We start from the raw sequence: 56,730 nt of genomic DNA, 5'->3' as shown, positions 1-56,730 counted from the left end.
GGCAATGGCCTCGGCTGGGCCGCACTGCTCGGCGGCGCGGCGATAGTCGCGGTGTTCATCGCCTGGCAGCGGCGCGCCACTTCCCCGCTGGTCGATCTGGACCTCTTCCGCAGCCCGGGCTTCCGCTGGGGCGCGGTGTTCACGGTGATCATCACCTTCGGCATGTTCGGCCTGTTCTTCACCGTGCCGCAGTACTACCAGGCGGTCCTGGGCGTCGACGCGCTCGGCAGCGGGTTGCGGCTGCTGCCGATGATCGGTGGGTTGCTGATCGGTTCGCGGCTGGGGGACCCGCTACGGCCGAAACTGGGACCGGCGCTCATGGTGGCCGCGGGCCTGGCCGTGCTGGCGCTCGGCCTCGGCTTGGGTGCGCTGACCGAGCCGGGAACGTCGTACTGGTTCATCGCCGTCTGGATCGCTTTGACCGGGGCGGGCATGGGCTTGGCGCTGCCGGTCGGCATGGCGGTCGCGATGGACGATCTCGAGGTGGCCCGCGCGGGCGTCGGGTCGGCATTGCTGCAGGCGATGCGGCAGGCCGCGGGCACCATCGCGGTGGCGCTGCTCGGCACCGTGCTGGCTACCGTGTACCGCGACGAGCTCGGCGCGTTGAATGTCGACCCGGTCGGCGACAGCGTGAATGCCGGTGTGGCGGTGGCGAAGTCTACCGGCAACGCCGCCATGCTGGAGCAGGTGCAGTCGGCCTTTGGCAGCGGGATGAGCGCGATGCTGTGGGTATGCGCGGCCTTCTGCGCCGTGGCGGTACCGCTGGCGCTGCGGGTGCTGCCCCGGCGGGCCGCGGCCGCATCGGAAAGCGTGGAGGCGATACCGGCGGCACTGGTCGGGGGCGATGGGCCAGAATCGACACATGTCGGTTGAGCTGCCCGGAAACGGGACGGCCGCGCAGGGCCTGCGCGAGCGGAAGAAGGAACGGACCCGCCGGACGATTCGCGTAGAAGCGTTCCGGCTGTTCCGTGAGCAGGGATACACCGAGACCACCATCGAGCAGATCGCCGCGGCGGCCGAGGTATCACCGAGCACCTTCTTCCGCTATTTCCCGACCAAGGAACAGCTGGTACTCGCCGATGATCTCGATCCGCTGATGATCGACGCGATACGGGCGCAGCCGCGCGATACCGCACCGCTGACCGCCTTCCGCGACGCGGTGGCGGAGGTCTTCTCGAAACTGTCACCGGCCGAGCTGGCATTCGAGCAGGAGCGTCAGGCTCTGGTGTACCACGTGCCGGAGCTGCGCGCGGCCATCGGATTGGAAATGCAACGCGGTGTCGACCTGATGGCGAGCTTGCTCGCCGAGCATGTGGGTCGGGATCCGGACGATTTCGAGGTGCGGGTGACAGCTGGTGCCATCGCGGGCATAGCGCTGGGACTTTCGCCGCTCGCCCCGCTCAACGCCGAGAACCTCAGTCGGGCAATGGACTTTCTGGAGGCGGGGTTACCGCTCGGCAAGCAATAGCCTGCCGAGCGATGCGAAAGCTTCAGGAGGACTTGGTAACCGGGCACCCGTGCGCCAGCGGGCCGAGCAGCTTGTTGTTGTCGTAGAAGTGCTCGAGTTCCAGGATGCGCAGGTCGTCGCTGACCCTGGCGATGGTCACGCCGAACATCTCGATCAACTCGCCGGTCGGCTGGTGGCCCTTGTACTCGCCGTCGTAGCGACCCCAGTGCCGCCAGCGGAAGGTGACCGCGGGCGGTCCGGCCAGCACCTCGAGCACCTCCCAGAAGAAGCCGTTCGGGAATGCGGTGTGGAAGGTCTTGTGTGAGGACTCGAAGGTCTCCTTCTCGACCTCGTAGTACGGGTTGTCGCCGATCAGGATGTTGTAGCTGCCGATCCTGGCGAACTCCTCGGCGTCCTGCCACGGTCCGCCGTTGACCCGGCCGCGGTAGTGCTCGGCCACCAGCGAGACCCAGGTCGCCGGATCCTTCTTGTGCGAGACCTCCATCTCGAAGACCCGCACCAGATCCTCGACAATGGCCTCGAGCGAGCCGGCCTCGTGTTTTGTGGTGCGCTCGCGCGGCACGGTTTCGTTGGTCAGGTGGTAATCGGGTGCGCTACCCCGCCAATCCTCGGCGGGCGTAGCGGCAACCACCGCGTCCCGGCCCTGCAGCCATAGTGGCGTCTCGGGTGTGGAATCCGTTGTATCGACTGTCATTTCGGCTCTCGCCCCTTCGAAGGAGATCGGACGCGAGGCAGGCTAACAGTCGTTCGGTCCGTTGTCGCGGCGTGTCTCGGGGCGTGAGATTCTTTCGAACTCTAGTGTCTACCAGCAACATTCGAGTTTTAAACGATGATGTGTCACATTACCTTATCGCGCAGCGCGCGATGCGGCGAGTCATCGTCCATGGTGGCGAAGAAGCCGCCGATCACATCCTCGATCTCCGAAATCGACTGTGCGCAATACAGAATCGGCTGATAGTGGGTGATGTCGTAGACCGCGCTGCCCATTGCCGCGACATCGAGCGGCCGCAGCTCGGCGTGCCGGAACTCCTCGATCTCACCGTAGGAGGAAAGCAATCCCGCGCCGTAGCAACGGATTTCACCATTCTCCCGAACGACACCGAATTCCATCGAGAACCAGAAGACATCGGCGAGGAACTTCAGCGCCGTCTCGGTGGTCAATCGGGCTACCGCCGCGCCGACCGTTTCGTAGATGGCGGCGAAGCGCGGGCTGGCGATCTGATTGGCGTGCCCGATGATCTCGTGGATGGCATCGGGTTCCGGGGTGTACAGCGGAGCGGAGTGGTGCCGAATGTACTGGGTGGAGTGGAAGATCCGGTCGGCGAAGGAGCCGAAGAACTCGCGCAGCGGCACCAGGCCCGCGGCCGGCACATAGCGGAATCCGGTCAGCGGATACAGTGCCGCGGAGACCTCGTCCAGCTGCGGAATGCGATCGGTCGGCAGCGCGAGCCGGGCCGCGGCCGCGAGCACCTCGGCGGAGGCGTACTTCTGGTGTTTGCGCGCGAGTTCGGCCGACACGATGCGCCACACCTGCTGTTCCTCATCGGTGTAGTCGATCTGCGGCATCGGCTTATCCGGTGCGTAATCCAGTGCCAGCGCGGCGATCGCATTGCGGCGCGTCCGGTAATCCGGATCGTGTACGCCGGGGTGCTCGTCGCTCAGGTGCACCACGACATCGCCGTCGCCGGACCGGGTCACCGGCGAGTACAGCTGAGCTTCGGTGAACATATCTCGATGCAAGCACCGCCGAGCCGATGCGACAACAAAAGCCCGCCCAGGTGGTCAAACTGCATAGCTGGGCGGGCTTTTTCACATGAATACCGGCAGCGTACCGGGACTTGCGGCGGCGAGCTGATCAGCGGTGGCCGCGCGATGAGTGCACCACCGCATGGTGCGACGGTGGCGGCGGCCAGCGCAGTGGTGACCGCCGCGGCCAGCGGCAGACCGGCCTTCGGCACGCCGCGCGTGGCCAGCGCGCCGAACAGAATGGCAGCACCATGGTCGCGGTGGTGTTCCGCCCGAGCGCGGTGCCGATCACCACGGGCGAATGGCGCAGTCCGTGCGGCAGTGCAGGGCGGCCTGCGCGGCTCACGCAAATCCGGGCTTCGACGTTGTATCCGATTTGCCGCACATGAGCGGGCGCCATAAAGCAATATGGCGAATGTACGAAGGAGGGCGCATGAAATCCGTGCGGATCGATCTCGACCAGAAACTGCTCGCCGCCGCTGCCGCCATCATGGGCACGTCGACGAGCAGCGCCACCATCAACGAGGCGCTGCGCCGAATCGTTGTGCACGAGCGGCAACTTCACCATCTGGAGCGTTTGGCCTCCGGTGTGCTGTGTGCCCTGCCCGGCCCGGAGGTGATCACCGCAGACAGCTAACGGTTGGTTCACTGAGCCGGGCAGCGCAGCCCATCCCGCGGCGGGGTCAGCTCGATCAGGTACTTCAGCACCGGTTCGTCGACACATTTGACGCCGTCGAGGAACGAACCGTGTTGGACGCCTTCATAAGTGACCAGGACCGCGCCCAACGCCCGGGCGAGATTCGTCGCGCCCGCATAGGGCGTAACCGGATCACCGGTGGAGGAGACGACCACCACCTTCGGTAGCCCGATCACCGTGGGAACGTGCGGGCGGCTGGTCGGGGGCACGGGCCAGAATGCGCAGGCGTCGAGGGGAACCCACTCGCTCGGGTGGCCGCTGTCGAAGGCGGGTGCGGCGGCGCGGACGCGGCGGTCGAGTTGCAATGCGCTGTCCCGATCGGTGATCCGCTCATCGTCGAGGCAGCGCACCGCGGTCTTGTAGCCGGTATCGATCGCCTCGGGCGCGAGATAGCCGTCGGCCAGGGCGAGCAGGATGTCGCCGTTGTCCTTGGTCAGTTCGGTCAGCCCGCGGGTCAGCACGGGCCAGGCCTTCGAGGTGTACATCGTCGAGATCACCGCGGTCGAGGCGTCGGAGTAGTCGAGGCCGCGGCCGTCGCTGGTACTGGCGGGCCGGTCGGTCAACGGGCGCAGCAATGCGGCCATGCGCTCGGATGCCTTGGCCGGATCGGTGCCGATCGGGCAGCCCGGGGCCTTGACGCAGTCCGCGGCGTAGGCGTCGAACGCATGCTGCAGGCCCGTGTAGACGATGACCGGATCGGCGATATTGGTGGCGGGATCGGCCGCGCCGTCGAGGACCATGGCCCGGACCCGGTCCGGGAACAGCTCGGCATAGGTCGAGCCGAGCCGCGTGCCATAGGAGACGCCGAAGTAGGTCAGCTTCTCTTCGCCGAGCACCCCTCGGATGATGTCGAGATCGGCGGCGGATTCACGGGTTCCGACATGTGACAGCAGTTCCAATCCGGTGCGCTGTACGCAATTGGCCGCCAGATTCATGCTGTCGTGTTCGGCACGCGACATCCAGAAGGGCAGGTATTCGGAGCTGCGACCGGCACGTTCGGCCGCCACTTCCTCGGGGGTGTCGCAGATCAGCTTCGGCATCGACGCACCGAGTCCGCGCAGGTCGATGCCGATCACGTCGAAGCGTTCGGCCAGCGGTGTCTGCGCGAGTTCGGCGGGCAGCGTCAGGCCGATACCGCCCGGTCCGCCCGGATTGGTGAGGATCGATGCCACCTTCGCCCCGCGTGCCCGCAGTCGTGAGATCGCGACGCGCGCCGTTCTGCCGTCGGGCGCGGCGTAATCGATGGGTACCGAGACCCGAGCGCATTCGAGTCCGGCCGAGGTGAGATGCGCACCGCCGTCGAAGCTTTCGCACGAGCCCCACACCAGCGTTTGGCGGTAGTACTTGCCCAGACCCGGAGTGTGCTCGAGCTGCGGGGTCTGCAACGTCTCGGGCTGCGCGCCGCAGGCGGCCGCGAGTACGAGTACCGCAGCGAGCCAAGCCGGTTGTCCTATTCGTCGCGCACTTCGATTGCGCCAGTTCAGCATTCGATCCCCATCGTCGGAACTGCTCGCCTCAGTCTGCCCGACCCGGTGCCGGTGCGCAGGCCGTGCTCGCGGTCGCATCCGGACCACGGCCGACCTGTCGGTGGCGGCTGGCATGATGCGGGCATCGCACCGCATTCGAGGGGGATTGATGTCGGTACCCATCGCCAAGCTGCCATTCGGTCAACGGCCACGGGAGCGGCTGCTCACCCTCGGCCCGCACGCGCTCAGCGACAGCGAGTTGCTCGCCGTACTGCTGCGCCAAGGGCGGCGCGGGGAGAGCGTGCTGGATATGGCGGCCGAACTGCTCGCCGAGCACGGCGGGATCGCCGGTTTGGCGGCCGCGCGGCCCGAGGAGCTATCGCGGCGGGCGGGCGTCGGGGTGGCCAAGGCCGCGGCGATCATCGCCGCCTTCCATCTCGGCAGCAGAGCGCGCGACCGCCCGGACACCGCACCGCGCCTGGACGGGGCCGCCGATATTGTCCGGGTGGCACTGCCGCTGTTCACCGGCGCCCGCGTGGAACGGCTCCTGGTACTGGTGTGCGATGCGCAGAATCGATTGCGGCACAAGGTATTCGTCGCCGAGGGGGCGATCGATCGGGTCGCCGTCCCCGTCCGCGAAATCCTGAACACCGTACTGCGCCACGATGGCCGTTCCTTCGCCGTCGTACACAACCACCCCTCCGGCGACCCGACCCCCAGCTTCGACGACCGCCGCGCGACCACCCTCCTGATCGAATCCGCCCGCACCGTCGGCCTGCGCTTCCTGGACCATGTGGTGATCGCGGGCGCGGGATGGGCCAGCGCCACCGCGCTGACCAGATCCAGCGAATGACGCGGTCGCGGAAACGACGAAGGCCGCCTTCATCTTTCGATGAAGACGGCCTTCGGTGTGGCCTTGGTCAGCGGGCGAAAAGCAGGGCGCGCTTGACTTCCTGGATGGCCTTGGTGACCTCGATGCCGCGAGGGCAGGCTTCGGTGCAGTTGAAGGTGGTGCGGCAGCGCCAGACGCCTTCGACATCGTTGAGGATATCGAGGCGTTCGCGGGCGCCTTCGTCACGGCTGTCGAAGATGAAGCGGTGTGCGTTCACGATCGCGGCCGGGCCGAAGTAGCTGCCGTCGCTCCAGTACACGGGGCAGGAGGTGGTGCAGCAGGCACACAGGATGCACTTGGTGGTGTCGTCGAAGCGGGCGCGGTCGGCCTGGCTCTGGATGCGCTCACGGGTCGGCTCGTTACCCGTGGTGATCAGATAGGGCTTCACGGCGCGGAACGCGTCGAAGAACGGCTCCATGTTCACCACGAGGTCCTTCTCCACGGGCAGGCCGCGGATCGGCTCGACGGTGATGGTCAGGCTCTTGCCGCCCTTGGGCAGCATGTCCTTCATCAGCACCTTGCAGGCCAGCCGGTTGACGCCGTTGATCCGCATGGCGTCCGAACCACAGACACCGTGTGCGCAGGAGCGGCGGAAGGTGAGCGTGCCGTCCAGGTAGGACTTGATGTAGATGAGCACGTTCAGGAACCGGTCGGTCGACAGCACGGGCACCTGGAAGGTTTCCCAGTGCGCGCCCTTATCGTCCTCCGGGTTGAACCGGGCGATCTTCACGTCGACCATGACCGAGCCCTCGGGGACCGGTGCGGACTTCTGCGGGGGTGTTTCGAGTACGGCAGTCATCAGTACTTACGCTCCATCGGCTCGTAGCGGGTCTGCACCACCGGCTTGAAGTCGAGGCGGATATCGGAGATGAGCTCCGACCCCTCCTTGTAGGCCATCGTGTGCCGCATGAAGTTCACGTCGTCGCGGTCCGGGTAGTCCTCGCGGGCGTGACCGCCGCGCGATTCCTTGCGGTTGAGCGCGCCGACCACGGTGACCTCGGCCAGTTCCAGCAGGAAGCCGAGCTCGACGGCCTCGAGCAGGTCGCTGTTGTAGCGCTTGCCCTTGTCCTGCACCGTGATTCGGGTGTAGCGCTCCTTGAGCGCGTGGATATCGGTGAGCGCCTGCTTGAGGGTGTCCTCGGTGCGGAACACGGCGGCGTTCATATCCATCGTGTACTGCAGCTCGGTGCGGATATCGGCGACGCGCTCGTTGCCGTGATCCGACAGCAGCATGGCCAGCCAGTCCTGCACCATCTGCGCCGGGTTCTCCGGCATGTCGACGAACTCGGTGCGCAGGGCATGTTCGGCGGCGGCGATACCGGAGCGGCGGCCGAAGACGTTGATGTCCAGCAGCGAGTTGGTGCCGAGACGGTTGGAGCCGTGCACCGACACACACGCACACTCACCGGCGGCGTACAGGCCGGGCACCACATCGGTGTTGTTGCGCAGCACCTCGCCGCGGATCCGGGTCGGAATGCCACCCATCACGTAGTGACAGGTCGGCATGACCGGCACCAGTTCCTTCACCGGGTCCACGCCCAGGTAGGTGCGCGCGAATTCGGTGATGTCGGGCAGCTTCTCCTCGAGCACGTCCTCGCCGAGGTGGGTCACGTCGATGTAGACGTAGTCCTTGTTCGGTCCGGCGCCGCGGCCCTCGAGCACCTCGAGCACCATCGAGCGGGCGACGATGTCACGCGGCGCGAGGTCCTTGATGGTGGGGGCGTAGCGCTCCATGAAACGCTCACCGCTGGCGTTGCGCAGGATGCCGCCCTCGCCGCGGACCGCCTCCGAGATCAGAATGCCGAGACCGGCAAGACCTGTCGGGTGGAACTGGTGGAACTCCATATCCTCCAGCGGCAGACCCTTGCGGAACACGATCGCCATGCCGTCGCCGGTCAGCGTGTGCGCGTTCGAGGTGGTCTTGTACATCCGGCCGGAACCGCCGGTGGCGAAGATGATCGACTTCGCGTGGAAGACGTGCAGTTCGCCGGTGGCCAGCTCGTAGGCGACCACACCGGTCGCAACCGGACCACGATCGGTCTCGGACATGATCAGGTCGAGCACATAGAACTCGTTGAAGAACTCCACGTCGTGCTTGACGCAGTTCTGGTAGAGCGTCTGCAGGATCATGTGGCCGGTGCGGTCGGCGGCATAGCACGCGCGGCGAACCGGGGCCTTGCCGTGATCGCGGGTGTGGCCGCCGAAGCGCCGCTGGTCGATCTTGCCCTCGGGCGTGCGGTTGAACGGCAGACCCATCTTCTCCAGGTCCATCACCGCATCGATGGCCTCCTTGGCCATGATCTCCGCGGCATCCTGGTCGACCAGGTAGTCACCACCTTTGACGGTGTCGAAGGTGTGCCATTCCCAGTTGTCCTCTTCGACATTGGCCAACGCGGCGCACATGCCGCCCTGCGCAGCACCGGTGTGGCTACGGGTCGGGTAGAGCTTCGTCAGAACGGCGGTGCGGGCCCGGGGACCGGCCTCGATCGCCGCGCGCATACCGGCGCCACCGGCACCGACGATGACGACGTCGTAGCGGTGCTCCTGAATCCGGGATTCACTCATCGAGTTCGCCTGTTCCTAACTGATGTTGGGGTCGAAGGTGAAGATGACGTAGGTGCCGACGCCCACGATCAGGACCATCGAGATGGCCAGCAGAGTGTTCAGCCAGAACCGGGTCGAGTCCTTGCGCGAGTAGTCCGCGATCACAGTGCGCAGGCCATTGCCGCCGTGCAGCTGAGCCAGCCAGAGCATGGTCAGATCCCAGAACTGCCAGAACGGGCTGGACCAGCGGCCCGCCACGAAGGCGAAGTTCAGGCGCTTCACGCCGCCGTCGAGCAGCAGCATGATCGTCATGTGGCCCAGGACCAGCACGATCAGCAGCAGGCCGGAGAAGCGCATGAACAGCCACGCGTACTTCTCGAAGTTGTTGTTGGAGCGGGCACGCGGCGAGCGGGGCAGATCCAGGCTCGCGGGCCGGTCGTAACTCTTACCGAGAACAGGTGCGCTCATGCCCGCGCCTCGCTGACACTCGGCTCCGGCATGACCGCACTGGCGGCTGTGTTCATGATTCGCTCGCTCATGATCAGTGCTCCGTGAACAGGTAGAAGAACTGGCGACCGACGGCCGGAACCACCAGCAGGAACCAGATGGCGAGAACCACCCAGAGCATCGTCTTCTGGTACTTGGGGCCCTTGCCCCAGAAGTCGACCAGGATCACGCGTACGCCGTTGAGCGCGTGGAACAGCACACAGACGACAAGGCCCATCTCCATCAGCGCGACGATGGGGTTCTTGTAGGTCTCGATGGCGTGGTTGTAGGTATCGGGGCTGACCCGAACCAGCGCGGTGTCCAAGACGTGCACGAAGAGGAAGAAGAAGATGGTGACACCGGTGATCCGGTGCAGCGCCCACGACCACATTCCGGGGTCGCCTCGGTACAGCGTCTTCCGCTTCGGCTGTGCCGGAGCTTCTATCGTGGTCATAGAGTGCGGTGCCTCCAACGTCGTTGATGGACCCGGTTGCAAGTCCGAGGCAGGCGACGTGGATGTAAATGCCCAGGTGGCTGCGCTTTGCTGCTCCAAATAGCTCGCGCGGGGCCCGCCGCCGGGAACCTGAACCGATCTGTTCTGGACTCTAATCCCCTCCGAATCGCGGAACTAATTCGGCGTGCCGTGCGTTGCGCTACAGTCGGGCGAGTTAGGTTTACCTTTCTTGATGCGTGAAGGGTTCCGTCGTGGCCCTTGCGCGGGCAAGTGAAGCTCGGCTCACGAGGGGCTACCGATGTCGGAAATTGACTGGAAAATCTTGCGCGACAAGGCAATTCAAGTTATGCGCAATGCCTATGCGCCATACTCGCGGTTTCCGGTCGGCGCCGCGGCGCTCAGTTCGGACGGTCGAATTGTGAGCGGCTGCAATGTGGAAAATGTCTCATATGGATTAGGCCTGTGCGCTGAATGCGTACTCATCGGTAACTTATTCTCAGGCGGTGGTGGGCGGTTGCTCGCACTCTCCGTCACCGATTCTCGGGGCGAAATCCTGATGCCATGCGGCCGTTGTCGTCAGCTGCTCTACGAACACGGCGGACCCGATCTCCTGGTGGACCACAAGGCCGGACCCGTTCCGCTGCGCAGCCTGCTGCCCGATGCCTTCGGGCCCGACGATCTGGATGCCGGGCAGCAGTAGGGCGGCCGCCCTCAGCAGTCTGCTTCGAGAACGGCGTCGATCTCGGACTCGGTCGTGACCGTGATCTGCGAGATTTCGTCGGCAGGGACGCCGAGGCGCTCGATGATGCGCAGAGGCTATCGGAGGGCACCGACAAGTACCAGGGTTCAGGCATATCCCGTGCCAGACTGGCCGATGTGACGGCAGTGGACGCGGTTTCGATCATTACGGCCAAGCGGGACGGCGGGGAGCTGTCGGATGCGCAGATCGATTGGGTGGTGGATGGGTTCACCAAGGGGGCGGTTGCCGACGAGCAGATGGCGGCGTTGGCGATGGCGATCGTATGGCGGGGGATGACGCGGCGGGAGACCACGCGCTGGACGAACGCCATGATCGCGTCGGGGCGGCGGATGGACTTCACCGATCTGCCGCGGCCGACCGTGGACAAGCATTCGACCGGCGGGGTGGGCGACAAGATCACACTGCCGCTCGCGCCATTGGTCGCGGCATGCGGTGCGGCGGTGCCGCAGCTGTCGGGGCGCGGGCTCGGACATACCGGCGGAACGCTCGACAAGCTCGAGGCGATCCCGGGGTGGCGGGCCGATGTGCCGGTGGCACGGATGCGGGAGATATTGGCCGATCCCGGCATCGGTGCGGTGGTGTGCGCGGCGGGCGCGGATCTAGCTCCGGCGGACAAGCGGCTGTACGCGCTGCGTGACGTGACGGGGACAGTGGAATCCATCCCGCTCATCGCCAGCTCGATCATGAGCAAGAAGATCGCCGAGGGCACCGCCGCGCTGGTACTGGATGTCAAGGTCGGCTCGGGAGCCTTCCTGAAAACCTTGGACGGCGCACGCGAATTGGCAACGGCGATGGTGGAACTCGGCACCGACGCCGGGGTCCGGACGGTGGCGCTGCTGACCGCGATGGACACTCCGCTCGGCCGCACCGCGGGCAATGCGCTCGAGGTCGCGGAGTCGGTGGAGGTGCTTGCGGGCGGCGGCCCCGCCGATGTCGTCGAACTGACGCTCACTCTCGCGCGCGAGATGGTCGCCCAGGCCGGATTCGATATCGATCCGGCCGATGTCCTCGCCGATGGCCGCGCGATGGACCACTGGCGCGCGATGGTCGAGGCGCAGGGCGGTGACCCGGACGCACCGCTGCCGCGCGCGAAGCACACCGAGATCGTGCGGGCCGACGAAGATGGGGTGCTCACCCGCCTCGACGCGATGGGCGTCGGCATTGCCGCGTGGCGGCTCGGCGCGGGTCGCGCCCGGCAGGGTGATCCCGTCCAATTCGGCGCTGGCATCGAAATGCACGCCAAGCCAGGCGATTCCGTGAAATCGGGCGACCCCCTCCTCACCCTGCACACCGACACCCCTGCCGCCTTCCCCGGTGCCCTCGCTGCCCTTGTCGACGCAATCACCATCGGAACCCCACCCCCACCAGCCCCACTGGTCTTGGACCGCATCGCCCCCTGACCCAGCAATCTCCCGCACGGCATCGAATTCGCCTGTTGAACACGGCTTCGTCCACTGCGCGCGGTCTCGCTGCCGCGCGTGGATCGCTCGCTGTACGTGGTTTGCTGCTGCGCATGGTGCATCGATCGACTGGCAATCCGATGCGCGGTGCAACTAACTCAGCCGAGGTATACGCGAGTTGATTGCGGCCCACTGTGTTGTCGGCGGGGTTTGCGGGGCGGGTAGGAAACCGACCGCTACGTTGACTCTTGGCTCATGCGGGGTGGCTTCCGCTACGGCATGGTGCGGCGATCTGCCACTCGAGCAGGCATATTGAGGGCGATGTCTCGGGTGCGGGCGGCGGAGAGTGCAATCACAGCCGCATGGAGCGGTCGGTGCGGCTAACGTGTGGTCATGACAGGACCGATGCCTTTGACCCTTGCCTCGATCCGCCAAGCTCCCAAGGCGCTGCTGCACGATCATCTCGACGGTGGTCTGCGGCCCGCGACGGTTTTGGAGCTCGCCGCCGATTGCGGTTACGACGACCTACCCGCCACCGATGAGGCCGCGCTGGCGACGTGGTTCCGCGATGCGGCCGACAGCGGCTCGCTCGAGCTCTATCTGGAGACGTTCGCGCACACCGTCGCGGTGATGCAGACCCCGGAGGGCCTGCGTCGCGTCGCTCGGGAGTGCGCGGAAGACCTCGCCGCCGATGGCGTGGTCTATGCCGAGGTGCGCTTCGCACCTGAACAGCATCTGGAGCGCGGCCTCACCCTGGACGAGGTGGTCGAGCACACCCTCGCCGGATTCCGGGAGGGTGCGGCAGCCGCGGCTGCGGCGGGGCGCCCGATTGTGGTGATCTGCCTGCTCACCGCCATGCGCCATGCGGCACGTTCGCGCGAGATCGCCGAACTCGCGGTGCGCTGGCGCGACCGAGGCGTCGGCGGATTCGATATCGCGGGCGCGGAGGCGGGCTTCCCACCCAGCCGCCACTTGGACGCCTTCGAATACATGCGAGCCAATAGCGCACATTTCACCATTCACGCAGGTGAGGCGTTCGGATTGCCGTCCATCCACGAGGCGCTGGCGTTCTGTGGCTGCGACCGGCTCGGGCACGGCGTGCGGATCACCGACGATATCCATGTGCCGGGCGCGATCGAGGACGCCGAACTCGGTCTGGTGGCGAACTATGTGCGGGATATGCGAATTCCGCTGGAATTGTGTCCGTCCTCGAATGTGCAGACCGGTGCGGTCCCGTCGCTGGACAAGCATCCCTTCGATCTGCTGGCGCGGCTGCGCTTCCGCGTCACGGTCAATACCGACAACCGCCTGATGAGCGATACCAGCATGAGCGCCGAGATGCTCAAGCTGGTGGAAACCTTCGGCTACGGCTGGAGCGATCTCGAACGCTTCACCATCAACGCAATGAAATCCGCATTCATCCCCTTCCCCGACCGCCTGCGCATCATCGACGACATCATCAAGCCCGGCTACGCGGTACTACTCGGATAACGTTCCACAGCAACGGATTTCGTGTATCAGGCACGAAATCCGTTGCCCACCGGTCTCGTGCACGTGAGTAGGTAGTCGGCTGAGTATCGGGCCGAACCGAGCTGGTGCGCACCTTGCGGTCTGCCCTTTTCCGGTGCGCTGAACGCGCCAGATGGCGAGACCGTTACCGTGGTCAAGTGTGACGATGGTGCTGATTCCGAGTCGATTCAATGGTCCGCCCGACTCTGGGAACGGCGGGTATGTGGGCGGTCTGCTGGCCGAGCGGGCGGGAAACGCGGCTGATGACGGTGCGGTGACCGTGATTCTGCGTAGTCCGCCGCCGCTGGAGACGCCGTTGTGGATTCGCGACGGCAAGTTGCTCGATGGCGAGACGGTGGTCGCCGAGATGCGTTCGGGCGAATTCGAGCGCGACGCACCGCAACGCGTCGGGTATGCCGATGCCGCCGCGGCGTCGGGCTCCTATCAAAGTAACGACATGTTCGCGTCCTGCTTCGTCTGTGGCAGTGGCCGTGCCGACGGCCTGCGTATCGAAGCGGGTGTGGTCGGCGAAGACCGCGTCGCCGCGCCGTGGACCCCCGACGACTCACTGCCGGTGGGCCCCGCGGTGCTGTGGGCCGCGATGGACTGTCCCGGTGGCTGGTCCCTCCCCGAAATGTTCGACCGTCCCGCCCTCCTTGGCTCCATGACCGCCGCCGTTCACGACCTCCCCGAGATCGGTGAACCCTGCGTGGTGGTCGGGCAGAGCCACGGCGAGCAAGGCCGCAAGTCGTTCGCGTCCACCGCCGTCTACGGCTCCGACAACCGCCTACTGGGCCGAGCAGAACAGATCTGGATCCGCTTGTCCTAGTCGCCGACGCCGCTCGACCACCAGTGCCGCGTCCCAATAGCTCCTGCCCTACCGCCCTCGGGATCCAGGGGGCGGTCGAAGGTAGTCGAATGGTGGTCGCCCAGGCCGTATCGACTGCCGTATGACTACGCTCGGCGAGCAGTCGGAGGGGGTGGCGCAGCAAGTTGTCTGGACGGGGCACTAGACATGTTCCTGCTCGGCTACCAGGACCACCGGGTCGACGTGAGAACGGGGCTCGGGTTCGGTTGAGTCGCGGGCCGGGGGCTGATCGTGACTGGGTGGTGGTCAAATCCTTCCGTCACGTTGCGGGAGCCCGGCCGGCGACCAGCACTACGCCATTCATCCGGCCATGCATGTGATGTTTGAGACGGAGTGGGTTCAGCTGTTGCAAAATGCCGCCGATCCGCAATCGCGGGTCGGCGGCATGCGCTCGGCCTGGGCGGACCTACTTCTGCGGTGTGAGTCGGGACTCGAAGTTCCGCTCCAGTTCGCGCCAGCTCTGGGCTTCGGCGGCGAAGGGCGGGTTCGGGGCCATGCGGGTCGGGTCCGGGTTGAGCAGGTAGGAGACGTACCAGCCGAGCGGGGTCGACTGGGCGAGTGCCTGCTCCACCGTGTCGTCGTCGGCGTAATCGGCGGCGTCGGTGAACAATTCGACCGCAAGATCGAGCTGTTCGATATCGACCGCCTCGGGGCCTTCGGCCAGGTCATCGGCGAGTCCGGGCAGCACGTAAACGTTCTCGTCGGTGACCTCGACCGCGAGCGATCCGTCGACCGCGGCGGTCTGCACGTCGGTGTAGGTGCTCACACGCGACAGCTCGTGCTCGTGGTCATCGGCCAGATAGCGGGCCAGTGCGCGTTCGGAGCCGAAGACCGTGATGGCACCGTCCTTGCCGAGGAAGATCGGCTCGTCGTCGAGGTAGCAGCGCAGCGTGAAGTAGGTGCCGTCGGAGGTGACGATCTTGACCGGGTCGATGCCGACCTCGTGCCAGAACGAATCGTCTTCCTCTTCGTCTTCCTCGTCCTCGTCGTCCGCATCGAGGTCGACGGATTCGAACTCCTCGTCCTCCTCGCTATCGGCCGCGTCGTCGGCGTCCACGACGTTCTCCTCCGCGGCGAGCAGTTCGGCCTCCGCGACCGCAACCGCCTCGGCGTCGACCTCGGGGGTCTGCACCACGGAGTCGATGGCATCGAGGACGTCGTCCCAGCCCTTGGCGATGGCCGCGCCGATCTGATCCCACAGCTCCTCGCCGTCGCGCCCGACGAACGCGCTGACGCCACTGGCCAGTGCGCCGACCACCGGATGCGACCCGAAGAACTTGGTGACCGTCTCCAGCTCGCACACCTCGCCGATATTGCGCACCATGCTGAGCGTGTCGTCGAGCTCGGCGATGGTGTCCACATCGGGATCGCTCGCCACCAGCTCCGGCACACCGACCAGGTCGAAGGTGAAGTTCTCCTCCGGCTCCAGTTCCACCGCCGAGAGCCCGGCCACGACCTTCCATGCGGGATGGTCGACGAGATCGTTATCGGAGTTGGTCCGAATGAACGCGGCCAGCTCCGCAACGGTCTCGAAACCGTAGAGGGAGTCCTCATGTCCGAGGAACGCCTCCCACTCGTCGTCACCGTCGCGCCAGCGCGGTGCCCACAGGGTGACGAGATCGCCGTCGGTCAGGCCGAGCTCGATCGGGACGATGTCTCCAGAAGCCATGTGCGGAAGCCTATCGACCTTCCGAGTCAGTGACTATCCGGCCCGCCCCCAACGCTTCCTGGGGCCCCCTCCGGCGCCACCGCGAACGACTCGTTCAGTGTCGCAACGACCTTCGAACGCTGTGCGCCCGCGTCCTCGGTGGCCTGGCGACACGCCCATACGATCAGCTGGCCGACCTCGGCGGGCGGCAGTGCGGTGACCGACTCCGACAGGCTCAGCGCGACCAGTGCGCCGTCACTGTTCACCTCGACGCTGACCGTGCCGTCCTCGGTGCGGAACCGACCGTGCACCTGCTTCAGGCCGTACAGCGCGGCCTCGAGCGCCTCCAGTTTTGCCGTCGCGTTGGCGACCAACGCGTCCATCTCCGCACTCATGCCCGCGCCTCGCTCGACTCCAGCTCGTCTGCCGTTGTGCTCATCGTTGGCTCGCTCATACCGGCCTCATCCAGCTCGTCGGTCCCGTGTCCGCGTCATCGATCCGGTCCAGCTCGTCCACCGCGGCCTGGCGGGTGGGCAGTCCGAGCTTGTCCAGGATGTCGGCGGGCATGCCCGCCTCGGCGAGCAGTTCGCGTCGGCGGGCCCGCGCGGCGACGGTGGAGCGCTTGGTGAGCCGCAGGATCTCATCGGCGAGAGTCTTTGCGCCGTAACGGTATTCGCTGCGCTCGAACTTGATCTCGATCGGCATGCCCTGATCGGTGGCACGGACCGAGATGGTGCCCGATCGGTTGCTGCTCGACGCCACCGTCACATTGGGTATCGGCGGGGTCTGGGGCTGGGACATTATTCGTTCGCTCCGCTCACTTATGAGGTCGGCCGGTAGAAGCCGTAGAAGTTCATACCGATGTTGTCCGTTCGAACCGAGCTGATCTGGACCGGATTACCGGCCTCGACGAACTGCCCGTTGCCGATCACCATGGCGACGTGGCCATCCCAGACAGCCAGATCTCCTGGCATCAGATCACCGGGTGACACCTGCATATGGCCGTTGCCCTGCTCCTGGGCCAGCCGGGGCAGGTCGACGCCCGCTTCGCCGTAGGCGTATTTGGTGAGGCCGCTGCAGTCGAGTCCGGAGCCGGGTGAATTGCCACCCCACACATACGGCGTGCCGACGGCGCCGATGGCCGCCTTGACCGCCGTCGCCGCCTTCTCGTTCGGGGCCTCCACGACACTGCCGTCGGGCAGCGTGATCTTCACACCGTTGCCGGAGGTCGACGACTGGCCGTTCCCGGTCGTCGTGCCGGTATTCGGTTTGGTGGTCGACGCTGTGCTCGCGGTCGTTGTGCTCGCCTTGCTGGCAGCGCTCATCAGGCTGCTCAGCACGCTGCCCGCACCGCTCGCGACAGTGCCCACCGTCGACGACAACTGCGACGCACCCTGGGTGGCGGCGCTGACTGTACTGGCGACATTGGACAGCGAGGGCGTCGACGGCGCGGGTGTCAGCTCGTTCATCGACGCGGTCTGGGTATCCAGTTCATTGCGCACGCGGCCGACCACATTCAGCCCCTGACCGATGTGGTCGATCGCGGAGCTGACGAGCACCGTCAGCCCCTCCGGCGTGGCCAGCGCCGGGCCCAGAGCGGTGGCCTGGTTGACGAACGACTGGACGATCCCGTTCAGATCCTTCTGGCCCGATTCGACCTGGGCGGCAGCCTGATTCACGACGGTAGCCATATCGTTGCCGCGGTCGGAAATGGTGGCGGCGGAGGTCTGCACCCGCAGCGCTTTCGCGGTCACGGCATCGGCGGCCTCGCCATCCCATGCGTCGTTCACCTGGTTGATGCTGTTGCGGCCGAGCGCGTGCACCTGGTCGATGGCGGTGGAGGTGGAGGTCAGTGCGTCGGCGGGCCCGCCGGTGGGCAGGACGCCGGTGCCGAAGCTGGAGAGCAGGTCGAGCAGTGGCTGGACCAGGGCGCTGACATCGATCACCGTGTCATCCGTCCAGTCCGGTGGCGTTCAGCCCGGCGGCATTGTTCAGGTCGGTTTCCTCGAGTACGACGGCCGAACTGGTGGCCGCGCCCCCCATGCTCGCGAGCACCGCCGACAACTGACCGATGGACGCGACGTGCCCGGCGTGCGCTGCGGCATAGGCGGCCATGAAATCACCGCCGATCAAGCCCATGATGGGACCGAGGAGCGTGGGATCTGCGGCCGCGGCACTCACCCCGGCGGCGGCGAGATCACCGGACATGGCCCCGGCGGACGCGCCGTAGGCGGTTATGCCCTCGGTGTCGGCCGACATCTTTCGCATAGTGCTTCCCCCATCTGTTGTTCCCAGGCAGAGTACGTCATCCACCTAGTTCGACGCGCTGCCTTACCGATCGGTTCCAGCCGTTCGAAAAAAATTCGGGTGGAGGTTCGCCGCCGAAGTCGACTTCGACCTTATCGTTCCCTCATGCGCACGCACACCGTGGACCATCCACTCGCCGCCGCCCTGCTGACCACGATGCGCGATGCCCGCACGGCCAATCCGGCCTTCCGTGCGGCACTGCGCGATCTCACCGGAATCCTGATCTACGAGGCGCTGCGCGAAGCGCCAGTGGCCCACTTCCCGATCGCCACACCGGTGGCCAGCGCCGAGGGGACGCGCTTGGCGCAGCCGCCGCTGCTGGTGCCGGTGCTGCGCGCCGGACTCGGCATGGTCGATGCGGCCGCCGAGCTGATCCCTGACGCCAGAGTCGGTTTCGTCGGCATCGCCCGGGACGAATCCACCCATCAGCCGGTGCCGTATATGGAGTCACTGCCCGACGACCTGACCGACCTGCCGGTTTTCGTACTCGACCCGATGCTGGCCACCGGCGGCTCGATGCGCCACACCCTGCAGCTGCTCGCCGCTCGCGGTGCCACCGACATCACCGCGATCTGCGTCGTCGCTGCCCCTGAAGGCATTGCCGCCCTTGCCGATTCGGGCCTGCCCGTGCGCCTGGTCACCGCCGTCGTCGACACCGGCCTCAACTCCGACGCCTATATCGTCCCCGGCCTCGGCGACGCGGGCGACCGCCAATTCGGTCCCCGCTGAGCCACTTTCGCGTCGAACATGTCGGTGGCTGGTGACAGGCTGAGTGCCATGGGGAGTCAGCCTGAAGTCCGCGCAATGATCTATCTCGATGTTGTCGAATTCGTAGAGAACTATCTCTCACTGGTGTACGGCGACGCAGTCGGATTCACCGGTGACGAGGTGCAGTGGTGCCCTGAATGGTGGAAACATGTCAGCGTGGTGGCTCGTCTGGATACGCTGTGGCGTTCGTGGGAGCACTACCGCCTCAATGGCAATACCGGCCTGAGTATCTGGTTGCTGGACCATGCGGACCCACACATGCGCGAGTTGTTCAGGCGTGACGGACCGTTTCGGCATTGTTCGGTCGAGAACGGGCACGGGAGCACTCGGCCGCTACCGTTGAAAAGTCCCATGCCGGGCCTGTTTCGAGATCCTGCGATGGTCTACACGGCGACCCCCGCCGAGTGAGGCCTCGGCTCAGAGGTCTTGGCAGAAGGCGCGTAGTTCGGCGATGCGTTGTCCGGCCGCGGTTCTCGCCGCAGCGAGGGCCGCGCGGTCGGCGACCGGCTCGACCACCTCCAAGTAGCACTTGAGTTTCGGCTCGGTACCGGATGGGCGGACCACTATCCGGGAGCTGGCTCCCTCGAAAATCAGTGCATCGGTGCGCATTCGACCACGGACCTGGAGCAGATCGGTGAATTCGACCGGCTCGGAGGCGATTTCGTCGGGGGGCGCGGCACGCAGCCGACTCGCCAGCTCGGCTGCGGCGGCCGGGTCCAGGAGGCGAAGCGCGACCTGGTCGGTGGCGTGCAGGCCGAATTCGACCGCGTAGTCGTCGAGTTCGTCGGCGAGGGTGCGACCGGCGGCCTTCAGGCGGGCGGCGAGGTCGGCGGCGAGTACCGCCGCGGAGATGCCGTCCTTATCGCGTACCGCGGCCGGGTCCACGCAGTGCCCGATGGCCTCCTCGTAGGCGTAGACCAGGCCGTCGCCCGCTCGGGCCAGCCATTTGAAGCCGGTAAGTGTTTCGGCATAGCGAGCGCCGCGGGCGGCGGCGAGCTTGGCGAGCAGCCGAGACGATACGACAGTGGTCGCGACCAGCGAATCCGGCGGTGCGGTGCGCAATACGCAAGCACCGAGCAGCACACCGGTTTCGTCACCGCGCAGCATGCGCCAGCCGCCGTGATCGTCGGGAATGGCAATGGCGCAGCGATCGGCGTCCGGGTCCAGGGCGATGGCGATATCCGCGCCGATCCGGGTGGCCGTGGCGAGCAGCAGGTCGGTGGCACCGGGCTCTTCGGGATTCGGGAAGGCGACGGTGGGGAAGTCGGCATCGGGCGCGAACTGCTCACCGACGACGTGCACATGCTGGAAGCCTGCCGCGGCAAGGGCCGCCACCGCCGTATCGCCGCCCACACCGTGCAGCGGGGTCAAAACGATGCGGATATCGGCGCGTTCGCCGGGCCCGCCGATCAGCTCGGGCAGCCGGGCCACCCGATCGAGGTAGCGGCGCACCAGATCATCGTCGGCCGGGGCGACCGGCGTGCGGGCGATCGGTTCGGCGACCGCCTCGATGCAGCGCTCGATCTCGGTATCGGCCGGTGCGATCAGCTGCGAACCGCCGTCCAGATACACCTTGTAGCCGTTATCCGTCGCGGGATTGTGCGATGCGGTGATCTGTACTCCGGCAACGGCTCCCAGCTCACGCACCGCATAGGCGACGATCGGCGTCGGCAGCGGACGAGGCAGCAGCGTCACCGGAAAGCCTGCGGCCGCAAAGATTTCCGCGGTGGCGGTGGCGAATTCGGCGGAGCCGTGCCGGGCGTCGCGTCCGACGACCACCGCGCCGCCGCCCAGGCAGCGCCCGCGCAACCAGTCCACCAGCCCCGCCGTCGCCCGGCTGACCGTGTCCAGGTTCATGCCGTCGGGGCCGTCCTGCAGCGGCCCGCGGAGTCCGGCGGTGCCGAAGCGCAGCATCTAGAGCCGTTCCAGTACGCCGCGCAGCAGTTTGCCGAGTCGCGGTGCGGCCGCATGGCCTTCGGCGAGCACCTCGGCATGGGACAGATGCGCACCCGTCACGCCCGCGGCGAGGTTGGTGACCAGTGAGATGCCGAGCACCCGGGCGCCGAGCGCGCGCGCCGCGATCACCTCCAGCACCGTCGACATGCCGACCAGATCCGCGCCCATGGTGCGCAGCATCCGGATCTCGGCGGGCGTCTCGTACTGCGGTCCGGTCAGACCCGCGTACACACCCTCGGTCAGACTCGGGTCGATTTCCCTTGCCAGCGTGCGCAATTCGGGATCCCACGCGTCGACGAGATCGACAAAGGTCGCGCCGGTCAACGGTGTGCGGCCGGTGAGATTGAGGTGGTCGCTGATGAGAACCGGATCACCAACGCGCAGCCCATCGCGGATCCCGCCCGCGGCATTGGTGAGCACCACGGTTTCCGCGCCCGCCGCGATCGCGGCGCTCACCGGATGTACGACCTCGCTCGGCTGATACCCCTCGTACAGATGCTGACGTCCCATCAGCAGCAGCACCGGAGTGTTGTCGACGGCGACCGAATGCACCATCCCGACATGTCCCTGGGCGCTGGGTGTCCCGAATCCGGGCAGCTCCGGCATCGGTATCGACGCACGCGGCGCACCGATCTCCGCGGCCGCGTCCTGCCAGCCCGATCCCAGCACCACAGCGACCCGGTGCCGCTCCACTCCCGTACGTTCGGCAATCGCCTTCGCGGCCTGTTCGGCAAGCATGAACGTCACGATAGCTGTGTTTGATCGGCAGCGCCTCCGGCGCTGCCTGTTCGCGGCCCCGAAGATTCAGCATCGTGTAGCGATTCGATGAGGGGTGGTGGTCGGGCGACGGGTGGGCCTCGCGTCCGAGCCGTCGAGACTCGCGACTTCGTCGCATGCGCTTCGACGACTCGGCTGAGTTCGATGGCCGAGCCTTCGGCTCGGACGCGAGACGGGCCGCGAACGGTCGCTCGTAAGACTCGCTCCGTGGTGGTCACCCCTAGCGGGCAGTGTGGCGCCGAGGTGCATCCACCATTGGCCGAGATTCGTGCCTGCGGCGCATGCGCTTCGACTCAGCTGAGTTCGATCGCCGCAGCTCCGTGCGGACGCGAGATGGGCCGCGGACGGGCCAGCCGAATGTTTGCTACCCGCGAGTAGGTGTGCTGTTGTGCACCCGTTACGCTGCACGCATGCCGTATCTGGAACGTGAAGGGGATGTGTTCGTCGTCTACCTCGGGAGCGAGGGGCAGACCGACAGCGAGAACCGTTTCCATCCGGATTGGATCGATGAATTTCACCGGCTGCTCGACCAGGTGGAGGCGTCCGAGGGGCCGGCCGCGCTGGTCACCACGGCGACCGGGAAGTTCTACAGCAATGGCCTCGATACCGACTGGCTGTTCGGCAATGTGGACAAGATGCACGGCTACCTCGACCGGGTGCACAGCATCTACACCCGGCTGCTCACCTTCCAGATGCCGACGGTGGCCGCCGTCAACGGCCACGCCTTCGGCGCCGGCGCCATGCTGGCCACCTCGCACGACTTCCGGGTGATGCGCGCGGACCGCGGCTTCTGGTGCCTGCCCGAGGTGCACCTCGGCATGCCGTTCACCGTCGGTATGAACGCGCTGCTCACCGAACGACTGACCAACCAGGTCTGTGTGCAGGCCATGACCGCGGGGCACCGCTTCGCCGCCGACGAGGCCATTACCGCGGGCATTGTCGATGCGAAGGCCGATGCTGATGAGTTGCTGAAGTCCGCGATCGAGCGCGCTGCCGCACTCGCGGCAAATCGCAAGCCGAATCTGCCGGTGATCAAGCGCGCGCTGCACGCCAAGGCGCTCGCCGGTCTCGCGACGCCAACCACTCCGGAGAATCTGGCGTTCGCCGGGGAATAACGTCAGGCTGATCGCAATCTCGGGAGCGCGCTAGCACATCGCGCCCGGGGCGCGGGGTGCGCTCGATCGGCGGCGCAGTGCAACACTGTGTGCCATGCCACCACCGCGCAGCGGGCAGCCCGAATCACGCACGGATAACCAGGTCGCGCACGCCGCTGGCGACTGCGCGCCGGTCGGTCCGGTCGGCGCGGATTCGGCGGCCTCGGATGCTGCGATCCTGGCCGCGGCGGCCGAACTGATCGCACTCTCGCATTCCATCCACGCCGAACCCGAGCTGGCCTTCGAGGAGACTCGCAGCGTCGCCAAGGCCATCGCGCCGTTGGCCGCGCGCGGCTTCCAGATCGAGACCGGCATTGCCGAACTGCCGACCGCATTCCGCGCCAGCTACGGATCCGGCGAGCTCACCGTGGGTATCTGCGCCGAGTACGACGCGCTACCCGAGATCGGACATGCCTGCGGGCACAACATCATTGCCGCCGCCGCGGTCGGCGCCGGGCTGGGCCTGGCCGAGGTGGCCGACGCGCTCGGCATCACCGTCGTCGTGTTCGGCACGCCCGCCGAGGAGAGCGGCGGCGGCAAGGTGCTGATGTTGGAGCGCGGCGCTTTCGACGATGTCGCGATGGCGCTGATGGTGCATCCCGGCCCCTACGAGATCGTCGACGCGCGTTCGCTGGCGCTGGCGGATCTGTCGGTGGTGTTCCACGGTCTGGAGGCGCATGCGAGTGCCGCGCCGGAATTGGGCCGTAATGCGGGCGACGCGGTGACCGTCGCGCAGGTTGCTCTGGGATTGCTGCGCCAACATCTCCGCCCCGGACAGCAACTGCACGGTATAGTCAGCGACGGTGGCGTAGCCCCCAACATCGTTCCCGGACGTGCGGAACTGCTGTATTACCTACGTGCAGTCGACTCCGCATCCCTCGACGATCTGATGCGACGGGCGTCGGCTTGTTTCGAGGCGGGTGCGCTGGCGACCGGCTGCACGCACGAAATCCGGACGGTTGCGCCGACATATACCGAGCTAACCCCCGATTCGGCATTACTGTGTGCCTATCGCGAGCAGATCATCGACTTGGGCCGGGTGCCGATCGCACCGGAACTCGAGGCGCAGCGACCGCTCGGAAGTACGGATATGGGCAACGTCACCAACGTCATTCCGGGCATCCATCCGGTCATCGGCATCGATGCCGGTGGGGCGGTGACTCATCAGCCCGGCTTCGCCGCGGCGAGTATCAACGCCTCGGCGGATCGCGCGGTTACCGACGGTGCGATCGCCCTCGCACGTACCGCTATCGCGATGGCCTGCGATGCAGTACATAGAGACAGGTTGTTGCAACGGCTCGTTCAACGACAGGAGGACATTCGGTGAGCACTACCGGCCGCCCCACGGCGCGCGCGGCGGGTCCCGAGGCGGCAGCACGCGTGATCACGGTTGATCCGCGCAGCGCCGCTGCGGACATCGCACAGACCGGGCAGGAAGCGGTCGAGGCATGGCTTGCCGAGCACACCGTCGACCTCGTCCAGTGGCGCAGACATATCCACGCCAATCCGGAGCTGTCCCGCACCGAGTTCGCGACCACCGAGTTCGTCTCGTCGTGGCTGACCAAGGCCGGGTTGACGCCGCAGAAGATGCCCAACGGCACCGGAGTGCTCTGTGACATCGGTCCGGCCGACGCACCGCGGATCGGATTGCGCGCCGATATGGACGCGCTCCCCCTACAGGAGTTCACCGGACTCAGCTTCGCCTCGGCCGTCCCCGGCGTCTCACATGCCTGCGGACACGACGCACACACCGCGATCCTGCTCGGCACCGCGCTCGCGCTGGCAGATCAGAAACTGCCGGTCGGTGTGCGGTTCGTCTTCCAGCCCGCCGAAGAAGTGATGCCGGGCGGTGCGATCGATATGGTCGCCGCCGGTGCGATGGAGGGCGTCGACCGGATCTTCGCGCTGCACTGCGATCCGCGCCTCGAGGTCGGTCGGCTGGGCATTCGGGTCGGTGCGATCACCTCGGCCGCCGACACCATCGAATTGGTGCTCGATTCGCCGGGCGGGCACACCTCGCGCCCGCATCTGACCAGCGACCTGGTCTATGCCATCGGCACCGTGATCACGGGGCTGCCCGGATTGCTCAGCCGCCGCATCGACCCGCGCACCAGCACCGTCATGGTGTGGGGTGCGGTCAGTGCTGGCAAGGCACCCAATGCGATACCGCAGACCGGCATGCTCACCGGCACCATCCGCACCGGCGATCATGCGACCTGGTCGTTGCTGGAACCGATGGTGCGCGAGATCGTGGACGGCCTGCTCGCCCCGACCGGGGTGCGCTACCAGCTGAACTACAAGCGCGGTGTGCCGCCGGTGGTCAATGATGAGCAGTCGACCCGGATGTTCGAGGACGCGATCCGCGCACTCGGCCCGGACGCACTCGCCGACACCCCGCAGTCCGGCGGCGGTGAGGATTTCTCCTGGTACCTGGAGGAGGTGCCCGGTGCGATGGCCCGCCTCGGGGTCTGGTCCGGGCACGGCGAACAGCTGGATCTGCACCAGCCGACATTCGATATCGATGAGCGCGCGCTCGCGGTGGGTGTCCGGGTGCTCAGCAAGATCGTGCTGAACGCGGGCTGACAGCAAACACCTGGAGGCGGCCGATCCGAACGGATCGGCCGCTTTCGTTTCCGCTCAGCTGCCGAAGAAGCCCGGGCCGACGTTCTTGCTGTTGCGAGTGCGCAGCGCGTGCACGTATTCCGCTGGTGCGCCAGCCTTTTCGGCCGCGTCCGCGATCACACCGATATATCGCGCGGAGGGCAGCCCGCCCTCGTACGCGTCGAGTACGTACAGCCAGGCGAGGATCGGGTCGGAACCACTGCCCGGGCTCGGCGTGACGCGCAGCCGGACCTTGCGGTGGATGCCGAAGTCGGAGCCCTCCCAGCGGTCGAGGCGCTGTTCGTCCTCGGGGGATACGTCGTACAGCACGACGAACACCTGGGAGCCCGGCTCCTCGACGACGGTCGCCAGCGGCCCCTCCCAGCCGATGTCGTCTCCGCTGAAGGTGAGGCGCCAGCCCTCTAACCATCCTGTCCCGGACATCGGGGAGTGCGGACAGCGCTCGAGCATCTGGGACGAGTCCATGTTCGACCCGTAGGCGGCGTAGATCGGCACGACGCAAGGGTATCCAATAACCTGCGCACATCGTCTCTATCCCGGCGAGATGACCGTGTGTTCGCCAGCTAACGTTGTTTACCGGCACCGGAGATCCCGGTCGAACAGCTCGAGCGGAGGTATCCATGACCCGCATAGCGATCATCGGTGGCGGACCGGCCGGTTATGAAGCGGCCTTGGTTGCGGCCCAACACGGAGCAACGGTCACCCTGATCGACTGCGACGGCATCGGCGGGGCATGCGTCCTGTGGGACTGCGTGCCGTCCAAGACCTTCATCGCCTCGACCGGCGTGCGCACCGATCTGCGTCGCGCCCGTGACCTGGGCATCACCCTCGATCCGAGTCAGGCGCAGATCGAACTGGGCCAGGTGAACGCGCGGGTGAAGGCGCTTGCGCTGGCCCAGTCCTCCGATATCCGATCCAAGGTGCAGGCCGCCGGAGTGACGGTGCTGGCCGGACGCGGTCAGCTCAGCGATCCGGCCACCGGATTGGCCGCGCACCGCGTTCGCGCGCTGCTGGCCGATGGCACCGAGGAGACCATCGAGGCCGAAGTTGTGTTGATCGCCACTGGTGCGAGCCCGCGCGTGTTGCCCGGCGCCGAGCCCGACGGCGAGCGCATCCTGAACTGGCGCCAGCTCTACGACCTGGAAGAACTGCCGGAGACCCTGGTGGTGGTCGGTTCCGGTGTGACCGGTGCCGAATTCGTCTCCGCCTATACCGAGATGGGCGTCCAGGTGAAGTTGGTCTCCAGCCGCGACCGCGTGCTGCCCGGTGAGGACGCCGATGCCGCGCTGGTACTCGAGGACGCACTCGCCGAACGCGGTGTCGAACTGGTCAAGCATGCCCGCGCCGATGCGGTGGAGCGCACCGCCGAGGGCATCGTGGTCAAACTTTCCGACGGCCGCACCGTGACCGGTACGCATGCGCTGATGACCGTCGGCTCGATCCCGAATACCGACGACCTCGGACTGGAGCGGGTCGGCATCGAACTCGACCGGAGCGGATACCTGCGGGTGGACCGGGTGTCGCGGACCTCGGTGCCCGGCATCTACGCGGCGGGCGACTGCACCGGCCTGCTGCCGCTGGCCTCGGTGGCCGCGATGCAGGGCCGCATCGCGATGTACCACGCGCTGGGCGAGGGCGTCAGCCCGATCCGGCTGAAGACGGTGGCCTCGGCGGTCTTCACCCGTCCGGAGATCGCGACCGTCGGCGTGAGCCAGACCGCCATCGACAATGGCGAGGTGCCCGCGCGCACGGTGATGCTGCCGCTGAACACCAATCCGCGGGCCAAGATGTCGGGTCTGCGCAGGGGTTTCGTCAAGATCTTCTGCCGACCCGCGACCGGTGTGGTCATCGGCGGCGTGGTCGTCGCCCCGATCGCCTCGGAGCTCATCCTGCCGATCGCCCTGGCGGTACAGAACAATCTGACCGTCACCGATCTCGCCCAGACCTTCTCGGTGTACCCATCGCTCACCGGCTCGGTGACCGAGGCCGCGCGCCTGCTCATGCGTCACGACGACCTGGACTGACACAGCTGTGTTCGATTTGCCGCGCCTGCGCCGCGGCGTGTTCGCGGCCCCGAATATTCAGCATCGCGTAGCGATTCGATGAGCGGTGGTGGTCGGGCGACGGGTGGAGACGGGCCGCGAACGTTGCTCGTAGAACTCGCTCCGCGGTGAGCGGACTATCGGTCGATCTCGAGTGCCCCGAGTCTTACTGTCTTGTCTGGACTTTCACCGCGTTGCCAGTCCGTCGCGCATGTGGTTCACTTCCCGCAGAGATGCGATCGGCGGGCGATCGTGAGGTTCTGTGTGGGGGGATCGATCCTTTCCAACGGGAACGGCGAACGGCCGCTTGGTCGTTCGCCGGTCCTCGTTTGTGGGCTAAGCGTCTCACCAGGGATAACTGCGTGCGACCCACCCGGTCGCACACGGGAAGGGATTGCGAAAAGTGAAACATCGTAAGCCGAGTCGGGCGCAGCGAGCGATGGCGAGCACATCGCTGCCACTGGCCACCGCGGCGGCCGTGGCCACTCTCTTCGCGGCACCGGCGGGGGCGGTTCCGGATCAGCCGAGTACACCGACCACCCCGGCACCGGCTCCGGCCGATCCGGGCACCACGGCGCCAACGGATCAGGGCCAGCCGGAGACCACCAAGCCGGATCCGGGCAAGCCGGAGACCACCAAGCCGGATCCGGGCAAGCCGTCGCCGAGTCAGCCGACACCGAGTCAGCCGGGTGTCACGACGCCGGATCCGAACCAGGTGATGCCGAATCCGCCGAAGGATCCGAAGCTGTCGGTGCCGACCCAGCCGGGTGTCACCACCCCGCGCGTCGCGCCGCTGCCGGTTCCGGGGCAGACCGGACCCGCGGTTCCCGCGGTCGTACCGGACACGGCTCCCGGCACCGAGCCGAAGCCCGCGCAGCCCGGTACCACCGGGCCGGGTGCGTCCGCTCCGAGCGATCCGAATGCCAGGACCGCGCAGCAGCCGGAGACCGAAACGCTGGTGCAGCAGCCACGCTGGGCGGCTCCGCGCTTGCAACAGGCCCCGGCCGCACCGGTCGTCGAGATGGACGGTCCGCACCAGGAGGTCGGCGCCAATATCGACGGTGGCAGCCTGGCGCCCGGTTATGTGGCCAACACCCACCACTTCAACAATGCCGCTGGCTACGTCGGCACCATCGGGTACCGCACACCGACCGGGCAGGGCGAGGCCGGTGTCTCGGTCGAATACGTCGGCGCCAACACCGTCAAGGTCACCACCTACACCGGTGGTGAGGGCCTGGCCGACAACAAGACCGAGGTGATCCTCGACACCACGCAGGCGAATATGGCCAAGGCCGCTGTCGAGCACTGGATTCGGGAACAGCCGGGTGGCGCTGCCGCGCTCGAGGCCGCCGCGCAAGTTAAACTTCCGTTGCCGCCAGGCGAACTGGCTCCGCAGACGGTCAACGTTGCCGGGGTCACCACTCAGTGGGGTGGGTCACTCCAGTACTGACACGAGCTGATTCGACGGGTGGGGCGGTCGTTCGCGACCGCCCCACACGTGTGTCCTGGGGAAAGGATTTGGTGTGGGCTCCGAGGGTGATGGCAGGAACAACGAATCCGACCAGTCCGGGTCGGAGTTCGGTCCTCCGCTGGACGATTTCGGCCCGCCGGTCTCCGAATTCGGCCCGCCGGTGGGTGAATTCGGTCCGCCGACGGGTGGGCAGGTCCGACCACAGTGGTCGGTGCCCGAGCCCGCCACCGATCATCCCGAGCTGATCTGGCGTCCCGCCGACGAACCGCAGACGGTGCCGCCGCCACCCCCGCAGTACCGCGCACCTGATACGACGGTATTCGGTGACGCGCCACCGCCGCCCGCGCCACGGCCGGAGCCGCCAACTGTGCGACGGCCGGAGCCGCCGGCTGTGCGACGGCCGGAGCCGCCGGTCGAACCCGATCCCACCGAGGCCACCGTCCGGCATGCGACGCCGCAGCAGCGCGAGACCTGGTGGAGCAACTCGACCGAGTCCGGCGGTGTGCCGAAACCACCGTCCGATCCGTCCGGCCTGTCCTGGGCCGATGATCCGATCGCCAAACGTCTTGCGCCGAAGCTGCTCTCCGATGAGATCAGCGCGACCCCGTCGCGTTCCGGTTCGCGGGGCCGGTGGATCGTGCTCGGTGTGCTCGCCGCCATCGTGGTGGTCCTCGCGCTGGTGGTGACCTTTGTCGCGGTCAGCCGCGACGACAACAGCAGCCCGAAGGCGGCACCACCGCCGCCGCCGAGCACCTCCGCCGCGCTGAGCTGTCCGGCGAGTAGGGACGGCAAGGTGACCCGTGGCAATGGCCAGGGTGACACCTCGAGCGGCGCTGGCGCGATCCTCGGCTTCCAGTACGAGTTCTACGTCGGCCGCAGTGGCGAGCGGGCCAGGAAGTACGTCGCGCCGGATGCGGAGAACGTGTCGACGGCCGAGATCATCCAGCAGGCCATCAACGAGCAGATTCCGGTTGGCACCACGCATTGCCTGCGGATTGCCGAGGTCGCCAGCGACACCTTCGAGGTGGACCTGACCGAGCATCGTCCAGATGGCACGACCAATGTGTACCGGCAGACCGTCACCATGGTGGTCCGGGACGGCAAGACCGTCATCTTCGCGATCAAGGAACGCATCTGAGCTCGACCGCCTCCCCGGATCTTTGCCGGTCGCCGGGTGCCGCGACGGGTCTCGTGGGCGATGTGGGACAGTGGGGTTTCGCGTACCGTGGCGTTCCCGGAGGTTTCCCATGTCGCCGACCAATCCACCGCTCGCGGCCAAGCTGGCCGGACTGAAGAGCTCGGCGATCCGTGATCTGCTGACGCTGACCACCCGCGCCGAGGTGATCGGCCTGGCGGGCGGGCTGCCGGATGCGCAGCTGATGCCGCGTGAGCGGCTCGCCGCGGCGGCCGAGGCCGCGCTGCGCAGTTCCGCGGTGCTGCAGTACACCGAATCGCCCGGGTGGGCGCCGCTGCGTGATGTGCTGCGGCAGCGCGAGTCGGCCAAGCTGGGCCGTGCGGTCGAGCTCAGTGAGGTGTTCGTGACCCATGGCTCGCAGCAGGCGCTTTCGCTGCTCGCCGAGGTGCTGCTCGATCCGGGCGCACTGGTCGTCGTCGAGGATCCGGCGTATGTCGGCGCGCTACAGGTGTTCCGGGCGGCGGGAGCGCGAATTGTGGCGGTGCCCTTGGATTCCGATGGCATGCGGGTGGATGTGCTGAATGAGTTGCTGGCCCGTGGTGAACGTCCGACGGTCGTGCACACCGTGAGCAACTTCCACAATCCGGGTGGTGTCACGATGAGTTCACCGCGCCGCCGCGAGTTGGCCGAACTGGCCGACGCGTACGGCTTCTGGGTGATCGAGGACGACCCGTACGGTGAGCTCTGGTTCGACCGGCCCTCGCCCGATCCCGTGGCGACCTATTCCCGCAATGTGATCCGGCTCTCCAGCGCCTCGAAGATCCTCTCGCCCGCGCTGCGCGTCGGCTGGATGGTGGCCCAGGACCGGGTCTGTCGCGCGGTCGAATTGCTGAAGCAGGGTGCGGACCTGTGCGGTTCGGCGCTGACCCACCAGATCGTCGCCGAACTGCTCACCGACGAGCCGTGGCTCACCGGCCATATCGATACCGTCCGCACCGCCTATGGCGACCGCGCCAAGGCGCTCGTGCACGCCGTGCGCACTCGCTTCGGTGATCGCGTCACCTGCACCGATGCCACCGGCGGCATGTTCGTGTGGGCCGATTTCACCGATGGCACCGATACCGATCACCTGCTGGTGCGCGCCATCGAGCACGGCGTCGCTTTCGTGCCCGGCTCCGCCTTCGCCGTCGATACCGACTACAGCCACTCGATGCGCATGTGCTTCACCACGTTCGATCCATCGACACTGGAAGTGGCCGTCGATCGGATGGCCAGAGCTGCCGAGTAGCTGACCCACTCAGCGCAACAACTGATTTTATGAGCACATGGGTAACTCACCGGGTACGACCGGGACCCGCCGTGGCACTCTACCGCCGGCCCGCGCCGCGACTTTCGACGCGCCCGAGGATCGGCTAGCTATTCGGGGAAGCGGGCGAGCCCACCCAGTTGTACGTGCGCTCCACGGCCTTGTTCCAAGCGGCGAGCTGGGTTTCGCGGTCGGCCGCCGACATCGACGGTTGCCAGGTCTTATCCGCGGCCCAGTTGGCCCGGATGTCATCGGTGCTCTCCCATAGCCCAACGGCCAGCCCGGCCGCGTAGGCCGCACCGAGTGCGGTGGTCTCGTTGACGACCGGGCGCACCACCGGGACGTCGAGAATGTCGGATTGGAATTGCATGAGCAGATCGTTGCCGACCATGCCGCCGTCGACCTTGAGGGTGGTCAGTTCGAGCCGCAGCTGCTGGGATTCGGCGTCGGCGCGCATGGCGTCCATCACCTCACGCGTCTGAAATGCGGTGGACTCCAATACCGCCCGCGCCAGATGCCCCTTGTTGACGAAGCGGGTCAGGCCCGCGATGACGCCGCGGGCGTCCGGGCGCCAGCGTGGCGCGAACAGGCCGGAGAACGCGGGGACGATATAGGCGCCGCCGTTGTCCTCGACGCTGCGGGCCAGCGGCTCGATATCATCGGCGGTGGAGATGATGCCGAGATTGTCCCGGAACCATTGCACCAGGGAGCCGGTCACCGCGATGGATCCCTCCAGCGCGTATACCGCCGCCTCGCCGCCGAGCCGGTAGCAGACCGTGGTGAGCAGTCCGTGCTTGCTGAATACCGGTGTGGTTCCGGTGTTGAGGAGCATGAAATTGCCGGTGCCATAGGTGTTCTTGGCCTCGCCGGGGGATAGGCAGGCCTGGCCGAAGGTCGCCGCCTGCTGATCGCCGAGGATGCCCGCGACGGGTATCCCGGCCAGCGGGCCGGAGCCGATCTCCGCGTAGATCTCCGATGAGCTGCGGATCTCGGGCAGCATCGACTCCGGCACGCCGAATTCCGCGCAGAGCTGCGGATCCCATTGCAGCGTACGAAGATCCATCAGCATGGTGCGCGACGCATTGGTCACATCGGTGATGTGCTGACCGGTGAGATTCCACAGCACCCAGCTGTCGATGGTGCCGAAGCACAGCTCGCCCGCCTCGGCACGTGCCCGCGCGCCCTCGACATTGTCGAGGATCCAGCGCACTTTCGGCCCGGCGAAGTAGGTGGACAGTGGTAGACCGGTGCGGTCCTGGTAGCGCGTCGGGCCGAATTCGCCGCCGAGTTCGGTCACCAGACGATCGGTGCGGGTGTCCTGCCAGACGATCGCGTGGTGAATCGGCTTGCCGCTGGCCCGATCCCACACCACCGTCGTCTCGCGCTGATTGGTGAGCCCGACCGCGTTGATCTCATCGGCGGCGATACCCGTGCTCCGCAACACTTCGCCGAGTACGAATTCGGTATTGCGCCAGATGGTTTTCGGATCGTGTTCGACCCAGCCCGGCCGCGGGAAGATCTGCTCGTGCTCGCGTTGCGCGACACCCACGACGCGGCCCTGCCGGTCGAAGATGATGCACCGACTCGAGGTCGTGCCCTGATCGATGGCGGCCACATAGCGACGCATTTGTGCAGGCTACTAAAAGCGGCGCGGTCCGCGTGGGGAACCGCGCATCACATCGCGGCCAGCGGGTTGCCGGACTAGTGTCGGCATCGGTTACCGGCGGGTAGCGTAGGTTGGCGACACGGCTTCGGCCCCGGCCCGGATCCCGGCCGACTCCTTTAGCCTGTACAACAGAACACCGCCTTTACCGTGCAGCTCGAGCGAATGCCCGAAGACCACAAACGCCGTCTACACCCCGACGCCGCGTCGGCGGGAGGAGTCGAGCATGAACAAGAAACCGGAATCGCAGTTCCTCGGTCCCGAGCAGCGCGCGACGGCATGGGAGCGCTTCGGCAAGGATCACTTCGATGTGGTCGTCGTCGGTGGCGGTGTGGTCGGCTCCGGCATCGCGCTCGATGCCGCGACCCGTGGTCTGAAGGTCGCGCTGGTCGAGGCGCGTGATCTCGCCTCCGGCACCTCCAGCCGGTCCTCGAAGATGTTCCACGGCGGTCTGCGGTACCTGGAGCAACTGGAATTCGGACTGGTGCGCGAGGCCCTGCGGGAGCGCGAACTCGCACTGTCCACCCTCGCGCCGCATCTGGTGAAACCGCTGCGCTTCCTCTACCCGCTGACCCATCGCGGCTGGGAGCGCCCGTACGTGGCGGCCGGACTGGTGCTCTACGACACCATGGGCGGCGCGAAATCCGTTCCCGGCCAACATCATCTATCCCGGCACGCCGCATTGCGGCTGGCCCCCGGCCTGCGCCGCGATTCGCTGATCGGCGGCGTCAGCTACTACGACACCGTCGTCGACGACGCCCGCCACACCATGATGGTCGCCCGCACCGCCGCGCACTACAGCGCGGTGATCCGCACCTCCACCCAGGTCGTCGGTTTCCTGCGCGAGGCCGACCGGTTCGTCGGGGTGAAGGTGCGCGACAGCGAGGACGGGCGCACCGGCGAGATCCGCGCGCATGTGGTGATCAATGCGACCGGGATCTGGACCGATGAGGTGCAGGCGCTCTCGCACAATCGCGGTCGCTTCCACGTGCGCGCCTCCAAGGGGGTGCACATCGTGGTGCCGCGCGACCGCATAGTCAGTGATGCCGCGATCATTCTGCGCACCGCCACTTCGGTGCTGTTCGTGATTCCGTGGGGTGCGCACTGGATCATCGGCACCACCGATACCGACTGGAATCTGGATCTGGCCCATCCGGCGGCGACCAGGGCCGATATCGACTATCTGCTGAACCGGGTCAACCAGGTGCTGGTCACTCCGCTTAATCCCGGCGATATCGACGGCGTCTACGCGGGTCTGCGGCCTCTGCTCGCGGGCGAAAGCGATTCGACATCCAAGCTGTCGCGTGAGCACGCCGTCGCGCGGGTGGCACCGGGGCTGGTCGGCATCGCGGGCGGCAAGTACACCACCTACCGGGTAATGGCCTATGACGCGGTGGACGAAGCGGCCCAGGATATTCCGGCGCGCGTCTCGCCATCCATAACCGCGAAGGTCCCGCTGCTCGGCGCCGACGGCTATTTCGCGCTCATCAATCAGACGGTGCAGCTTGCCGATGCATACGGCGTGCATCCGTACCGGATCAAGCATCTGCTCGATCGCTACGGCTCGCTCATCGACGAGGTGATGGCCATGGCCGATGGCAAACCCGAACTGCTGCAACCGATTATGGACGCACCATCGTATCTGCAGGTGGAGGCCGTGTACGCGGTGGCGGCGGAGGGCGCGCTGCACCTGGAGGACATTCTGGCCCGCCGGACCAGGATCTCGATCGAATATTCGCACCGCGGCGCCAACTGCGCCGAGCAGGTGGCCCGGCTGGTTGCGCCGGTGCTCGGCTGGGACAATGACGAAATCGACTGGGAGGTAAGGACTTACCAAGCCCGGGTCGCGGCCGAGATCCGTTCCCAGACCCAGCCGGACGACGAATCCGCCGACGCACTGCGCATCGTGGCCCCCGAACCGCGCCCGGAGATTCTGGAACCGGTCCCGTTGGACACCTGAGGATCACCCGATCGGCGGTGGTGGCAGCACGATCGATGCGATGGTGCCGCCACCGGCGGCCGGTTCCATTGTCGCGGTGCCGCCGTGCAGTTCGGCGATCCACGCCACCAGGGCCAGTCCGATGCCGCTGCCGCGACCGGCGGTCACCCCGCGCTGGAACGGATTGCTGGACAGCTGTGGCGTCAGGCCCGCGCCGTGGTCGCGCACGCTGACGCGGCCGTCGGCCACATGCACCTCAACGGGCGCACCACGATTGACCGCGCCGTGGGTGATCGCGTTCTCGATGAGATTGCGCACCGCCAGGCTCAACAGATTCGGATCGCCCACCACCACAGTGGGATCGGCCCGCAGCACGATACCGGCCTTCGGGAACTCTTCGACCACCGATTCGGTGAGCTGATCCAGCAGCAGCTGCACCTGCTCCATGGTGGTCACGCCCGCCTGCATCCGGGCGCGCGCCAACAGTCCGGCGACGATCCGCTCCATCCGTGCGCCCAGCGCCCTGGCATCGACCAGCGCCCGCTCGACCTCGTGCGGATTGCGACGGCGCGGCGCGGTGACCAATCCGAGAGTCGTGAGCGGTGTCCGCAATTCGTGCGCGGCGTCGCCGAGGAAGCGCTCCTGCTCTTCGAGCATGACGATGGCCTGGCGCATGCTCCGACTCGAGAGCAGATGTCCGGCCACCGCGGACAGCGCGACCAGCGTGAGCCCGCCGACAACGAGCCCCCAGATCAGCAGGGCCCGATCACGGTCGAACATACCGGGATTCGTGCCCGCGATGACGACCGCCTTGGTCTTGGAGTCCTCCCAGGTGATCGGTGTCGCCGCGATCCGGACCGGGCGACCGGCACCGTCGTATCCGTCGCGGAAGATGGTTTCATCGGCCAGGTCGGCATCATCGGCGAGTCCCGCGGCGCCGTCGTCCTTGGGCAGCCAGGAGCGCAGATGTGCGAAGTCCTCCTGCCACTTGCCATCGCCCGGTGAACTGAGCACCAGCACCGCCGTCTCACCGTTGGCGAGTGCGTCGTTCTCGAGCTGGCTCACATCGACGGTTTCCTCGCCCTCGGGCAGTTCGACAGCACGGACGAGCCCGCTCACCACCCGATCGAGGGAATCATCGAGGGCGCTCGCGCGTGAGCGGGCGTCGATGGTCGCCGCGACGACGCCGAGAATGATCAGACAGGTCGCGGTGATCGCGGTGATCAGCGCGGTGAGCTGCCAGCGGGTGCGGCGCAGCCGGGCCACGGCGGGGCGGGCGTCCGCCGTGGAGATCAAGGTGCGAATGGGTCACTTCCGATCATGAAGCCGGTGCCGCGCACGGTTTCGATGACCGGCGGTGCGCCGAGCTTGCGGCGCAGTTGCGCGATCACGGCGTCGACGACATTCGATGCGGGTTCGGCCATTTCGTCCCAGCAGCATTCGATCAGCTCCGAGCGCGAGACGACGTTGCCGGCGCGGGTGGCGAGCAGTTCGAGGACGGCGAATTCCTTCGGCGTCAGCGAGCGCAGGATGCCCGCGCGCTGCACCCGACGGCGCGGCAGGTCGATATCTATATCGCCGAGCAGGATCCGGGCCGGTGCCGGATGCTCGCGCCGCCGCGACAGCGCCCGGACCCGCGCCGCGAGTTCGGGCAGTGCGAAGGGTTTGACGAGATAGTCGTCGGCGCCGCTATCGAATCCGGCGATGCGATCGGCCAATGCGTCGCGGGCGGTCAGCATCAGCACCGGAACCCGCTGGCCCCTGGACCGATGCGCCGAAACCAATTGCAGGCCATCGCCGTCGGGCAGGCCACGATCGACGACGAGGACGTCATAGACATTGACGGAGATCTTGAAATCCGCATCCGCGAGGTTGGGTGCGAGGTCGACCGCGAAACCGGCCGAACGCAGTCCCGCGGCGACTTCGTTGCCAAGACCCGCATCATCCTCGATCACCAGCACCCGCACGAGGTCCGAGAATAAGGTACTTCGCACTCCGTGCGCAGGGCGGAGTCCGAGTGGCCGACCCCCTGCCGGCCACTCGATCCGCACGTGGTGCTCAGTAGGTGTAGAGATCCCAGCCGTCGGCGACCTCGCGGCACTCCCACTGGGTGCCACCGGTCTTCGGCGAATTCCCGTCGGCGGCGCAGGCATCGTAGGTCGCGTAGTTGCCGATGAAGGGGGTGTGCATCGGGGTCGGCGCGGCCGAGGCAACACCGGCGCCCGCGGCGACGGCACCGAGGGCGAACATTCCGGCGGCGATTGCGGAGCGGATCTTCATGGTCGTTTCCTCTCGTTCTCGCGGGTCGTTCCCGCGTTGGAACAAGAAAACCAATGCGTCCATGAGAATTTCGTGATGTAGGTGAAACCGCAGTTCAGTGCGTATCTTTCGGTGCCTCGACGTGAATCGCCCACGAGACGAGGGACCGAATATAGTGCAGCACAAGCTCATCCGGATATTGCTGCGCATCGGCCAGGTGTAGTCGGGCCAGCTCCTCCAATGCCGCGAGGAGGATGCGCTCGGTCGCGCCGTTCGGATCGACCGTGACCCCGGCATAGCGCGACAGCTGCCGCGCGCCGATGGCCCGCGCATAGGCCCGGCCGAGTTCGAGCCGGTCGCGCAGATCGGGTGGTCCGCCGTCGGGTGGGCTGAGAATGATCCGCCAACTGGTCGGCGCGGTGTGCAGATAGGCGAGGATGCCGCGGCCGAGCTCATCGACGTCGTCGGCGGTGCCGGTCCGATCGACACTGCCGATGCCGGCGAGTGCGATCGCCGATTCCCGATCCACTAGGGCGGTCATCAGCCCGGACAGATCGGTGAACTGCTGATACACAAGGGCTCTCGCGACCTGTGCCGCGCGCGCGACCCGCTCGATGCTCACCGCGCCGAAGCCTTCGGCGGCGACGATATCGCGCGCCACGTCCAGTAGCTGTGCGCGCCGGTCGGCCGCGGACATGCGGCGCTTGGGCGTAGTGCATGGCTTCGCGCTGGGGTGCTCGGACGTCGAGCGCTCCGTGGTCACGGCACTGACCGTAGCGCAAGCAGCAGATCCACCGCCTTGGCGGCGCTCTGCACCGCGCTCTCCATGGTGGCCGACCAGTCGGTCGCGGTCCAGTCACCGGCCAGTACCAGCGTCGGTATCGAGGTGCGCTGGTCCGGGCGCAGGCCGTGGGTGCCGACTACCTGCGAGAAGGTTGCTTTCGGCAGCCGAACCACATGTCCCTGAACGACCTTCGCGTTTTCCGCAGCGGGGTAGTAGCGGCGCAGCAGTCGCATCTGCTCGTCGAGGATCTCTTCGTTGGTCTTGTGGATCTGTTCGTAGGCACCGCTGGTGGTCAGGCAGTACAGCCAGGCCCGCTCGGTGCCGCGGCCGGTCATCAACTGCCGGTCGAAGACCTCGTCGATAATGCCGGTGCCGCCGATCAGCGCCTCGAATTCGGCCTTGGTGCCGAGCGGACGGTCCAGGTATAGGTTGGTGCTGACAATCGGCGTGTAGCCCAATTTGTCCGCGGCGGCGTAGATTTCGGCATGTTCGGGCAGTTCGTCGAGAAGTCCGCCGATATTCGAATTCGGCACCGCGCAGACGACGGCATCGGCCGGGACGACCGATCCGTCGGCGAGTACCACCCCGGTCACTGCGCCATTGTCGATATTGATGCGGCGAGCCACCGCGCGGTGCCGGACCTCGACACCGAATTTCTCGAAAACCCTTTGGGCGCCGCTGATGAAGAGCGTATCGAGGTCGGTGGTCGGGTAGCCGATGGTGACCGCCCTGCGGTGTTCGATTCCGAGCCGGATGCCGGTTGCCAGCAAATCGGCGAGGATCTTGGCCGATTCCTGCTGCACCGGCTCGGCCGCGAGACCGAGAGCGAGCCAGTCCCACAACGCTTCTCGCGCCGCGGCGGGCATACCCACCCGGTTGAACCACTGTTCGGTGGTGAGGTCGGCCAGGTCGGCGGGCTGGTGCAGGCTCTGCCAGCCCAGTCGCACGGTGGCGCGGGCCGCGCGCAGCCGATCGAGCAGGCTCGCGTCGGGATGTGCGCCGAACAGGGTGCGCCATGCGCCCCAGCCCTTGGTCGACATGAATACGCTGCGCCCGCCGGGCCAGCGCAGCGTCCCACCGTGCGGGAAGGCGACGTGTTCGCGGGTGCCGACGCTGGTCAGATAGCGGAACAGATGCTCATAACCGCTGGCGATCACGTGTTGGCCGTTATCGGTGAGGTCGTCGACCGCGTCGACCTTCATCGCATGCGTCCGGCCGCCCAGTCTGCCACGACGTTCCAACAGGATGACCTGCTTGCCCGCCTCGGCCAGCCAGACCGCGGATGCGAGTCCGGCCAGGCCGCCACCGATGACCACGTACTGCCGCGGATCCTGCACGATGCCCTCCCGGTTAACTTACACTTTGCAAGTTAACCGGGAGTGCTTGGGCCGTCAAGGGTTTCGGGGTCCTCTAAACGACAACCTGGTCCAGCGCATGGAATTCGATCGAGCTGTGCGTGGAGAACACCGTGACCCCATCGCCGTGGTCGCGCACGAGTTCGCCCATCCGCCGCTGATTCTCGATGCGCGTGGCCGGAAGTGTCTGCGCACTCTTTTCGAACATCGCCGTCCGATGGGCTGACGCGGACGCACCAGATCGAGGACGCCGGGATGGAAGTACGAGTCGCCCGCCGAGTGGGCGCATGGTTCCGCAGCTGAGGTGGTGCACTCGCATCAGGAAAGTTCCTGTTCGAAGGTGGTGCGCAGATGAGCGGCGACCGCCCGCAGCGGGGCGGAATCGCGCTGGGTCTTGGCGAGCAGCAGGGCGCCCTCGATCATGGCGAGCGCGACGGTGGATAATTCGGCGGCGCGCGGTCGGTCGATCCCCCTGTCCCGCAGGAACTTTTCGATCGACACCCGCCAGGATTCGAAACCGGTGACGCAGGCCTGCCTGATCGGTTCGCTCGCGCGTCCGGCGTCGAGTGCGATGGTCGCGATCGGGCAGCCGCGTTCGAAGTCGGAATCGACCAGCGGTGCGGTCAGGGCGTCGAAGACGGCATTGATATCACCGCCATTGGCGAGGATCGCGTCGAGTTGGTCGTGCAGTTGTTTGCCCGACTGGGCGAGGGCCTCCGCGGCGAGCTGTTCCTTGCCGCCCGGAAAGTGGAAATACAGCGAGCCCTTGGGTGCACCGCCGGCGCTGACGAGTTGATTCAAGCCGGTGGCGTGATAGCCCTGGGTATGGAAGAGGTCGGCCGCGGCATCGATGAAGCGTTGGCGCGAGTCGGTGCGAGGTGCCACCTGCCTTACGGTACGTGAACTATGACGACCGGTCTAGTGAGCTCTGGAAACTGACGCACCGTCGATGTGGTGGGTGGTGTTGGTTGCGGGGTGCTCGCGTCGCCGACGGGTGAAAGTGCGTGCAGGAGTAGATAACTGAAAACCGCGGTCGCGGCGATGGCGAGCAGCGCGGTGAACAGCCGACTGGCAATCGCGATCGCGCGACGCGCGTCCGTGCCCATTGCTATCACTCTTGCCAGCTCCTCGTTGCTTGTCCGTGTGCCAAGGTGCTAGTCGTTGAAGATTGGACAAGTGTTAGCAACTGAATGGCAAATGAATCTGCTGACTCTTGTGTGCGACGGCGCTCAGGTGGGTTCGGGCTGGCACCGCGGGCAGAAGTAGATGCCGCGCTCGCGCTGGGTGATGCGGTCGGACTGGGTGATCCGTGCGGTTCGGCCGGGCTTGGGCTCGGCTTCGGGTTCGCCGAGCAGATGGACGACCATGCGGGTGCCACAACGCTGGCACGGGCGGCGGGCCCGGCCGTAGGCCAGTGGCCGCCATGGCGGTTCGGTGGCGGCCTTGGTGAGTACGCGATGCGCCTCGTGCACCAGTGCGAGCAGGTCAGGGACCGCGCCGACCGGGGTGGCCGGGTGCACGCGGCGCAGGAAACAGATCTCGCTGCGGTAGATATTGCCGATGCCGGCCAGATTGCGCTGGTCGAGCAGGGCAAGGCCGATCGGCTGGGCCGGATACCGGGACAGCCGCCGCACCGCCTCGGTCACATCCCAGTTGTCGCCGAGCAGGTCCGGACCGAGATGGTCGGTGGCGGTGTGTTCGTCCGCGCGCCGCAGTACCTCGACGGTACCGAGCGAAAAGCCCACCGCCTCGGTGTCGTCGGTGCCGAGCACCAGCCGGGCGGTGACCGGCGGTCGTGTCCATCGCTCACCGGCGCAGTAGGTCCGCCACTCGCCCTCCATCTTCAGGTGGGTATGCACGCTGACCTCGTCGGTCCTGACAAAAAGATGTTTGCCATAGCTGGCGACACCCTCGACCCGCTGTCCGACCAGATCCACCGTGGCATAGCGCGGCACCCGGAAGTCGCTGCGGATCAGCGTCTTTCCCGCCAAAGCGAGCCGCAGTCGAGCCGCGGTCAGGAAAACGGTGTCGCCTTCAGGCATGGTTCGACCATAGGCCGGTCGGGATCGAACGGATCATCGTCGGCTCCGTACGCGTCCGCTCGCGGCCGCGTCGGGTCCTGCATCGCCGCGGAGTCCGGGGCCGTGCGGTGGTCCCCCGTCGGGTCACGGCTTGCTCCGTAGTCGCAGGCCGCGCGGAGTCGCCGAGAATCCGGCCTCGGTCAGGAAACCGGCGAAGGTATTGCCGTGCACCGTTTCTCCGTCGACTCGGTCGATCACCAAGGAGTCGACGCGGCGGTCGCGCACCAGATCGGCCAGGGCGGTGGCCGCGGCTTGGCGGGTGTTCGGGTCCTCGGTGAAGGTGAGCAGGGTTTTGCCGCCGCGCTCCAGGTACAGCGCCAGTTCGCCGTCGATGAGTACGACTATCGCGCCCGCCTTGCGTCCGGGGCGGTGGCCGGCGCCCTCGGACGGACCCTTCGGCCAGGGGAGTGCGGCGCCGTAGGGGTTCGCGGGATCGCTGGCGGCCAAGGCGAATGCGGTGCTTCGGCGTGGTCCGCCGGTGACTTGGCGGGCGCGATCGGTATCGAAGGAGCGCAGCCGGTCCACCACATCGGTGGTGGAGAACTGGGCGCCGCCGAGCGAATCGACGAAATAGCCACGGCGGCACCGGCCGCGATCCTCGAATTCGGTGAGCACGCGGTACATCAGCGCGAAGCCGCCGGGCACGCCCTCGTTCTGCACCGAGCCGCGGGTCAGCACGCCGTAGCGCTCCAGCAGGGTGTCGGCGGTCGCGTGGGCGCGCAGGGTGTTGTCGGCCACCCGTTCCGGTAGCAGTGACCAGCGGCCCGCCACCGCGGGTGCTCCCGACCTGGTCGGCAGGTTCGGCCGCGGCAGATACGCCCGTCCGCGCGGTGCCCGCCGCGGCGTGCGATGGGCCGTTGTGGTCCGTGCCGTACCCGAGAGCAGCGCGCGCACGGGTGCGAATGTGTCACCGGAGACGACGCCCGCCCAGACGAGCTCCCACAGCGCGGCCGCGACCTGTGGGTCGTCGAGTAGTCCGGTGGCGTCGGCGAGCTGCCGGAAGAAATACGCGCCGCCGCCGTGCAGGACCGGCGGAAGTCGCGGTGGCGCACCGCCTCGGCCCGTCGGACGGTCCGGCTTCGCGGAAACTCCCGGTGCCGCCTCATCATCCAGCGATACGACCTGGTCGGTGCCCGATCCTGGTGCATCGAGCGGTCTCTGCCCAGCGGAATCGATGGGAGTCCATGGCGTGATCGATGCCCCCAATGCGCTGAGCAGGCGCAGGTGCACCTCGGACAGCTCGATCTCGTCGGCAGGGGTCAGGGTGAACGGTGCCTGATCGGCCAGATGCAGTGCGATCCAGCCGTCCTTCGCGGTAATGGCACCGTGTCCGGACCAGCTGACCTCGCCGGTGGCCATCAGTTCGTCCAGCATGGCGGGGGAGTAGTCGCGGACCCGGGCGGGCAGTACGAGCGACTCCCACGCGGAGGCGGGAATCGGCACTCCCGCAAGCTGTTCCACCACGGCCGCGACCCCGTCGACGCCGCGCAGTTCACCGGTGCCGACGTGCTGCCAGGCGGGCAGGAAGCGGCCGAAGGCGGCGGTGGCGACCGGCTCCACCTCGTGCCGGGCGGCCGCGAGCGAGCGGCGGCGCAACCGGCGCAGCACCTGCGCGTCACACCACTCCGAACCGCTGGCAGCAGGGGTGAATTCGCCTTCTACCACGCGTTTTTCAATGACCAGTCGATGCAGCGCGGTCGCGGCGACCGCGGTGCCGAGGCCGAAGCGGGCGGCCACCGCCTCGGTGGTGAACGGTCCATGGGTGCGGGCGTAGCGGCCGATCAGATCGCCGAGCGGGTCGGCGACCGGTTCGATGAAGGCGGCCGGGGTGCCGATCGGCAGTGGTACGCCGAGCGCATCGCGCAGGCGTGCGGCGTCCTCCACCGCCACCCACCAGGTTCGACCGGCGAAGGTAACCTCCAGCGCGCGCTTGGCCTGCAGCAGGCTGGCGAACCATTCGGTCGCGTCACCATGCGGTGCGACAGCGGGCCCGGCCTCGCTCGGCTCGTCATCGTCGAGCGCAACGGCAGCCGCCGCACCGACACACCGCAGCGCGGCCTCCTCGGCGGTGAGCGGCCCGAGCAGCCGCAGCAGATCGGCCAGTCCCTCCGCATCCCGCGCCTGCCGTTCGGGGGTGAGCCGCTGCAACTCCTGCTCGGTCTGCTCGATAACGCTGGCGTCCAACAGTTCTCGCAGCTCTACCCGGCCGAGCAGTTCGGCGAGCAGACTCGAATCCAGGGACAGCGCGGCGGCCCGACGCTCGGCCAGCGGACTGTCACCGTCGTACATGAACTGCCCGATGTAGTCGAACAACAGGGAATTGGCAAAGGGCGAGGGTGTCGCGGTTTCCACCTCGACCAGTCGCACCTGACGCCGCGCCACCCGCCCGAGCAGATCCCGCAGTGACGGCAGATCGTAGACGTCACGCAGACATTCGCGCACCGTCTCCAACAGGATCGGAAAGTCCGGGAACTTCCGAGCCACATCGAGCAACTGCGCCGACCGCTGCCGCTGCTGCCACAATGGCGCGCGCTTACCGGGATCGCGCCGGGGCAGCAGCAGCGCCCGCGCCGCGCACTCCCGGAACCGCGACGCGAACAGTGCCGACCCGCCGACCTGCTCGGTGACGATCTCGTCGATCTCATCGGGATCGAAGACGAACAGTTCCGCACCTAGCGGATCGTCGGTGGTATCGGGCAGCCGCACCACAATGCCGTCATCGGAGGCGTTGGGCGACACATCGACCCCGAACCGCTCCCGCAACCGCGCCCCGATCGCCAATGCCAATGGCGCGTGCACCGGCAGCCCGTAGGGCGAATGCAATACCAGCCGCCAGTCGCCGAGTTCGTCACGGAACCGCTCGACGATCAGCGTCTTGTCGGTGGGCAATTGGCCGGTGGCGGTGCGCTGTTCGTCGAGCAGGGCCACCAGGTTGGCGGTCGCATTTTCGTCTAGGCCCGCACCGCGGATGAGCTCGTCGGTCACCGGGTCGGCTGACGTCGTCCGGGCGCTCTTCTTTCCGTTGCCCCTGGTTCCGGGATCCGAATCCGGATCGGACTCGATTCGCCGCGGCGCGTGCGCACCGGCCTTGCGGACGAATTCGCCGAGTGCGGCGCCGAGTTCGGCGGGGCGGCCGAGTCCGTCGCCGTGCCAGAACGGCAACCGTCCCGGCTGTCCGAACGCGGGCGTGACCAGCACCCGGTCGAAGGTGATCTCCTCGATGCGCCAGCTGGTCGCGCCGAGCGCGAAAACATCGCCCACCCGCGATTCGTACACCATCTCCTCATCGAGTTCACCCACCCGCGAGGCCTTTTCGCCGACCATGTAGACCGCGAACAGCCCACGGTCCGGAATCGCGCCGCCGGAGGTCACCGCCAGTCGTTGCGCTCCGGGCCGACCGGTGAGCGTGCCCGCGTCGCGGTCCCACACCAGCCGCGGCCGCAGCTCGGCGAACTCATCCGACGGATAGCGACCGGCGAGCAGATCGAGTACCGACTCGTACGCCGACCGGGGCAGTGCGGCGTAACTGCCGGTGCCGCGCACGGTTTCGAACCACGCGTCGACATCGATCGGTTCGAGCGCACAGGCCGCGACGGTCTGCTGGGCCAGAATGTCCAAGGGATGCGCCGGAATCTGCAGCGCCTCGATCTGCCCCGCCGTCATCCGCTGCGAGGCGACCGCGCAATGGATGACATCGGTGCGATGCTTCGGGAACAGCACTCCGCGCGAGATCTCGCCGACCTGGTGTCCGGCCCGCCCGACCCGCTGCAATCCGCTGGCCACCGATGGCGGCGCCTCCACCTGCACCACCAAATCGACCGCGCCCATATCGATGCCGAGTTCGAGACTGCTGGTGGCCACCACGCAGCGCAGCCGTCCGCTCTTGAGATCGTCCTCGATGATCGCCCGCTGCTCCTTGCTCACCGAACCGTGGTGCGCGCGGGCCAGCAGCGGTTCCGCGCCATGGATCACTTCGGTGGACGCACCCAGCTGGGCAGGCGGTTTGTGGTCCATGTCGACCGCATCGCCGAGCCGAGCCGCGTAGGCCTCGTTGAGCCGCGCGGTCAGCCGCTCGGCGAGCCTGCGTGAGTTCGCGAAGACGATCGAAGACCGGTGTTGCAGTACCAGATCCACGATCGCCTCGTCCACATGCGGCCAGATCGAGCCGGGCTGATCGGAGTCTCCCGGCTCGGTCATATCCGCGATCGGCACACGCACGGACAGATCGAAGGTCTTGGGCGCGGGCGGCGAGACAATGGTGATGGGCGCATTTCCCACCAGGAATCGTCCGACCTCCTCGGGGGGCCGCACCGTCGCGGAGAGGCCGATCCGCTGGGCGGGCCGCTCGGTCAGCAGATCCAACCGAGCCAGCGACAGCGCCAGATGCGCACCGCGTTTACCACCCGCAATGGCATGCACCTCGTCCACGATGACCGTGCCGACCTCGCGCAGCGTCTCCTTGGCCGCCGAGGTGAGCATGAGGAACAGCGATTCGGGCGTGGTGATCAGAATGTCGGGCGGTGTGCGCTGCATCGATCGCCGATCCGCCGCACTGGTATCGCCGGAGCGGACACCGACGCTGATCGCGGGCGGATCCAGCCCCAGCCGTTTGGCGGTCTGGGTGACCCCGACCAGCGGTGCCCGCAGATTTCGCTCGACGTCCACCGCCAGGGCCTTGAGCGGTGACACATAGAGCACCGAGGTGCCGCGCGTCGTCTTCCCCTCCGGCTTCGTCCTGGTTGCCAGCTGATCGATGGCCCACAGAAATGCCGACAGCGTCTTGCCCGAACCGGTCGGTGCGACGACCAACGTGTGTTCACCTGCGGCAATGGCTTTCCACGCGCCGAGCTGGGCGGCCGTCGGCGCGGGAAAGGCGCCGTCGAACCACTCCTGGGTCGCGGTGGAGAACTGAGCCATAGCATCAGTGTGCACCTGGGCACCGACAGCCCAGCGGGCGCTGGTGAAACGCTCGAGTCCGGCAAATGGCCCGCGGCGGCAGGGGAGCCCGAGCGAAGGGTTGGCAATCGAAGTACGACCACCACTGCCGCGCCGTACGCTTCCAACCGTGCAGAAGGTGCTCAGACTCGACCTGGTCAGCCATGGTATGACCGAGGCGATGCGAAAGGCACGTTTTCCAGTCGACGAGTCGCTGACCGAGGCCGGTCGCCGAGCAATCGCGGCAAGTGGGCGCCTGACCGCGGCTCGAGTACTCACCGGACCCGAGCGCAGGGCCGTGGAAACCGCTGCGCTGATGGGGCTTCCGGGCGAGGAGGACACTCGACTACGCGATCTGGACGCGGGTGCGTGGCGCGGAGGTGAGTTGATGTCGGTGCCGCAGGACGAGCTGTACGCCTGGCTGACCGACCCGCAATTCCGTGGCCACGGCGGCGAATCCGTGATCGATGTGGTCGAGCGGACCAGGTACTGGATGGCCGAAATCGCTTCCGAGGGCATGTCGACCATCGCGGTCACCCACCCGGCGGTAATCCGTGCGGCGCTGTTGGTGACCCTGGACGCGCCGCCGAAATCGTTCTGGCGGATCGACATTCCGCCGGGCAGCGTCACCCGGCTGCACTACCGCGGCGAATGGACGTTGCACTTCACGGCGTGAGATTCGTACTCATCCCGCGCAGCGGTCCCGCGCCGACCGTCACGAGCAGCCGTACCGCGTCGGTGATCAGCCGAGCGGGTATCGAAGGATCAACGGCCCGTTGCATGCCCAGGCCGATCCCCATGCTCAGGACCGCGGTCGCGGCATCTTCGGCGGGCATCGGCAGTGGGATTGCGATCGTGTCCGAGAGTGTCTGCAGCTGAGCCGCGACGGCCCCGCGCATCATGGCGAGGCTGGAGACCAGTGCGGCCTGCAGTTCCGGATCGTCGCGGGCAACGGTGGCGAATTCGAATTCGAGCAGGGTCCAGCCGACGTCGCCGATGGTTCGCTCGGCCCATTCGTGAAACCGCGCCAGCTGATCGTCCAAGGTCTCGCCCGCCGCGAGCAGATCGGTCACCTCGCCGAATTTCGTCGCGTGGATCAGCGCCAGTACCTCCAGGCACAGCTCCTTCTTGGTGCGGAAATTCGAGTAGACCGCACCCTTCGAATAGCCCGCCTCCTCGGCGACGCGCTCGAGGCTGGTCTTCGCATAGCCCTCGGCCAGGAAGAGGTCGCGTGCGGTCGCGATCAGGTCGGCCCTGGTGCGGGCCTGACTTTCGGACCGGGTCAGACGTGCCATACCGAGGATTCTACGTACCGATAGATTTCAGATACTGAAGGTATTTGAATTCTGCTAGTGTTTGGAACTATGGGTAACAAGAACGGGTCGCAGCGGCGCGGCCTGGCTATCGGGTGCGGTGGCACGCTGGGGTTCGCCTGGATCGTCGCCGCGCTGGCCGCCACCCGCGACGTGCTGGACTGGGATCCGCGCGAGGCGGATGTGCTGATCGGCACGTCCGCGGGTGCGGAGACGGTCACCATGCTCGGCAGCGGCATCGCGGTGGACGAACTCGTCGCGATGCAGCGCGGGACGTCGGCGAATCCGGTTCTGCTCGCGCATATGCGGGCCGAGCCCGGACGGTTCCCACCGCTGCCCCGGCCGCGGCTGGGTGAGTTGGGCCTGAGCTTGCGTGCGCCGAAGACCGGACAGCGATTGCTGACCGCGGGCAGCGGGCTACTGCCGGTAGGCGGTGGCGATGCGAGTTGGCTGCAGCACCTGGCGGATCGGCTGAATCCGGGCCGCTCCTGGGTATCCCATCCCGCGACGTGGCTGGTGAGCATGGATTACGCGACGGGAGAACGGGTTCCGTTCGGCGCACCGGATGCGCCACCGGCCGCCTTGGGTTCGGCGCTGCGCGCATCCTGGGCGGTGCCCGGCTGGTTCCCGCCCGTATTGATCGCGGGGCGACGCTTCGTCGACGGCGGCGCCGGATCGACCGCATCGGTGGATCTGCTCGCGGCACAACAACTCGATGAGGTGCTGGTGCTCGCGCCGATGGCCTCCGTCGACAAGGTTGCCGCGACCGGTCCCGGCCATTTCCTGGAACGGCAGCTGCGCAATCGGATGAGCGCCCAGCTCGCGGCCGAGGTTGCCGTGCTGCGCGCGGCCGGCACCCGCGTGCTGGTAATCGGCGCCACCGCGGCCGATCTCGCGGTGATGGGCCCCAACTTCATGGACGCCCGTCGCCGCCTCGCGACATTCGAACACAGTCTGCACAGCACCCGAACGGCGCTGGAACAAGGAGAATTCGCATGAAAATCCTCGGTCACGGCTATCCGGATATCGATCTGAAGGGCGCACGAGTACTGATCACCGGCGCGGGCCGCGGCATCGGTCGGTCGACCGCGGAGCTGTTCGCGGACGCGGGCGCTCAGGTCGCGATCGCCGATGTGGACACCGCCGCGGCGGAATCCACCGCGGCTGCGATCGGCGCACGCGCATACGAGCTCGACGTGCGTGCCCGCGATCGGTGGGACAAGGTTGTCGCCGACTTCGGTGTGGTGGACGTGCTCGTCAATAATGCGGGTGTCATGCCAGCGGGCGCGTTCCTCGACGAACCAGATGCGGTCGGTCACGCCACCTTCGATATCAATGTCTGGGGCCTCATCCACGGCATGCGCGCCGTGGTGCCCGGCATGATCGAGCGCCGCCGCGGCCACGTCGTCAATGTCGCCTCGCTTGCGGGCAAGGTGCCGGTGCCCGGCCTCGCCGTCTACAACGCCAGCAAGTTCGCCGCCGTTGGCCTGTCCGCCGCAACCCGTTTGGAGTTCGCGCCGCAGGGCGTCAGCGTCAGCTGCGTCATGCCATCGGCGGTACGCACCCGCCTCTCCTCGGGCCTGACCCTCGGCAAGGGCATGCCCACCGTCGACCCGGAAGACGTCGCCGCGGCCATCCTGCAAACCTGCCACACCCGCAAGGCCGAGGTAGCCGTCCCGAACTACCTCGGCCCCATCGACATAGCCCTGGCCGCCGCTCCCGAACGCGCGGTCCGCCTGGTGCGCAGGCTCTTCGACGGCGACCGCGCCCTGCACCCTGCCGACGGCGAAACCCGCGCGAAGTACGAACAGCAGGTTCGTTCGATCATCGAATAACCAGCCGTACCACGAAAAGCGGTCCCGGAGAACATCTCCGGGACCGCTTTTATTTTCAGCAGCTGGTCGGGACCGGATCGCCGCGGAAGCGGGCTTCCACGTAGTTCCACGCGTCGGCGAAACCGGCGACCGCGGTGGTCATATGCTCCGCGATTTCATAGGGGTGGAAGTCGATCGGCGCGCCCGCCTTGCAGTAGCGGTCGGCGACCTCGGCCACCGGATTGAAGAAGGTCAGCGTGTCGAAGCGGCCCTGCCAGATAAAGGTGGGAACCGTTGGAACTCCGGGGAAGTACCGCAAGCTGTTCTCCCGCAACACCGCTCGCGCCTCCGGACTGTCCATCAGACTCTTCGATGCCGCCATCTGCTCGGCACTGCGGAAAGCCCCGTGGAACAGCAGGAAGCGACGGCAGGCGTCGTGCGTGAATTCGCGGAACCACAAACCATTCTGGTTGAGCTGATCCGAAATCGGCAGCCGGTTCGGGTATTCGCGCTCCAAGCCCATGGCGGCGGCGAAGGCCAACCCGAAGCCGGGGTGCGGTTCGAAGCCGAGGGCGAGGGCCATCTCCTCCATATCGGCGGGGATGCCGCCCGCGACCGCGGCGGTCAGCTTCAGGTCGGGGGCGTAGGTGGGTTGCAGCGCGGCCGCCCAGGCGGTGGCCATGCCGCCGCCGGAGTAGCCCGCGATCGCGACCGGTGAGTTGGCCAGACCGAGGTCGGCCACCTTCTGCACGGCCTTGACGCTGTCCAGCGTCATCATGCCGCTCAACCGCGCCGCACCGTAGGCAGAGGTGGGGCCGAGATAGTCGGGCAGTGAGATCGCCCAGCCGCGGCCGATGGGCAGCATGGCGCCGGGCGCGTCCTGCAGTTCGCCATTGAACAGCGACCGCGATGGATTGCACTGGGTGCCAAGGGAATTGATCAGCGCCTGATAGGAGACCAGCGGTGGGTTCTTGACACCGGCCGGGAGCAGTACGGTGGTCACGCCCATGACCGGGTTGCCCTGCGAGTTGGTGGAGCGGAACGCCACCTGCCAGCCCTCGGTGCCGACATAGGGTCCGGTGTCGATCTTGCGGGTGCGCACCACATCGCCGGGCTTCAGCGCACCGAGATCGGCCGGTGCACCGTAGAACGGATCGGGGTCGGGGGTCGGGTAGAGCGGATCGGCCTGCGCTGGCAGGCCCAGCAGCCCGAGCGAGGCGATACTCAGCATCAGGATCGCGATCCTGAAGGGAACTCTGGACAAGACTTTCCTTCGATGGTCAGCCGCCACCGACGATACGACCGAAGGCCCCGAGACACCTCGGCCGACGTCGGACGGACCGGCACTACAACGGGGATTCGCAGCGAACTACCTCGTTCACTGCACGGATCGGAAGAAGGAACCGGCGGCCGAACCGAACGCGAGCCGATCGCGGCAGACTTCTCGCACCTCCTTCGGCTCCGCGGCCGCCCGGTTGCCGCGAGAAGCGACACCATCCGCTGCGAAATTAGCGCAAGGCCGGGCTATTTCGCGATGTGATTCCGGTGAAATGACATACCTCACAATGTGGAAGGCGACCCTATCGCCTCGCGCTCACGATCTTCTGCCGTCGAAACTGCCGCTGGACGGCCGGGCGCGGAGCACGACGCCGCTCATTTCCGCTCGCGTGTCCGAGGTCACATTTCACCTCGCATCCTGCATAGCCCGTGCCCATTGTGAATAGGCGAAATTGAGCAGTCTGCTCAATTCGTCGGACATCGGTTGTGCGTTCAGCTCATCAAGGACAGTATGGCGGCAAGAAATGCTCAACGAGGCGAAGCGTCAGATCGGCGCCTAGCGGACGGGTGGACGATATGACCGAGCTCGCCGACCGCGAACTGATCCCAGCCCCCTATGACCTTGCCGACCGCTACCGCGTCGGCGCGGGCACCGTTGTCCTCACCGGCGTCCAGGCGATCGCTCGACAGCTCGTCGAGCAGCATGTTCGTGATCTGCGCGCCGGACGACGGATCGGCACCTTCGTCTCCGGATATCAGGGCAGCCCGCTGGGCGGCGTCGACAAGATGCTGAACGGTATGCCGAATGTATTGGCCGAGCACGATATTTCCTTTGTGCCCGGCTTGAACGAGGAACTCGCCGCGACCTCGGTGTGGGGCAGTCAGGCCGATCTGCCCGCGGGCAATGCGACCCATGATGGGGTTGTCGGGGTCTGGTACGGCAAGGGCCCCGGGCTCGACCGCGCGACGGATGCGCTGCGGCACGCCAATATGTACGGCGCCAATGCCCATGGCGGCGTACTCCTGCTGGTCGGCGACGATCCGGCCTCGAAATCCTCCACCGTGCCGGCGGTGAGTGAGCGCTCGTTGGCCGCGATGGGCATTCCGGTGCTGTTCCCGCGCAATGCGCGCGAGATCATCACCATGGGTCTGCACGGTGTCGCACTGTCGCGGGCGTCGGGATGTCTGGTGGCACTGAAGATCGTCGCCGATGTCGCCGATGGCGCGTGGACGGTCGATGGCACGGTGGGCGATATCGATATCACCGTGCCCGAGATCGAATGGGAGGGTGCGCCGTTCACCTACCTGCAGCGGCCGATGGCCGCGCCGACCGACAGCGTGATCGCCGAGGCGGATCTGTACGGACCGCGCTGGGAGCTGGTCAAGGCCTACAGCACGTGCAATGAACTCGATGTCATCGAGGTGAACCCGGCACATGCCACCGTCGGAATCGCAGCCACCGGAACCACATTCGACGCCGTGCGCCAGGCGCTGATCGATCTCGGCGTCGACGATGACGCACTGCTGCGCGCGGGCGTGCGGCTGCTGCGCATCGGCATGCCGTATCCCATCGCACCCGAGCGGGTCCGGCAGTTCGCCGACGGGCTGGAGCGGATCGTGGTCGTCGAGGATAAGACCGCGTTCATCGAAACCCAGATCCGCGAGATCCTCTATGGCACGACAGCCGCGCCGCAGATCATCGGTAAGCGCGATGCCGCGAACCGGCCGCTGTTCGCCCAGGACGGCGAGCTCACTTCGGGGCGGATCGCCGCGCCGCTGCGCCGCGCGCTCCAGGGCCATCTGGACATGAAGCGTCCCTTGCCGCAGCCGCTATCGCTCGCCGTGCTGCCCGCGAAGCGCGCCGCCTACTTCTGCAGCGGCTGCCCGCACAACCGGTCCACCGCCGTACCGGAGGGATCGCTGGCCGGTGGCGGCATCGGCTGCCACACCATGGTGACGATGTCGGGGCGCGATGACAGCAAGGTCACCGGGCTGACCCAGATGGGTGGTGAGGGTACGCAGTGGATCGGGCAGGCACCGTTCACCACGGTGCCGCATCTGTTCCAGAACATCGGTGACGGAACGTATTTCCACTCCGGCCAACTCGCCGTGCAGGCCTGTATCGCCGCGGGGGTGAACATCACCTACAAGCTGCTCTACAACGATGTCGTCGCGATGACCGGCGCGCAGGACGCCGAGGGCGCACTCGCGGTGCCGATGCTGACCCATAAGCTCACCACCGAGGGTGTGCGGCAGATCATCGTCTGCGCCGACGAACCCAAGAAGTACCGCAAGCGCGACCTCGCCGCCGGAACCCTGCTCTGGCACCGCGATCGGCTCGACGAGGCGCAGCGCACGCTGCGTGAGATTCCGGGCGTGACCGTGCTCATCTATGACCAGCACTGCGCCGCCGACGCGCGCCGCCAACGCAAGCGGGGCACCCTGCCGGTCCGGCGGACCCGGGTGGTCATCAACGAAGCGGTCTGCGAGGGCTGCGGCGATTGCGGCGTCAAGAGCAACTGCCTCTCGGTGCAGCCGGTCGATACCGAATTCGGCAGCAAGACCCGGATCGATCAGACCTCGTGCAATACCGACTACAGCTGTATGGACGGCGACTGCCCGTCCTTCGTCACCGTCGAACTGCCGGATCCGGCCAAGGCGAAGAAGCGTAAGGGAAGTCGACGTGCCGAGCCGCCGGTGCTGCCCGACCTGCCGAATTCCGCCCCGGCGACGACCCAGAATGTCTTCCTCGCTGGCATCGGCGGAACCGGCATCGTGACGGTGAACCAGGTGCTGGCGACGGCCGCGCTGCGTGCCGGATACGAGGTGGCGAGTCTGGATCAGATCGGCCTGAGCCAGAAGGCCGGACCGGTCGTCTCGCACCTGCGTTTCGCTAGTGGCGAGCTGGAACCGGCGAACCGGCTGGCACCCGGTTCGGCCGACTGCATCGTCGCCTTCGACCTGCTCGCCGCCACCGATAATAAGAATCTGGCCTACGGCTCGAAGCAGACCACGCTGTCCGTCGCGTCGACCAGCAAGACCCCGACCGGCGATATGGTCTACGACCGGACCATCGCGTATCCCGAAGAGCGCGAACTGCTTGCCCGGCTCGAGCAGGTATCGCATGCGGTGCAATCCTTCGATGCACTGGCCGCGGCCGAGGTGCTGTTCGGCAGTACCGCCGCCGCCAACTTCCTGCTGATCGGCGCCGCCTACCAGATCGGTGGTCTGCGCCTGCCCGCATCGGCGATCGAGGAGGCCATCGAGATCAACGGTGTCGCCGTGCAGGCCAATATCGCGGCATTTCGCTGGGGCCGGGTGGCCATCGCCCGCCCGGCCGAATTCGCCGCCGCTACCGGCCGCAAGGTGCGCGAACGTACCGAGATCGCCATTCCGGCAGACCTTTTCGATGGGGTGACCGCCGCGGGTGAGACCAAGCGGCTGCTCGAACTGCGGGCCGCTGAGCTGATCGGCTTCCAGGGCGTGCGCACGGCCCGCGATTACGTCCGCACCGTGCAACGGGTTTGGGAGGCCGAGCAGCGCGTCACCGACCGCACCGAGTTCAGCGAGCAGGTGGCCCGCGGCCTCTATAAATTCACCGCCTACAAGGACGAATACGAAGTCGCCCGCCGACTGACCGATCCGGCCTTCCTCGACGAGGTCGCCGGTCAACTCCCCGACGGCGCCAACCTCACCTACCGGCTGCACCCGCCCGTCCTGCGTGCCATGGGCCGCAAGAAGAAGATCGGCCTCGGCCCGCGCAGCCACTTCGCGTTGCGGGTGCTGGCGCAGGGAAAGCGCCTGCGCGGCACCAAGTTCGATCCCTTCGGCTATGCCCACGTTCGCCGGGTGGAGCGGGCCTTGCTGGCGCACTACTCCGAGATGGTGACCATGCTGGCCGCCGACCTCGACCGAGCAGGCTACGACCGCGCCGTCCGAGCCGCCGCGCTCCCCGATATGGTCCGCGGCTACGAGGACATCAAACTCGCCAATGTCGAACTCTATCGAAACGGCCTGCAGGAGCTCGGCATCGAGCCACCACAGCTCTAATCGCAGACGTGCCGACCATCGGCAATCGGCCGCACGAGGTACAGTGGCGGCTTGAAGTTGTCCGATCGACAGTGAGCCAGCTGGACGCGCAATGCTTCTGTTGCCGAGGGGTCGGTCGCGTGAGTCATTTCGATAACGCGGCGCACTGTTAGAGCGTCAACGCCGCGGGCTTCGGCGTCGGCGACATAGTCGTCGATGATGTCGAGCGTATCGGGTGTGGGCCGCTGGGGTCGGCGGCGGTGCTCCAGTCGCTCACGCTCGATGTCGATGTCACTGTATCCGCGCCGCTCACGCAGCAACCGCTCGATCTCTTCGAGAGATGAGGTCTGCGTGAGCAACGCTGCCAGCGACGATTCCGAAAGAGCGGTGGCTGCAATCCGGTAGACGCGCGTGGCCGCGTCGGTGACCTCGATGACGACATCGCGCTGGGTCTCGACGGAGCCGCGCCAGCCGGACGCAGCCACGGCCAGGAGAGCATTGGCCTCCGATGGGTGCCATGACCAGATGCTCGCCAGTCCTTCCGCATCCCTGGCTATCAGATCGCCGACAATCTCCGCATCCAGAGCGTTCAACCGACTGTTGAGCTCGGCACGGGACAGTTCGCCGTCAAGACCGGCACCGGCGACGAGCACCTGAGTCGGCAGCCCGGACGTAATTGCAGCGGCCAAAGCAACAGAGTCGGCCAGCGGGCTACGCAACCCTGGCTCATTGCCAGTGGCCAGGATGTCGCCGCCCGTATCGATCACCACGACCTCATCAGCGTCGAACGCGGAAGCCGCGTAACGGATCTGACGCGCGAGACCGTTTACCCCAGCCTCGATGTCCATCAGCAGCAGCGGTTGTGCGACATGCCCCGCAAGGCGCGGGAGTGTCGATTTTCCGTCGCCGTGCAGGGCCGCTGTGGGTGGCACTTCGAAGACTCCGCCGTGGTCGATCAACCCATGGAAGTCGGCCCGCGTCCTCGGGCCGGGTGTCGGGTCGACAATCAGCCGGTCCCATGAGTAGCTCATGATGGCTACCACGCCCAGAGCTGGCATTTTGTCGGCGAGCATGGCCGCCGTGACCGCGTCGCCGCCCCCACCCGCAGCGATCGCTACTGTCGTCATCGTCGTTCACCAACCAATCAGCGTCGAAGGCTACAGCCAGGCGGACACGCCGCCGTGGTGGGAGCAGGTGCCGGAGCGGTGCTGGCTATAGCTGTAGGTGCCGTCCGTGCAGCGGGCGGTGGCGCCGGGTGGGGCGGCGGGGGCCGACTGTGGGCGGTGGACGCACTGGTTGTCGGAGTTGAGGTAGGAATCGTCGCCGCAGATCGGCTGGGCTGGTACGGCTGCCGCGGGCGGTTGGTAGGCCGTGGTCGGCGAGGCGATCGGCTCGGGCGCGACGGGGGCTGCGGCGGCGGGTGGCGACGCCGTGGTCGTCGTGATCGGCGGTGTGGGGGCCGGCGTTGTCATCGCGGGCTTCGGCGTCGTCGGTGCCGAGGTGGTCTTGGCTACGGTCGACGTCGTCGCGGCGACGAGGCCGGGGCCACTCGGTGGCGATGCGCAGCCGCCGAGTAGGAGTGCGAACGCGCCCACGAAGACGATGCCGAGCACTGCGGTGAAGCGGTTTCTCATGGGTCCCCTACGGAAGTCGCGGCCAGGCCGGTCAGTGTGGGTGTGCTGCCTGGACTACCCGCTCCATCGGTCCAGCAGACGGCCCGTTACCGACACTCGTGGCGACTCGCCGTACGGCCACCTATCGATGAAAAATGGTCCGGGCCAGTCGGTTTGCAAACCGACTGGCC

The 56,730-nt window shown here is 66.9% G+C and carries 52 protein-coding genes (1 of these 52 only partly in view); 22 read left to right on the top strand and 30 right to left on the bottom strand.

Annotated features, from left to right (window positions below; translation table 11 throughout):
- A protein-coding gene (locus tag ABZ293_RS32820) for an MFS transporter (RefSeq protein WP_355187040.1) crosses the window boundary here: on the top strand, positions 1–873 show its 3' portion. 672 nt of this gene lie to the left of the window's left edge; the window shows 873 of its 1,545 coding nt (coding positions 673–1,545); the start codon falls outside the window, past its left edge; it ends in the stop codon at positions 871–873.
- A complete protein-coding gene (locus ABZ293_RS32815; protein ID WP_355187038.1) occupies positions 863–1,468 on the top strand; it encodes a TetR family transcriptional regulator in 606 nt (201 codons plus the stop codon). Before ABZ293_RS32820 ends, ABZ293_RS32815 begins: the two co-directional genes overlap by 11 nt.
- A gap of 22 nt (positions 1,469–1,490) precedes the next feature.
- Here ABZ293_RS32815 and ABZ293_RS32810 read toward each other — a convergent pair whose 3' ends face one another.
- Positions 1,491–2,162, bottom strand: a complete 672-nt coding sequence (locus tag ABZ293_RS32810; protein ID WP_355187036.1) for an ester cyclase — start codon at positions 2,160–2,162, stop codon at positions 1,491–1,493.
- Positions 2,163–2,305: 143 nt separating this feature from the next.
- Positions 2,306–3,196 carry a phenylalanine 4-monooxygenase gene (locus tag ABZ293_RS32805; RefSeq protein WP_355187034.1) on the bottom strand — a complete coding sequence of 297 codons (891 nt, stop codon included), beginning with the start codon at positions 3,194–3,196 and terminating at the stop codon, positions 2,306–2,308.
- A gap of 451 nt (positions 3,197–3,647) precedes the next feature.
- On the opposite strand from ABZ293_RS32805, the gene ABZ293_RS32800 reads away from it, so the two are divergent.
- Complete coding sequence (locus ABZ293_RS32800; RefSeq protein WP_354960944.1) at positions 3,648–3,851, top strand: type II toxin-antitoxin system VapB family antitoxin; 204 nt, start codon at positions 3,648–3,650, stop codon at positions 3,849–3,851.
- Between the two features lie 8 nt (positions 3,852–3,859).
- Here ABZ293_RS32800 and ABZ293_RS32795 read toward each other — a convergent pair whose 3' ends face one another.
- A complete protein-coding gene (locus ABZ293_RS32795; protein ID WP_355187032.1) occupies positions 3,860–5,398 on the bottom strand; it encodes an alpha/beta hydrolase in 1,539 nt (512 codons plus the stop codon).
- A 148-nt stretch (positions 5,399–5,546) separates the two neighbouring features.
- On the opposite strand from ABZ293_RS32795, the gene radC reads away from it, so the two are divergent.
- Positions 5,547–6,230 (top strand): DNA repair protein RadC, encoded by a 684-nt coding sequence (gene radC, locus ABZ293_RS32790; protein WP_355187030.1) that lies wholly within the window; start codon positions 5,547–5,549, stop codon positions 6,228–6,230.
- Between the two features lie 67 nt (positions 6,231–6,297).
- Here the strand turns inward: radC and ABZ293_RS32785 are convergent, their stop codons facing one another.
- From ABZ293_RS32785 to sdhC, 4 genes are all read right to left on the bottom strand, one after another.
- Positions 6,298–7,068, bottom strand: coding sequence for a succinate dehydrogenase iron-sulfur subunit (locus tag ABZ293_RS32785; RefSeq protein ID WP_354960948.1), 771 nt, complete (start codon positions 7,066–7,068; stop codon positions 6,298–6,300).
- A complete protein-coding gene (sdhA, locus tag ABZ293_RS32780) occupies positions 7,068–8,834 on the bottom strand; it encodes a succinate dehydrogenase flavoprotein subunit (RefSeq protein ID WP_355187029.1) in 1,767 nt (588 codons plus the stop codon). The genes ABZ293_RS32785 and sdhA overlap by 1 nt, the downstream gene beginning before the upstream one ends.
- A 15-nt stretch (positions 8,835–8,849) precedes the next feature.
- Positions 8,850–9,281, bottom strand: a complete 432-nt coding sequence (locus ABZ293_RS32775) for a succinate dehydrogenase hydrophobic membrane anchor subunit (protein ID WP_354960950.1) — start codon at positions 9,279–9,281, stop codon at positions 8,850–8,852.
- Positions 9,282–9,354: 73 nt separating this feature from the next.
- Positions 9,355–9,753 carry a succinate dehydrogenase, cytochrome b556 subunit gene (sdhC, locus tag ABZ293_RS32770; protein ID WP_355187027.1) on the bottom strand — a complete coding sequence of 133 codons (399 nt, stop codon included), beginning with the start codon at positions 9,751–9,753 and terminating at the stop codon, positions 9,355–9,357.
- A gap of 298 nt (positions 9,754–10,051) precedes the next feature.
- Here sdhC and ABZ293_RS32765 point away from each other — a divergent pair, with 298 nt between their 5' ends.
- The 4 genes from ABZ293_RS32765 (at position 10,052) to ABZ293_RS32750 (ending at position 14,251) form a co-directional block, all read left to right on the top strand.
- Positions 10,052–10,453 carry a cytidine deaminase gene (locus ABZ293_RS32765; RefSeq protein WP_355187026.1) on the top strand — a complete coding sequence of 134 codons (402 nt, stop codon included), beginning with the start codon at positions 10,052–10,054 and terminating at the stop codon, positions 10,451–10,453.
- Between the two features lie 176 nt (positions 10,454–10,629).
- A complete protein-coding gene (locus ABZ293_RS32760) occupies positions 10,630–11,913 on the top strand; it encodes a thymidine phosphorylase (RefSeq protein ID WP_355187025.1) in 1,284 nt (427 codons plus the stop codon).
- A 393-nt stretch (positions 11,914–12,306) separates the two neighbouring features.
- Positions 12,307–13,404 (top strand): adenosine deaminase, encoded by a 1,098-nt coding sequence (locus tag ABZ293_RS32755; protein ID WP_354961979.1) that lies wholly within the window; start codon positions 12,307–12,309, stop codon positions 13,402–13,404.
- 184 nt (positions 13,405–13,588) lie between these two features.
- Positions 13,589–14,251 carry a hypothetical protein gene (locus tag ABZ293_RS32750; RefSeq protein ID WP_355187116.1) on the top strand — a complete coding sequence of 221 codons (663 nt, stop codon included), beginning with the start codon at positions 13,589–13,591 and terminating at the stop codon, positions 14,249–14,251.
- 445 nt (positions 14,252–14,696) lie between these two features.
- Here the strand turns inward: ABZ293_RS32750 and ABZ293_RS32745 are convergent, their stop codons facing one another.
- Genes ABZ293_RS32745 through ABZ293_RS32725 form a run of 5 tightly spaced genes read right to left on the bottom strand, consistent with a single transcriptional unit; the run spans position 14,697 to position 18,197 of the window.
- Positions 14,697–15,959 (bottom strand): primosomal protein, encoded by a 1,263-nt coding sequence (locus tag ABZ293_RS32745; RefSeq protein WP_355187023.1) that lies wholly within the window; start codon positions 15,957–15,959, stop codon positions 14,697–14,699.
- Positions 15,960–15,985: 26 nt separating this feature from the next.
- Positions 15,986–16,333, bottom strand: a complete 348-nt coding sequence (locus ABZ293_RS32740) for a YbaB/EbfC family nucleoid-associated protein (RefSeq protein ID WP_355187021.1) — start codon at positions 16,331–16,333, stop codon at positions 15,986–15,988.
- Between the two features lie 55 nt (positions 16,334–16,388).
- The gene (locus ABZ293_RS32735; RefSeq protein WP_355187019.1) at positions 16,389–16,739 is read right to left on the bottom strand and encodes a hypothetical protein; all 351 of its coding nucleotides are present in this window, start codon (positions 16,737–16,739) and stop codon (positions 16,389–16,391) included.
- 20 nt (positions 16,740–16,759) lie between these two features.
- Positions 16,760–17,884 carry an NlpC/P60 family protein gene (locus ABZ293_RS32730; protein WP_355187017.1) on the bottom strand — a complete coding sequence of 375 codons (1,125 nt, stop codon included), beginning with the start codon at positions 17,882–17,884 and terminating at the stop codon, positions 16,760–16,762.
- A gap of 4 nt (positions 17,885–17,888) precedes the next feature.
- Complete coding sequence (locus tag ABZ293_RS32725) at positions 17,889–18,197, bottom strand: hypothetical protein (RefSeq protein ID WP_355187015.1); 309 nt, start codon at positions 18,195–18,197, stop codon at positions 17,889–17,891.
- Positions 18,198–18,350: 153 nt separating this feature from the next.
- On the opposite strand from ABZ293_RS32725, the gene upp reads away from it, so the two are divergent.
- The gene (gene upp, locus ABZ293_RS32720) at positions 18,351–18,974 is read left to right on the top strand and encodes a uracil phosphoribosyltransferase (protein WP_355187013.1); all 624 of its coding nucleotides are present in this window, start codon (positions 18,351–18,353) and stop codon (positions 18,972–18,974) included.
- Between the two features lie 48 nt (positions 18,975–19,022).
- Positions 19,023–19,421, top strand: coding sequence for a DUF4913 domain-containing protein (locus ABZ293_RS32715; RefSeq protein WP_355187011.1), 399 nt, complete (start codon positions 19,023–19,025; stop codon positions 19,419–19,421).
- Positions 19,422–19,430: 9 nt separating this feature from the next.
- On the opposite strand, the gene ABZ293_RS32710 is transcribed toward ABZ293_RS32715, so the two are convergent.
- Together ABZ293_RS32710 and ABZ293_RS32705 are read right to left on the bottom strand one after the other, a co-directional pair.
- The gene (locus ABZ293_RS32710; protein WP_355187009.1) at positions 19,431–20,927 is read right to left on the bottom strand and encodes a phospho-sugar mutase; all 1,497 of its coding nucleotides are present in this window, start codon (positions 20,925–20,927) and stop codon (positions 19,431–19,433) included.
- Positions 20,928–21,707, bottom strand: coding sequence for a purine-nucleoside phosphorylase (locus ABZ293_RS32705; protein ID WP_355187007.1), 780 nt, complete (start codon positions 21,705–21,707; stop codon positions 20,928–20,930).
- Between the two features lie 449 nt (positions 21,708–22,156).
- Here ABZ293_RS32705 and ABZ293_RS32700 point away from each other — a divergent pair, with 449 nt between their 5' ends.
- The 3 genes from ABZ293_RS32700 to ABZ293_RS32690 all read left to right on the top strand — a co-directional run bounded on the left by ABZ293_RS32700 (position 22,157) and on the right by ABZ293_RS32690 (position 25,483).
- Positions 22,157–22,861 (top strand): enoyl-CoA hydratase-related protein, encoded by a 705-nt coding sequence (locus ABZ293_RS32700; RefSeq protein WP_355187005.1) that lies wholly within the window; start codon positions 22,157–22,159, stop codon positions 22,859–22,861.
- A gap of 94 nt (positions 22,862–22,955) precedes the next feature.
- Positions 22,956–24,227 (top strand): M20 family metallopeptidase, encoded by a 1,272-nt coding sequence (locus ABZ293_RS32695; protein ID WP_355187003.1) that lies wholly within the window; start codon positions 22,956–22,958, stop codon positions 24,225–24,227.
- Between the two features lie 89 nt (positions 24,228–24,316).
- Complete coding sequence (locus ABZ293_RS32690; protein ID WP_355187114.1) at positions 24,317–25,483, top strand: M20 family metallopeptidase; 1,167 nt, start codon at positions 24,317–24,319, stop codon at positions 25,481–25,483.
- Between the two features lie 54 nt (positions 25,484–25,537).
- Here ABZ293_RS32690 and ABZ293_RS32685 read toward each other — a convergent pair whose 3' ends face one another.
- Complete coding sequence (locus ABZ293_RS32685) at positions 25,538–26,017, bottom strand: gamma-glutamylcyclotransferase (protein WP_355187001.1); 480 nt, start codon at positions 26,015–26,017, stop codon at positions 25,538–25,540.
- Between the two features lie 125 nt (positions 26,018–26,142).
- Here ABZ293_RS32685 and ABZ293_RS32680 point away from each other — a divergent pair, with 125 nt between their 5' ends.
- The 4 genes from ABZ293_RS32680 (at position 26,143) to ABZ293_RS32665 (ending at position 31,458) form a co-directional block, all read left to right on the top strand.
- The gene (locus tag ABZ293_RS32680) at positions 26,143–27,546 is read left to right on the top strand and encodes an NAD(P)H-quinone dehydrogenase (protein WP_355186999.1); all 1,404 of its coding nucleotides are present in this window, start codon (positions 26,143–26,145) and stop codon (positions 27,544–27,546) included.
- 457 nt (positions 27,547–28,003) lie between these two features.
- Positions 28,004–29,014 (top strand): hypothetical protein, encoded by a 1,011-nt coding sequence (locus ABZ293_RS32675; protein ID WP_355186998.1) that lies wholly within the window; start codon positions 28,004–28,006, stop codon positions 29,012–29,014.
- A gap of 73 nt (positions 29,015–29,087) precedes the next feature.
- On the top strand, positions 29,088–30,173 hold the full coding sequence (locus tag ABZ293_RS32670; protein WP_355186996.1) for a hypothetical protein: 1,086 nt from the start codon (positions 29,088–29,090) through the stop codon (positions 30,171–30,173).
- A 109-nt stretch (positions 30,174–30,282) separates the two neighbouring features.
- On the top strand, positions 30,283–31,458 hold the full coding sequence (locus tag ABZ293_RS32665) for a PLP-dependent aminotransferase family protein (protein WP_355186994.1): 1,176 nt from the start codon (positions 30,283–30,285) through the stop codon (positions 31,456–31,458).
- A gap of 124 nt (positions 31,459–31,582) precedes the next feature.
- On the opposite strand, the gene glpK is transcribed toward ABZ293_RS32665, so the two are convergent.
- Positions 31,583–33,103, bottom strand: a complete 1,521-nt coding sequence (gene glpK / locus ABZ293_RS32660) for a glycerol kinase GlpK (protein WP_355186992.1) — start codon at positions 33,101–33,103, stop codon at positions 31,583–31,585.
- Positions 33,104–33,365: 262 nt separating this feature from the next.
- On the opposite strand from glpK, the gene ABZ293_RS32655 reads away from it, so the two are divergent.
- Complete coding sequence (locus ABZ293_RS32655; protein ID WP_355186990.1) at positions 33,366–35,099, top strand: glycerol-3-phosphate dehydrogenase/oxidase; 1,734 nt, start codon at positions 33,366–33,368, stop codon at positions 35,097–35,099.
- Between the two features lie 3 nt (positions 35,100–35,102).
- Here the strand turns inward: ABZ293_RS32655 and ABZ293_RS32650 are convergent, their stop codons facing one another.
- From ABZ293_RS32650 to ABZ293_RS32605, 10 genes are all read right to left on the bottom strand, one after another.
- Positions 35,103–36,374: a HAMP domain-containing sensor histidine kinase gene (locus ABZ293_RS32650; protein WP_355186988.1), complete on the bottom strand. Its 1,272-nt coding sequence runs from the start codon at positions 36,372–36,374 to the stop codon at positions 35,103–35,105.
- Positions 36,371–37,045: a response regulator transcription factor gene (locus ABZ293_RS32645; RefSeq protein WP_355186986.1), complete on the bottom strand. Its 675-nt coding sequence runs from the start codon at positions 37,043–37,045 to the stop codon at positions 36,371–36,373. Before ABZ293_RS32645 ends, ABZ293_RS32650 begins: the two co-directional genes overlap by 4 nt.
- A gap of 91 nt (positions 37,046–37,136) precedes the next feature.
- Positions 37,137–37,358, bottom strand: coding sequence for a hypothetical protein (locus ABZ293_RS32640; RefSeq protein ID WP_354958127.1), 222 nt, complete (start codon positions 37,356–37,358; stop codon positions 37,137–37,139).
- Positions 37,359–37,452: 94 nt separating this feature from the next.
- Positions 37,453–38,034 (bottom strand): TetR family transcriptional regulator, encoded by a 582-nt coding sequence (locus ABZ293_RS32635; RefSeq protein WP_355187112.1) that lies wholly within the window; start codon positions 38,032–38,034, stop codon positions 37,453–37,455.
- Between the two features lie 62 nt (positions 38,035–38,096).
- Positions 38,097–39,461, bottom strand: a complete 1,365-nt coding sequence (gene hpnE / locus ABZ293_RS32630; protein ID WP_355187110.1) for a hydroxysqualene dehydroxylase HpnE — start codon at positions 39,459–39,461, stop codon at positions 38,097–38,099.
- 70 nt (positions 39,462–39,531) lie between these two features.
- Complete coding sequence (locus ABZ293_RS32625) at positions 39,532–39,684, bottom strand: hypothetical protein (protein ID WP_355186984.1); 153 nt, start codon at positions 39,682–39,684, stop codon at positions 39,532–39,534.
- A 110-nt stretch (positions 39,685–39,794) separates the two neighbouring features.
- A complete protein-coding gene (locus ABZ293_RS32620; RefSeq protein WP_355186982.1) occupies positions 39,795–40,361 on the bottom strand; it encodes a TetR/AcrR family transcriptional regulator in 567 nt (188 codons plus the stop codon).
- 5 nt (positions 40,362–40,366) lie between these two features.
- Positions 40,367–40,582 carry a hypothetical protein gene (locus ABZ293_RS32615; protein WP_355186980.1) on the bottom strand — a complete coding sequence of 72 codons (216 nt, stop codon included), beginning with the start codon at positions 40,580–40,582 and terminating at the stop codon, positions 40,367–40,369.
- A 123-nt stretch (positions 40,583–40,705) separates the two neighbouring features.
- Positions 40,706–41,518 carry a DNA-formamidopyrimidine glycosylase family protein gene (locus ABZ293_RS32610; RefSeq protein ID WP_355186978.1) on the bottom strand — a complete coding sequence of 271 codons (813 nt, stop codon included), beginning with the start codon at positions 41,516–41,518 and terminating at the stop codon, positions 40,706–40,708.
- 123 nt (positions 41,519–41,641) lie between these two features.
- Positions 41,642–46,474, bottom strand: a complete 4,833-nt coding sequence (locus ABZ293_RS32605; protein ID WP_355186976.1) for an ATP-dependent helicase — start codon at positions 46,472–46,474, stop codon at positions 41,642–41,644.
- 148 nt (positions 46,475–46,622) lie between these two features.
- Between ABZ293_RS32605 and ABZ293_RS32600 the strand changes: the two genes are divergently transcribed.
- Entirely contained in the window at positions 46,623–47,168 is a 546-nt protein-coding gene (locus ABZ293_RS32600; RefSeq protein WP_354958123.1) for a histidine phosphatase family protein, read from the top strand.
- On the opposite strand, the gene ABZ293_RS32595 is transcribed toward ABZ293_RS32600, so the two are convergent.
- On the bottom strand, positions 47,158–47,787 hold the full coding sequence (locus tag ABZ293_RS32595; RefSeq protein WP_354958122.1) for a TetR/AcrR family transcriptional regulator: 630 nt from the start codon (positions 47,785–47,787) through the stop codon (positions 47,158–47,160). The two genes, ABZ293_RS32600 and ABZ293_RS32595, sit on opposite strands and share 11 nt — an antisense overlap.
- Positions 47,788–47,856: 69 nt before the next feature.
- Between ABZ293_RS32595 and ABZ293_RS32590 the strand changes: the two genes are divergently transcribed.
- Both ABZ293_RS32590 and ABZ293_RS32585 read left to right on the top strand, forming a co-directional pair.
- Positions 47,857–48,804: a patatin-like phospholipase family protein gene (locus ABZ293_RS32590; protein WP_355186974.1), complete on the top strand. Its 948-nt coding sequence runs from the start codon at positions 47,857–47,859 to the stop codon at positions 48,802–48,804.
- Entirely contained in the window at positions 48,801–49,640 is an 840-nt protein-coding gene (locus tag ABZ293_RS32585) for an SDR family oxidoreductase (RefSeq protein WP_355186972.1), read from the top strand. The genes ABZ293_RS32590 and ABZ293_RS32585 overlap by 4 nt, the downstream gene beginning before the upstream one ends.
- 55 nt (positions 49,641–49,695) lie before the next feature.
- Here ABZ293_RS32585 and ABZ293_RS32580 read toward each other — a convergent pair whose 3' ends face one another.
- Complete coding sequence (locus ABZ293_RS32580; protein WP_355187108.1) at positions 49,696–50,850, bottom strand: lipase family protein; 1,155 nt, start codon at positions 50,848–50,850, stop codon at positions 49,696–49,698.
- 623 nt (positions 50,851–51,473) lie between these two features.
- Between ABZ293_RS32580 and ABZ293_RS32575 the strand changes: the two genes are divergently transcribed.
- Positions 51,474–54,947: an indolepyruvate ferredoxin oxidoreductase family protein gene (locus ABZ293_RS32575; RefSeq protein WP_355186971.1), complete on the top strand. Its 3,474-nt coding sequence runs from the start codon at positions 51,474–51,476 to the stop codon at positions 54,945–54,947.
- Here the strand turns inward: ABZ293_RS32575 and ABZ293_RS32570 are convergent.
- Both ABZ293_RS32570 and ABZ293_RS32565 read right to left on the bottom strand, forming a co-directional pair.
- A complete protein-coding gene (locus ABZ293_RS32570; RefSeq protein ID WP_355186969.1) occupies positions 54,944–56,053 on the bottom strand; it encodes a DUF1152 domain-containing protein in 1,110 nt (369 codons plus the stop codon). The genes ABZ293_RS32575 and ABZ293_RS32570 overlap by 4 nt on opposite strands.
- 30 nt (positions 56,054–56,083) lie before the next feature.
- On the bottom strand, positions 56,084–56,560 hold the full coding sequence (locus ABZ293_RS32565) for a DUF3761 domain-containing protein (protein WP_355186967.1): 477 nt from the start codon (positions 56,558–56,560) through the stop codon (positions 56,084–56,086).
- Positions 56,561–56,730: the final 170 nt, after the last annotated feature.

Origin of the sequence: Nocardia sp. NPDC005998, from assembly GCF_040614395.1 — a bacterium.
Taxonomy (GTDB): Bacteria; Actinomycetota; Actinomycetes; order Mycobacteriales; family Mycobacteriaceae; genus Nocardia.
The sequence above is the reverse complement of the archived record's forward strand: the minus strand, read 5'-3'. Positions and strand labels throughout refer to the sequence as shown.

Coding starts and splice junctions, on each gene's coding strand:
- ABZ293_RS32815 (WP_355187038.1), top strand. CDS start 863: ATGTCGGTTGAGCTGCCCGGAAACGGGACGGCCGCGCAGGGCCTGCGC.
- ABZ293_RS32810 (WP_355187036.1), bottom strand. CDS start 2,162: ATGACAGTCGATACAACGGATTCCACACCCGAGACGCCACTATGGCTG.
- ABZ293_RS32805 (WP_355187034.1), bottom strand. CDS start 3,196: ATGTTCACCGAAGCTCAGCTGTACTCGCCGGTGACCCGGTCCGGCGAC.
- ABZ293_RS32800 (WP_354960944.1), top strand. CDS start 3,648: ATGAAATCCGTGCGGATCGATCTCGACCAGAAACTGCTCGCCGCCGCT.
- ABZ293_RS32795 (WP_355187032.1), bottom strand. CDS start 5,398: ATGCTGAACTGGCGCAATCGAAGTGCGCGACGAATAGGACAACCGGCT.
- radC (WP_355187030.1), top strand. CDS start 5,547: ATGTCGGTACCCATCGCCAAGCTGCCATTCGGTCAACGGCCACGGGAG.
- ABZ293_RS32785 (WP_354960948.1), bottom strand. CDS start 7,068: ATGACTGCCGTACTCGAAACACCCCCGCAGAAGTCCGCACCGGTCCCC.
- sdhA (WP_355187029.1), bottom strand. CDS start 8,834: ATGAGTGAATCCCGGATTCAGGAGCACCGCTACGACGTCGTCATCGTC.
- ABZ293_RS32775 (WP_354960950.1), bottom strand. CDS start 9,281: ATGAGCGCACCTGTTCTCGGTAAGAGTTACGACCGGCCCGCGAGCCTG.
- sdhC (WP_355187027.1), bottom strand. CDS start 9,753: ATGACCACGATAGAAGCTCCGGCACAGCCGAAGCGGAAGACGCTGTAC.
- ABZ293_RS32765 (WP_355187026.1), top strand. CDS start 10,052: ATGTCGGAAATTGACTGGAAAATCTTGCGCGACAAGGCAATTCAAGTT.
- ABZ293_RS32755 (WP_354961979.1), top strand. CDS start 12,307: ATGACAGGACCGATGCCTTTGACCCTTGCCTCGATCCGCCAAGCTCCC.
- ABZ293_RS32750 (WP_355187116.1), top strand. CDS start 13,589: ATGGTGCTGATTCCGAGTCGATTCAATGGTCCGCCCGACTCTGGGAAC.
- ABZ293_RS32745 (WP_355187023.1), bottom strand. CDS start 15,959: ATGGCTTCTGGAGACATCGTCCCGATCGAGCTCGGCCTGACCGACGGC.
- ABZ293_RS32740 (WP_355187021.1), bottom strand. CDS start 16,333: ATGAGTGCGGAGATGGACGCGTTGGTCGCCAACGCGACGGCAAAACTG.
- ABZ293_RS32735 (WP_355187019.1), bottom strand. CDS start 16,739: ATGTCCCAGCCCCAGACCCCGCCGATACCCAATGTGACGGTGGCGTCG.
- ABZ293_RS32725 (WP_355187015.1), bottom strand. CDS start 18,197: ATGTCGGCCGACACCGAGGGCATAACCGCCTACGGCGCGTCCGCCGGG.
- upp (WP_355187013.1), top strand. CDS start 18,351: ATGCGCACGCACACCGTGGACCATCCACTCGCCGCCGCCCTGCTGACC.
- ABZ293_RS32715 (WP_355187011.1), top strand. CDS start 19,023: ATGGGGAGTCAGCCTGAAGTCCGCGCAATGATCTATCTCGATGTTGTC.
- ABZ293_RS32710 (WP_355187009.1), bottom strand. CDS start 20,927: ATGCTGCGCTTCGGCACCGCCGGACTCCGCGGGCCGCTGCAGGACGGC.
- ABZ293_RS32705 (WP_355187007.1), bottom strand. CDS start 21,707: ATGCTTGCCGAACAGGCCGCGAAGGCGATTGCCGAACGTACGGGAGTG.
- ABZ293_RS32700 (WP_355187005.1), top strand. CDS start 22,157: ATGCCGTATCTGGAACGTGAAGGGGATGTGTTCGTCGTCTACCTCGGG.
- ABZ293_RS32695 (WP_355187003.1), top strand. CDS start 22,956: ATGCCACCACCGCGCAGCGGGCAGCCCGAATCACGCACGGATAACCAG.
- ABZ293_RS32680 (WP_355186999.1), top strand. CDS start 26,143: ATGACCCGCATAGCGATCATCGGTGGCGGACCGGCCGGTTATGAAGCG.
- ABZ293_RS32675 (WP_355186998.1), top strand. CDS start 28,004: ATGGCGAGCACATCGCTGCCACTGGCCACCGCGGCGGCCGTGGCCACT.
- ABZ293_RS32665 (WP_355186994.1), top strand. CDS start 30,283: ATGTCGCCGACCAATCCACCGCTCGCGGCCAAGCTGGCCGGACTGAAG.
- glpK (WP_355186992.1), bottom strand. CDS start 33,103: ATGCGTCGCTATGTGGCCGCCATCGATCAGGGCACGACCTCGAGTCGG.
- ABZ293_RS32655 (WP_355186990.1), top strand. CDS start 33,366: ATGAACAAGAAACCGGAATCGCAGTTCCTCGGTCCCGAGCAGCGCGCG.
- ABZ293_RS32640 (WP_354958127.1), bottom strand. CDS start 37,358: ATGAAGATCCGCTCCGCAATCGCCGCCGGAATGTTCGCCCTCGGTGCC.
- ABZ293_RS32635 (WP_355187112.1), bottom strand. CDS start 38,034: ATGTCCGCGGCCGACCGGCGCGCACAGCTACTGGACGTGGCGCGCGAT.
- ABZ293_RS32625 (WP_355186984.1), bottom strand. CDS start 39,684: ATGTTCGAAAAGAGTGCGCAGACACTTCCGGCCACGCGCATCGAGAAT.
- ABZ293_RS32615 (WP_355186980.1), bottom strand. CDS start 40,582: ATGGGCACGGACGCGCGTCGCGCGATCGCGATTGCCAGTCGGCTGTTC.
- ABZ293_RS32610 (WP_355186978.1), bottom strand. CDS start 41,518: ATGCCTGAAGGCGACACCGTTTTCCTGACCGCGGCTCGACTGCGGCTC.
- ABZ293_RS32605 (WP_355186976.1), bottom strand. CDS start 46,474: ATGGCTCAGTTCTCCACCGCGACCCAGGAGTGGTTCGACGGCGCCTTT.
- ABZ293_RS32595 (WP_354958122.1), bottom strand. CDS start 47,787: ATGGCACGTCTGACCCGGTCCGAAAGTCAGGCCCGCACCAGGGCCGAC.
- ABZ293_RS32590 (WP_355186974.1), top strand. CDS start 47,857: ATGGGTAACAAGAACGGGTCGCAGCGGCGCGGCCTGGCTATCGGGTGC.
- ABZ293_RS32585 (WP_355186972.1), top strand. CDS start 48,801: ATGAAAATCCTCGGTCACGGCTATCCGGATATCGATCTGAAGGGCGCA.
- ABZ293_RS32580 (WP_355187108.1), bottom strand. CDS start 50,850: ATGCTGAGTATCGCCTCGCTCGGGCTGCTGGGCCTGCCAGCGCAGGCC.
- ABZ293_RS32575 (WP_355186971.1), top strand. CDS start 51,474: ATGACCGAGCTCGCCGACCGCGAACTGATCCCAGCCCCCTATGACCTT.
- ABZ293_RS32570 (WP_355186969.1), bottom strand. CDS start 56,053: ATGACGACAGTAGCGATCGCTGCGGGTGGGGGCGGCGACGCGGTCACG.
- ABZ293_RS32565 (WP_355186967.1), bottom strand. CDS start 56,560: ATGAGAAACCGCTTCACCGCAGTGCTCGGCATCGTCTTCGTGGGCGCG.